The sequence below is a fragment of the Chlorogloeopsis sp. ULAP01 genome (genome assembly GCF_030381805.1).
GTDB lineage: Bacteria > Cyanobacteriota > Cyanobacteriia > Cyanobacteriales > Nostocaceae > Chlorogloeopsis.
In genome coordinates this window covers 115,343-171,013 of the sequence record NZ_JAUDRH010000002.1, presented here as the reverse complement: position 1 = coordinate 171,013, position 55,671 = coordinate 115,343, and the positions used below count along the sequence as shown (strand labels likewise).

Below are 55,671 nucleotides of genomic sequence, written 5' to 3'. Positions count from 1 at the left end.
TTCTGAATCATATTTTCTTAAAATTTGACAATCTTCAGATTTAATCCCAAGTTGGTTTTGAATCCATCTATATACTTGTTCTGCATGGTATTTGCTGCCACCTCTCACACTGCCATCCCATTGAGAATTGGAACCAATTTCGTTAGTGAAGACTAGAAAGTCATTCTTTTGCATACTATTTCTCAAATTTGTGAGTACTTTGGTTCTATTTTGATGGTTTCCCATTGTCACACCCAAGTGCAAAATTATTTTTGCCATATATTCATTTTCAACTTGAGTTTGATTCTCCAACAGACTTTGAGGTATACAACTCTCTTCTATATCAATTAAAGCACTGGCAAATTTAATTGTGGGAAACCACTTCTTAAAATTAGCATTCGATATATTAAGTAAATCTTCGCTAATATCTAAAGCAATATATTTATTGATTAAACCCAATTCATTCAGTCTGTAAATAAATTGTTTCACAGGATATAAATTTCCTGCGCCTACATCTATAACATTAATTTTTTGGCAATTTTGGAACTTATCAATAATTAATGTAAAATTCTGCTTTAAAAGGTCAATTTCCACATTTGATGTTCGATACCATTTAGGAAGAGCATATTTGAGATAAAAATTATCCCAAATTTTGGCACCCCTACCTTTATAAGAATACTTGAGAGGTATCTCTCGTCTATCTTCTAATGCATGAATTATTCCTAAAACTTCTTTTTCTGAAAAAATAGAGTAGAAGTCAGAACTTGGCTTGGCTATACGCTTATTCAAAGTTGAGATATCCGAGGTAAGTTGTGAATTGCTATGAGAATTTATCACCATTGTTGTTATGAATTCTGATTTCTTCTTCGGTAAAATGTAAACAGTCAAAATTTTCTCTATATATTATGAGTGTAAAACACCAAACCGAAAAAGACTTGCTGACGGAAAGCACTAGTATAAAGATAAATCAAGAAACAGAAAACGAAAAAGTTCTATGTTCTCATTGTCAGCGCACCGCTACAAATGGTATTAAATGTAAAGGGATGTGTGTGGCTGATAGCGACTACTAAGGGAATAGCGTGCTTGTAAAGTCAAACACTTGTGGTTTAAGTCGTTTACTATTGCTTTGTTTCTTGATAACGAAACTTCGGCATCAGTTGTCAAAGATAAGTCGGTGTCTTTGGTAAGCGCATAGCGACTTCTTTAAACGGGCTTTGTCTGGCTTGGCGTAGAATAGGCAACTACCCTGCGTCTATGTCAACACTCTTTATATATGTAACCAACGGCTTGATTGAAGCGCAGCATTTCTAAACTGCGATCGCCATAAACGCCTTCGATTTGCTGTTGACAGCACTCAATTGCAAAATTACTCAATTCTTCCGGGTAAATGCCGTACATATCTTCAAACACTTCCGTTTCTACACGGCAGAAACGCGGGCGATGTGCGTAGATACGGCATTCGCGTGTGATGCGATCAAAATTTACACACCATCCTCCTTCACCTACCATGCTCAGGTAGAGTTCCATTTCTTGTGGTGATAAGTACTCATCCAAGTCTGGGCGGTATGCTGGATCGAGATGACAGCAAGCTCCACATTGCTTTACACATTGCCAAGTAGCCATTGTTTAAACCTTGATTTTTATTTGTTGGTGATGAGCTAGTGCGCAGTCCTATTTTAGTTTTGTATATTGTTTGTTATCATTTTGTTAAGTAAATTAAATTTGATAGGCGATCGCCGGATATGATAAATTCCGGGTTTGACAATTGAGTGACAAATAGTTTTAAGTCAACTGGGAGGGAAAATGTTTGAAGCTTTAACAAGCATTAATTGGGAAGTTATTTTCCAGCTGCTGTTTGTAGCCTTGATTATGTTAGCTGGTCCTGCGGTGATTTTTGTACTGGCTTTTCGCGGCGGCGACCTTTAATATCAAGTTTAGCTTTTCATCTGTGTAGATATAGCCCGCTAATGTGGGCTATATTATTTGGGATTTTTTGAGCAAGATATTAAATATTGTAACGCTACTTTCTCTACACTAACTCCTTATTGTTGGCGTTAAATAACGTATACAGCTTTATAGTCATGCATAGTGGAAGCATTAACTATTAGTAATAATCGTGACAATCTTTATACTTGATTTCTGGCATATAGCTTACTTTCAACATGAAAGAATTAGTGACTTTTTTCTTTGGCTTAGGCTTTGTTATTAATGCTAGTTTATTTGTGCCACAAGCCATGAGAATTCTAAAAACTAGAAGTGCCAAAAATGTTTCTTTAATTACTTTTTCTGGCTTTAATCTAATTCAATTGAATGGTGTTCTTTATGGTTATTACCAAAATGATTTGATTTTAATGTATGGAAATTTAATTAGCTTTATTACCTGTGGAACCGTAACACTATTAGGAGTATATTTTAGAAATAAATAATCTTCTACAAGTTTTATAGATTGGGTAAAGTAAATGTTTTAAAAGAAATTCCTGAAAACTTCACTATCCGTAAAGGTAGTTTTCTAATTCCGTTAGTAGTGGATCGATGGTTTTTGGTTGAATTATGTGTGGTGGATTCCAAACCATCCATATGTAGCCACTGTGTTCGCTAGTTTTTACACTTACTTCGTTCTTAAGCCAAGCTAAAAATATCACGACAGTTTTTTCTTTTTTCTTATTTTTCAATCGCTTGTGACGAATTCTATAAGTGACAGTAAATCGAAATTTTTCATCTAACTCGATATCATTAATTGTAATTCCAGATTCTTCAAATAACTCACGTAATGCACAACTAATTTCATCCTCTCCTGGTTCAATGTTACCTTTTGGCAAATCGTAGGAGTTTGGTTTCAACAGTAGCAAAAAACTCATCTGTGGCTGCGATCGCATAACAATTACACCACAGGATTTTTTCTTTTGCATTTCTCTAGTCTGTGGTTTTATTACTCAAACAAATTTATGGGTGAACTCATACATCAAATCAACTCTACCTTTACGTAACATGGCTGGATCTAATCTTTCTGTTGTGTTGCAAGTCATTAATACCACTAATCGTTGCCGGATTTGAATACCAGAATCATCAATTACGCTTTGGTATAAGGTACCATCCAGTAAACTTAAGATATGTTCGGTTTTAGTGCTGTATTGAGCTACTTCGCTAGCACGATTTTGGGCTAAATTATCAGCCTCATTAATAATAATGCAAATTCGCTCTAAATATGTGGGTGGTACAAAATTAGCGATCGCATCATGATCTAAAATAAAAATTACGTATCCAAGCGGTACAAGAACTTCTTTGGCAACTGCTTGCGTCCATGCTGTTTTACCTGTTCCTGGTTCGCCATGTACTAAAACTGCTAATTGATTTTGATTGAGAACTGCTTGCTGTACAGCATCACTAAAACTTTGAATATCTTCGGGAAAACAGCGAATAGAAAATTGATTGTAAACCTTACCAACGCGGCTTTGATATCCACTTAGCATAATTGCTAAATCATAAGTTGCTTTGTTAATTAATGGTGATAAATCTTTTGACATCAAAGTATACTGCCGTCGCCCTCGTTCGTAGGAATCAATTTGCAACCAAATATCCTCTTGAGACCAATAACCATAAACTGTGTTTATAACATCTAAGCGTTCCCAACTTACAAATTTTTCGACAGGAAAATACAAGTCTCTTTCTAAGTAATATTGAGTGATAATATCAGGACGTCCTAGCAACTGCAAAACTCGCATTACAGCGATTTCTTGTAGTCGATTTAGAACGTAATCAATGGGAATACTATTACGACTTACAAATTGCACAATCGGAGTTTCTGTACTCAGAATATCCTTGTAACGGTAATCTGGTGCTAGTGGATCTGGCGTAATATAATTCCAGAATTTTTCAATTTCGTAACGCGTATTATCGGAAGCAATATTTAATAAATTTGCCCACCAAGTGTAATGATTACGTCCTAAAGTTTCCGCGATATTACTTGCCAGATTTAAAGTTTTTTGAGTTAGCTCTTGTGTGTCTTTAAACGCCAGCTGTCCTAAAAACTCCCAATTGAATTCTCGGTGAAAAGGCCGCCAACCACTAGTAAGTAGGCTTTGACGATTATTATTTATAGGAGAGCTTTCATTATTTCTAAAATATTCAAATTCCATATTCTGATTAATTTAGCGGTAATGAGGTCGTGTTTTAGAGAAGATTTACCCGCTTTTGGTAAAGTTTGTATGTAATATAATCTACTTAAGTGCAAGCCGCCAGAGTAATGCATCTATCACTTGCAAGAAATCTATGAGTGAGTAATAAACATTTCTTGAGTAGCACAGCCACTTCTAAGTTAACATTCCAGGTTTTTAGTGGTTCTTAGTGCCTTTTTTGCTATTCTACTCTGTAATAATGTCACCCCAGTTGTTCTATCGGGTATCTACAAGCTGATTGCATTAGAACAAAAGAAATTTCTCTTTTACTATATATGCTTGATGTATGCGTGATACAAGTTGTTTCGTCTTAATCATTTTAATAAATTTTTAAATGGAATCTCACCTCAAAATTGAGTGTAGGAGAATAGGGATGTATGGAAAAGACATTTTTATGATCGGCATGATGCCTGTACTAGAGTGATTGCCTGATTTGGAGTTAATAAGATAGTATTATGTAATATATTATAATACAAGCTGTTATACGCGTCAAATCATTGTAAATTCTTAACTTCCCATTCAAAATTGCCCAAAGTACACATAGCAGAATACCTCACAGCAAGATGTCTGAGACTGAAGTTTCGTACCTCGCTGTACAAGTATTGCTGATATGCATACTTCATTACATCTTAATTTAAAGAAATAATAAAATTTTTATAATAACTCAAAATTAATAGCGTCAGTTGATAAGTAACAGTCAACTCTGTATGTTTTCAATTTAGTTATGAATTTAGGAAATACTGTATCTAAGTTAGCAAAAGTGATGTACGCGGAAAATGTTAAAATTAATTAGTTTTGTGATGGTTAGTACTTAAGTTCCTGGTAGAGATAATATTTAGGGGTACTAGCCCTTGTCCCAATAGAGTAAATTTCTATCATGACTCGCATTATTGTCATTACATCGGGCAAAGGCGGTGTGGGTAAAACCACAGTGACAGCCAATTTGGGTGTGGCTCTAGCTAAAATGGGCTATCAAGTGGCATTGGTTGATGCTGATTTTGAATTGAGAAATTTAGATTTGCTGCTAGGACTAGAAAAACGTATAGTTTACACATTGTTTGATGTTTTAGCTGGAGAATGCCGTTTAGAACAAGCTTTAGTGAAAGATAAACGGCAACCCGGTTTAGTACTTCTGCCAGTAGCACATAAACGCGCCACAGAATCAGTAGATCCAGAGCAGCTAAAGTTACTTTTAAGCAATTTGGCACAGAAGTATCAATTTGTACTACTGGATAGCCCAGCCGGTATTGACATGGGATTTAATAATGCGATCGCTGCTGCCACCGAAGCGATAGTTATTACTACACCAGAAATTTCCTCAGTGCGTGATGCAGCCCGTGTAATAAGGTTGCTAGAAGACAAAAAAGACATCAAATCAATTCAATTAATAGTTAACCGTATTAGACCTGGAATGGTACGGGATTTTAATATGATGTCGGTAGAAGATGTTCAAGAACTTTTGGCAGTTCCCCTGTTAGGATCGATTCCCGACGATGAGCGCGTGATTGTTTCCACTAATCGTGGCGAACCTTTAGTCTTAACGGGAGGTAAATCGGGGGCTGCCGTTGCTTTTGAAAAAATCGCTCGCAATCTACAACAAATACCAGATGTGCAAAGTCAGGATATGACTTTAACTTTGGGAAATTTTTTCGCATAACAAGCCATCTAGCTTTTTTACTTGTCAGTTGGGGATTTTTGGTACTTGTTGTGCAAGTACTTCTGCTGCACGCAGACTTGGTGAGCAAGTTTCTTTCTTGCCTCTACAGAGCGTATGCATACCTAAATTGAGGAAGGCTGAATATCAACCAAAGGTTTTAAGTCAGGTTCAACCCATCTACTTCTAGCTTGCGGAGATATCAATAAATCTCGACTGTAGTATTGCAGTGGAAGAGCTTATTGTTGTAACTATCAATGAGCTTGTTTTCAGGTGCAATAGCTAATTTTGTCTATTGTTAACTGCCAGATAACGACGCACCATCTCAATCCAGAACAAAGTCAGAGTTTCGTGATCATCCTATCTTTTGTGGTTTTGATACCTATCACCTTTGAATACTCTGGTGAATGCGATCGCTCATTTTTTGTTCTGCTTTATGAGTGAGATATCAGAGTGCCACTGTCAAATGTCCAGCATAATTCCATTTAGCTCGCGTCAACTACAATAGTTGAATTTAGCTATTAAATTTTCAATTTCACTAACTGTTTGGTATTTACTAGATTCATTCATTTAATTGTTAATTATTAATTGTTGATTACCTCTTGAATATTAGCCATTAATAGTTCCTACAATATTTTTACGTGTTAAACAGGCTCACTATTAAGATGGGATCGCCCAATTTAACTCAACATTTGTTTTTATACAAAGTGATCACATAATTGCTAATCTGAGTATTTATGCTCATTTATTTTGAGCTTTGATACATAAAAAAGTAATTATATTTCTTGACATTTTTTAATTTTACATAAATGAGAGTGTTGCAGGTGAATAACATCAAAGATTATGTATTAAAAAATTATTAACTATATCAAGTACTTATGAATTATTTGCTAGATTTCCTGTTTATTTTGCTTATAATCAAAGGGTGTAGCTCTACTCATTCAGCTTGAGATGTGCTTTACTCCAAGCTTATTGAGTGAGCAAAAATAGTCAACTTGACGGAGTTGATACGCGAGCCAGTCTTGAACGAGCGCTATATTTACCGCTCTGGGAATGCCTTGTCTGTTCTTTCAAGAGAGACGCAAATACAAATGAGATTTTCTGAAGGAATGAAATTGGCAGGCGCAGTCATGGGTGATGAAGATAAGCGAAACTCACAGCCGCCTTTAGTTTTAGTGGTGGAAGATAATGATGACAATTTGCTACTGATGAGTTATGCACTTGAATCACTAGGCTGTAAACTCATTTGTCAGACAGACAGTTCAACTACTGTACTGGTTGCAAAGGAGTATCAACCAGATCTGATACTTCTAGACATTTTATTACCTGGTTTCAACGGAATAGATGTTTTGCGTTATCTCAGACAAGAGCCTCTAACTTGCGATATTGCTGTGGTTGCAGTCACGGCTTTAGCCAGTAGGGAAGACAGAAAACGCATATTAGAAGCGGGTTTTGACGACTATATCAGCAAACCCTATATGATTGAAGATTTAGAGGCTATAATTTTTCGTTACTTAGGTGAAAAGCTCAAGCAGTACTCAGCTTACGATTTATGTTAGGCAGTGATCCAACATAATGCAGTCATAAGTTACTTAAATGTGGTTTCGGTTTTTCAGTTTTATGATGCTTTTCTTCTAGCCTTAGTAACGGCAGCAGGGCTACGAAAACTAGGTGATTCTGCTAGAATAGCAATCATGCCTGTACGACCAGTCTCTAGGGTGGCATCACTAAGAATTTCAACTACAGCTATATTTAAAGTTTCTTCAATTAGCTCTCTAAGTTGAGGTTGAATAGCCATATCTAAATCTGAACGAACTTTTTCAGCTAGTTCTTGTCGTCCTGTTTGAGCTAATAATTGTTCTGGTGGAGTGATAGAATCTTCAATTAAAATAATTAAGTTTTGCTCTGCTATTTGACAACTAACTTTACTCGGCTGATGTCCAAGCTGTTCACGGTATAAAGCCTGTATTCGCTGTGCTAATGTTCTTTCTGTTTGTCCACGGGTTGGTAGCGATGTCGTCGTCATATGTTCTTTCCCGAAGAAGAAGTTAGACAACTAACAACAAGCCAATAAATCATTTTTTTGAGTTGTTGTTAGAAGTGTGAAATTAAATTTTTTGTTTAGAAAAATTGTCTTTCACTGTTTTTGATAGTAATGGCAAGTTTTTTTCCAGTCACCACCCTAATGTAGTATTTCAAAATGTAGCAAATAAACTTTTCGGGTGAACTGAGCATATTTAATAGGTTAGTAGCTTCTATCTTAGGTTTTAGGTAAAGTTTAATATAATCACATCTTAATATTGCTCCCAAGCATGAACACTGATAACATCATGACTACAAATAGGATACATTAAATAGAATCTATAAATCTAATTTTGGTTCTTGGCAAATAAGAATTTTCGTTCAACTTTTTACCAACGGAAATTCTTAAATAATCCTGAAAATAATTACATAGTCAATTGAAATATGATAGCTTTCATATTCGTTAAAAAGCTAACTAAACATGAGACTTGTAATTATTAAATCAACCTTTATCAAAATTAGCACTCAGCAGGCGAATAGTCTCTCCGATCCAGAAAAGCGTAAGTATTTTGGAGGAGAAATCAGGATTAAAAGACTAGAAGATGCTCCAGACAATCATTTTAAGTTTATTCTAGATCAAGATATTAATGACAAAACGGCTAATATGCCATCTCCTACTCAATACTTAGTTGCCAAGAGTGGCGCTACTCTTTATGCATTTGCACCAGACGTGCGCATTGAAAGATGATTTAGTTACTTTTTAGGTAAAGAGACTGTAAAAACGCTGCCTTTACCTAATTCAGAAACTACGCTAATTTTTCCTCCGTGAGATTCTAGGATGCGCTGCGAAAGATGCAAGCCCAAGCCACTGCCAGCCCGTTTATTTTTGCCTTGGCGAAATCGCTCAAATAATGTTGCTAAATCTTCTTGAGCAATTCCATATCCTGTGTCTTTAACTTCTATTGTCACCCATGTTTGATTGCTGGGAGGTAGGGATGTTTCAAAAATACGCAATTCTATGCCCCCTGTATCTGTAAATTTGATTGCATTTCCAACCAAATTGCCAATCACCCTACGCAATTCTAGACAGTCACCCCTGACTATGGCAGCATTATCATCTTGCTGGTTTAATCTGCTGGCATCTACTTTCAGCATCAAGTCTTTCTCATCTGCAAGCGGTTTAAGTTCTTGAACTACTTCTTCAATAATCTCCCGCATATTGCAGCTATCAAATTGTAGGTTCTTTTTACCTGCTTCAAAGCGATGCACTTCCAATAGAGTGTTCACCATATCTAACAAGTTATGGTTGCTGCGAATCATCGCCGCGATCGCCTGTTTCATTTCTCTTGAAATTTTGCAGAAAGTTTCCTGCTGAAACAAATTCAGCATTCGATCAGCAGCCACTAAAGGAGTGCGTAAATCGTGGGTAACACGGGAAACAAAATCTTCCTGCTGCCGAAATAATTTCTTTTGTTCGTCAAGACTTTGCTTGAGCCGTAAAAGCGATCGCACCCTTGCCAATAACTCATCTTGATCGAAGGGTTTGCGGATAAAATCATCTGCTCCTGCATCCAAACCCTCTACCACACTGACGTCATGAAATGCTGTTAATAACAGGATAGGAATATAAGGCATAGTTGGATGATTGCGGATGCGGCGCGTCACTTCATAGCCATCTAACCCCGGCATCATCACATCTAGTAAAATCAAATCGGGTGGAGATTGTTCAATTTTTTCTAAGGCAGTTGCACCATCTGCCACTAAGTCAATGCTGTACCCCTCAATTTCTAAAATAGTCTGTAGCAGGACAAGATTATCAGGAGTATCATCAACAGCAAGAATACGTTCTACTTTAGAATTGGTAGCTGATAACATCTTTAATATCGAGTTATTTTGAAAACAAATTTTAGTCTGACTTTTAGCTTATAGACAAATATTACCTATCCCCCTTTTCTGTTGGCAGTTTATCCTGAGCAAAGCGGAGATCTTTTTTTTTGAGTGAGGTTCCCTTTGAAGACAAAGCAGTTATTTTAGACATTTTGTCTAAATTGTTGCTGTCCGAGCTTTGCTGTTTTACAGGTAATATTTGCCGAGGTAATTCGACTCTAAACACCGAGCCTTTACCCAATTGACTTTCAACGATGATTTTACCACCCATCATTTGTACCAGGGCATCTACAACCGGCAATCCCAAACCAGTGCCAGGATATTTACGAGTAATATTTTGGTCAATTTGTCGGAAGGCTTCAAATATATATTTAAGATCTGAAGAAGCAATCCCAATCCCTGTATCCCAAACAGCTATTTCCACATGATTATTAGGTAATTCTTTCATGTCTACACCAATGCCACCTAACTCTGTGAACTTGATGGCGTTAGAGAGTAGATTAGTTAAAATCTGTCGCACACGCAAAGGATCGTTGAACACTACAGCGTTTTGTAAATCGCTGTGTACCTGTACAGAAAGTTTTTTTGCCTCCGCAAGGGAGATCATTTCGGCTGTAGTTGCTTTGACAACTTGAGATAAATCAAATATCTCTGGATTGAGGTTTAATCTACCTGCTTCTAACTTAGAAAAGTCAAGAACTTCGTTTAAAAGCATCAACAGGTGTTTGCCGTTGTTAAAAATACGTTCTACCATATTCTTTTGCTGCTCTGTGAGGCTACCACATTGAGGACGCAGCAATAGTTGAGAAAAGCCAATAATAGCATTCATTGGTGTCCGCAGTTCATGAGACATAGTTGCTAAAAACTGGGTTTTCAGTTGGGATGCTTCCATTAGCTTTTGATTTTGCAACTCAATCTGTTGTCTTTGTGCTTCTAGTTCCTGATTTTGTTGAGTTAATAATTCATTACTTTCTCGTAACTGTTGATTTACAAATGCTACTTGCATTTCTGCTCGATAAACTCGAATTGCATTCCGCAAAATCTGTGCTAATATCTCTGAGGATACTCTGGATTTAGAAAGATAATCTGTTGCACCCGCCTTCATTAGCTCTACAGCTATTTGTTCATCTCCTTGACCTGTAAGAACTACTAAAGGAACTTTAATGCCGCGAGAACGTATCTCGTGAATTAAACTCAAACCATTTTGGTCTGGTAGGCGATAATCTAGAAAAACGCAGTCAAAAGCAGTCTGACTCAGAGCAGTGATCGCATCACGACAGTCAACTGCTTCAACTATTTCCACCTTCACACCTGCTGTCTTGAGAGCGCGGCGGACTGTCATGCGATCAACTTTATCATCGTCTACAACTAATATGTTTAGCGTCTCTTCCATCACCTTCAACTATGGGTACTAAATTTAGGTTCTTGTATAGCATTTAAATTTTTCAACCATTAGAAAAATTTATTTTATATTTTAATTTATTGATATAGCATATGCATATGTGGGTATTAGTGATTGTAACCACCAACCGCGATCTTAATTTTAGAATTGACTAAGGCATTTCACACAACATCCAGTACTTGTTTAGCATTGCCATTAATTCAATAAAATTGGCAAATGTCACAGGTTTAAGGATGTAGCCAGCCACATTCAAATTGTAAGCTTCCACCCGGTCTTTATCCTGATTAGAAGTTGTCATCACCACCACAGGAGTTGGTTTGAGGTTGGGATCGGAGCGTAATTCTTGCAGAAATTCTATCCCACCCATTTTCGGCATATTTAAATCTAGTAGAACTAAACGTCGCTGTCCAGGAACTTGAGGAGGTTTACCTTCACTACCCCGCAACATCGCTAGTGCATCTATACCGTTAGCAGCAACATACAGGGGATTAGTGATATTAACCTTCTTGAAAGCCCGCTTGACATTCATGACATCAACTTCATCATCCTCCACTAGTAGTATGTTGATTACTTTTTCCAACATCACCTCAATTTAAGAAATAGTTAATTTTTTCGCAAATTTAGCTTATTGATTAGAGTATCAGAGTCGGGGTTAAAACTGATTACTAATAATTAATATTATTAAAAATTAGTAATTAGCTTATCTAAAAATAAAGCAGAAGGCACAAAAACTCAGAACGTCGTCGCACGGCGCTCTGAAGTTCGGTGAGGCAGAAGGAATCCTATTTTTCATAGGTGGCGCTGTACTACTAAGTTGATAAACCGCTAAATTGAAATGACTTAGATAAAAACAAGAAATTTGAGAAAGCAGTAAAAAAGAATACCGCTCACCCAAGCTCAACCCAATTGTAAATTGGCAAGTTAGCTGACGTCCTCAGTCATTGGTCAGAGTTAGATGATAAAGGTAGGATAATTATCAACTTAGGTATTTCATTCCGTGGATTGCTTAGGCCAACTAAAGCGGAAAATACAACCCATCCCGACTTGAGATTCTAAAGCGATCGCGCCTGTCTCAGTCTCCACAATTTTCTTGACAATTGCTAAACCTATGCCCGTGCTTTCTTTTTGATCACGCGCTTGTAGGGTTTGGAAAATCGAAAATACCTTATCTTGATACTCTAAAGCAATACCAGGGCCATCGTCTGCGATCGCAAATTCGTAGTAATCTCCCAGTTCTTGCACGGAAATTTTAACATGACCATCAGACCGGGTGTGGTGTCCAATCGCATTTCCGATTAAATTTGCAAACACCTGTTGTAGGGGTAATTTCTTTGTCTTGATTATTGGCATTCCCGCTCCCACTTCAATCGTGAAAGTAGATGGTGGTGCTACCAAATCAATTACCTCTTGCAGTAATTCACCCACATCTACTACACATACAGGAGTTTGGATACGCCCAATTCTAGAATACTCCAACAAGCCATTGATTAAAGCCTCCATGCGGCGCACTCGGCTGCGCAACAGGTGCATCTGGTGCTGATTTTCTTCTGGCAGCGTGCCTTGTAAATCTTCTTCAATCCACTCTGAGAGATTAGCGATCGCTCGTAAAGGTGCCTTCAAATCGTGGGAAGCTACATAAGCAAACTGATCAAGTTCATCATTGCGTTTTTTCAAGAGAGTAGTTGTTTTTGCCAGAATCGCATTGGTGCGCGTTAGTTCTTCTGCCCGTTGTTTGAGACTAATAGTTGCTTGCTTGAAATCACTCACATCAATACACGAACCAATATACCCGGCAAAACTACCATCGACATTCCATCTGGGAGTACCCGTGTCTAAAAGCCAACGATATTCTCCATCAAAACGTCTCAGGCGATATTCCATTTTAAAAGATTGGCGCTCCTCAAAGGCACTGATGTAAGTTTCTAAGCAATGCTCTAAATCGTTGGGATGCACTCCTTGTGTCCAACCGTTGCCTACTTCTTGTGCCATCGTCCGACCAGTAAATTCCAACCAGCTTTTGTTAAAATAATCACACGCTTTTTCAGTATTGGACATCCAAATCATCACAGGTGCTGTGTCTGCCATGATTTGGAAACGCTCTTCAGTCTCTCGTAATACTTTTTTTAGATCTTGGCAGTTGTTAATATCTTTTAAATTTTCGTATAAAAGTGTGCGCTCGGCTACACATTGCTCTAGTTGGGTTTTGAGCCGACAAATTTCTGCTTCAGCACGTTTTTTATTACTAATATCTTGAGCTTCCCAAACTAAGAAGACTACACGATCAGTTTCATCTGTAATCGGTTTAATCGAAAAGTTAATGTTTGCAATTACATTCCCCGCAGCCAAAACTTCAGCTTCATTGCGGCTTGCCTCTCCTGTTGCTGCACGCGCGATCGCACAAGATAATAGTTCCTGAATTTGGTGTGAAGTGGCCCAAAAGCGACACTCCCAGAATAAGCGATCAATTACTTTATTTTTATCCAATCCACTAAAATCCAATGCTGCTTGGTTGACATCAATTACGGTGCCATCTAGTTTTATCAGTGCAAGTAATTGAGAAGTTTGATTAAAGATGGCATCAAAGTATTGCCAACTTTCATCTAAGCCTACTTTATCTGGCTCTAACTTTTTAAGATTAATAGCAGATTTAGAGTTTTGCACCATATCTATCAATAAAATCTATGTTGTAAATTTTTATTACCATTTATGTGGTTATAGTTATCCTAACAACTATCGTCTAGCTTATATGCTCAATCTGAACTGGCAATACTTAGATTCGTATTTGCAATCAGATCGGCAAAAATTTTTGCTTTCTCCTGTTCGTATCTCTTCTCATATTTAGAGCAAGAGATTTAAGCTATGTTTGCTTATATTAAGCTAACTTAAAAATTTAGGCTAAAACCATATCTGGGACTGGTGGAGGTTAATTTAGTAGCGACTGTAAATTAACTGCAATTACAAGCCTAGATAGTATTTCATAAACTTTTATGGACTTGCTATATATCGCTAGCTAGATTTTTTGATAGATGGTCTTGCTAATTGAGATCAAAGTGAGTACTTCTATCGGTGGATGCAATTTTGTTAAAAAATCATCTATCTTTAGTTTTGGAAAATAAAAAAATAAATAGTAGAATGTCGGCCTGCGACAGATGCAATTAGTAGAGAGTAAGGATACCAATGAGCGAAATTAGCATTGTTCTGATTGAAGATCACGACTTGACCCGAATGGGGCTAAAAGCAGCATTACAGACAGATAGCACAGTTAGAGTTGTTGGTGAAGCAGCAAATGCTACTAAAGGGCTAAAACTTTTGGAAACAGCGAAGCCCGATGTAGCTGTTGTAGATATTGGGTTGCCTGACATGGATGGGATTGAACTCACTCGTAAGTTTAGGCAATGGCAAACCGAAACAGGAGATTCAACAACCAAGATTCTCATTCTGACAATGGAACACTCAGAGGATGCTGTTCTTGCCGCCTTTGCAGCAGGAGCAGATTCCTACTACATGAAGGACACAAGTATTGACAGGTTAACCGAAGCAATTCAAGCAACCTACGAAGGAAATTCTTGGATTGATCCAGCGATCGCTAATGTCGTCTTGCTTCAAATGCGTAAAGCCTTGCCAGAGGGTCAATCCGCTGAGAAAAGCAAAACTGTAAAAATTGATGCTCTAGCACCTGAGTATGAGCAAGTTTTGGAAACTTATCCGCTAACTCAACGGGAACTAGAAATACTTGAGTTGATTGTAGCTGGGTGTAGTAATGGACAAATTGCAGAGAAACTGTATATTACAGTTGGAACAGTAAAAACTCATGTTCGCAATATTCTTAATAAGCTCTGTGCTGATGACCGTACTCAAGCAGCTGTGCGTGCCTTACGTTCAGGCTTGGTAGCGTAAAGCATTAATGATTCATAGCTATTGGAAGATGGTTAGCAGTTAGCGATTTATAGAATAATCGGTAATTGATAACTAAAAACTAGCAAGAGCATATGATTCAATCAGTCTTTTTTGTACTTACTCTCACCTAACAAGTCTGTCATCTGTAATGCGATTCATTGTGTAGTTATCGCTCAAAATTACAGTAGATTCAGAACCCTCCAGTCTCACTTCATCAACGGTTGGAGGGATTTTAATATAATTTTCAATTTGGAATTAAGAATTACCTCACACTATGCCGAATTTTTTCTCCAGTTAGGAGAAATTCTAGACATCGCTGAATCGTGGTATGAATATTGATGCTATTTAAGAAGGCAGAAGGGAATCCCCATAAATAAATGAGCGGGAATTTAACTTTTGACGTAGTATTTCTGGCGCTGCGCCAGAGCGAAATACATATTTTCTTATTTTTTCATCAATGAATTTAGTTGCTCTGTTCCCTTATGGCAGAGGGCAAAAATTGTGTTTCTAACCTTTTGCCTCCAGCAAAGCTGCTCTCTGCCTTTCTTGGTCAAGAAAGAGTAAACAAATACAATCGCTTTGTGCTGTTAATTGCTGATTCATTGTCATATTGAACACAGATAAATTTTTATAATATCTTTTACTTCTTACAATTAAAGTCACTAGTAAAAAATATTAAGAATAACTCTAATTTAGAATGATGAATTTTAATCACAAAAGATTATCTGTAAACCCATGCTTTGTCTAAGTAATTATATTTAAAACAAAGTTGGTAATAATTACTTCTTGCGATAGAAAACTGACTGGACTTGAGATAGAAGAAAAGAAAAGCTGTAATTGTTATCGTATTTAGGAGTAGAATAACAGTAGAAAAAGACCAAGGAGTTAAATTATGAATATTATTGCTTGGATCATACTCGGTCTTCTTGCAGGAGCTATTGCTAAGGCTATTTATCCCGGTCGTCAGGGTGGTGGGATTTTGGCAACCATGATTTTAGGTATCATCGGTGCGTTTATCGGTGGAAGTATTGTTTCTTTAATCAATACGGGGACGCTACAATTGACCGCAACAACTCTTAGTATCCCTGGTTTGATTGTTGCAATTATTGGTGCAATAATTGCAATTTTTATCTGGGGTTTAATTACTCGGCGCAGTGCAGTTTAAATGAATGCCAGGAAAAATTATGGTTAGAGCCGATTTAGAGGTAGCTAACCTTTTCTTATTCTTCGATAATCGATAAAAAACTCCACTGTTACAAATTTGCAATTTCAGTGGAGTTTTTAAGTAATTTATAATAGCTAAAAAGACGGAACTAATCTAATGATTTTTTAACATCATCCTTAATATTTTCAACAGTATGGCGAAGTTGGGCTTCTGCTTGTTTTGCTTGACCTTCTGCTTGGTCTTTTGGATTACCAGTTACATCACCAATCACTTCTTGAACTTTACCCTCAATATTTTTGGCAGTTGCCTCTATTCTTTTTTCTAAGCTCATAGTTTTTTCTCCATTAGATTTAGCATTTGTCATTTGCATAAAATAAATATACCTTTACTTAGATAAAGCTTACACCTATCAACAGATAGAAATTATATCTCTGACCAGAATAACTATAGACAGATTTTTGTAGATAAATAAAAAAGAAAAAATTATGTAGGTATAACAGATGGTATTATGAACGAGATATGAATAAAATTAAGCTCCGTTTTTAGTTAGTATTTATTACTCAAATAAATAAGGGCTTTAATCAGATCAAACTCCAGTACAACATAGTATCTTCATCTCATTTAGGCTTTTTGAGTAAATAATTAAATAGACGTCATGACGGATTTGGACTGCTATTGACTTCCGATCAGGTATGCTAATCGCATAGTCGAGCATAAATTATGCTTACCTATTTCTATCAAAACAAATCTTCATGGCAAAAAATTATGGGTGTCAAAAGCAAGCGTCAGAAAAATATCTGGGTAAGCGAGATAAACGATATTATTCGAGGTGCTTGTGGTGGTTTTTTATTCGGTATCCCCTTGCTGTACACAATGGAGGTATGGTGGATTGGCTCGCTGGCAAAACCACCATTATTAATGCTTGCGATCGCACTCACATTTCTCATAGTTTTCTTGCTCAACCGAACAGAAGGCTTTCATATACGCAGACATGGTAGCCGCCCTTATGAAGGGCTAACAGATACTGTGGAAGCTATGGCAATTGGAGTGGCTTGCTCTGCATTTATATTACTGCTACTGCAAGAACTAACCTCCGAAACCCCACTTAGAGAAGTCCTTGGTAAAATCACATTTGAGAGCGTACCATTTACATTTGGTGTAGCCCTAGCCAATCAACTCTTGGGAGACACTCGTAATGGAAATGCACAAGGACAAAAAAGCCACCAAACAAACAAAAAAAATAACAACTCACATTTACACGCAACTTTCGCTGATATTGGCGCAACTGTCATCGGTGCAATTGTAATTGCATTTAACATTGCTCCTACAGATGAGATTCCCATGTTAGCAGCAGCAGTCCCACCCCCTTGGCTTTTGGCTATTATGGCTGCATCTATACTCATTTCCTATGCTATTGTTTTTGAAGCGGGCTTTTCAAATCAGCAAAAGCGCAAGCAACAACAAGGGATTTTTCAAAGGCCAATCAGCGAAACAATTGCATCTTATTTAATATCACTGTTGGCAGCAGCATTAATGTTGTGGTTCTTTCAAAAACTAACTCTGAGCGATCCTTGGACAATGTGGTTGAATCACACATTATTACTAGGTTTACCTGCAACTATCGGCGGTGCAGCTGGAAGGTTGGCAGTATGAGTTGAATGTATGGTGGGCTGAAGAACCTACCTAAACTCTTGTTTGAATCAGTAGCATACTTTCACCCTCTCTACATTTGTCCATATGGAAAGCGAAATAACTGACACTGAAACACAATCACAACAACCGAAGCGTTCTGTTGCTGAATGGGTTACTTTCGGTGCTGCCTCATTTATTCTTGCTATAGTAGTTGTTTTAGTGGGTTATGTTTGGTTAAACGAAAACGATAAACCTCCAATCCTTTCGGTCAGTAGCAAACAAACTATCCGAGAAGTGGATGGAAAATATTATGTTCCTTTTGAAGTCACCAATACAGGCGGAGGAACAGCCGAGTCAGTTCAGATTATGGCTGAGTTGAAAATCGGGGAGAAAGTAGCTGAAAGCGGAGATTTACAGATTGACTTTTTATCCAGTGGCGAGAAGGAAGAAGGGGCATTTGTATTTACTCAAAATCCCCGCCAAGGTGAGTTAATAATTAGAGTTACCAGTTATAAATTACCTTAAAAGTTCATCGTGTACTGCTAATTGCGTCTGATGTGAATTATAACGGCAAGCAAAAATCATGTTTTAGAAATCGAACACCGATGAACACAGATAAACTATCCGTGTACATCTTTTCTTTGTTTATCGAATCAATCTATTATTTACTGCAACTCAAGGTGAGTTTGGCCAATTCCCATTAGACGTCATTGATATTGCAATATAGTTCAGTTAAACTTGGCTGAGACCCGTGCATGGTGCAACAATATAAACAAAGCCTGCCTTTGCAAGCTTTGTATGTATAGCTCCAGGCTTAAGCCTGCGAGCTGATCTAATGACTAATGACTATGCACTCACTTTAGTTTTAGACCAAATACCATTTTCATCTTCGTCAAATTTTTGATGAACGGCTTCCCAAGCTGCCTGTTCTGCCTGAGCTTGGTCGTTCGTTTGATCTAGTACACTGTTATAGCGTTCAATAAATGTAGTTTGAGCATCTGGTGAAAGATGAGAGCGTACCTCTGGAGATAAATCTTCTGGGCTACTACAACGACCGGAACAAGGATGAGGAAGTGCCTGCTCCATTGTGTGGATTTCTTCACCACCAGCGCCTTGCATCAAGTTTTGGAACTCTTCTGCCCGGTTGCTAGGAACTTCCGCCATTACTAAAAACTCTCCAGCTTGCAGGCGAGTTTGATAAACAGCAGCCTTTTCTTCTGGCATTCCTATAGCCACTAATGCAGACACTAACCCTGCACCTGCACTGCCGGCGATCGCTCCACTAGCAGCTCCTAGTAGTACTGCACCGATTGGGCCTGCTGCTACAATTGGGCCAACAAAAGGAATGAATAAAACACCTATACCTGTAAGCAAACCAAGCAAGGAACCGAAGAAAGAACCAAAAAGTGCTCCTTGTCTCAAACCTCCCAAAATCACATCTCTTTTGGTAATAAAACCAGCAATTCGAGTTTGTGATTGAAAATTTCTGCCCATAACCGAAATATGGTCTCTAGGCACACCCTGGTCTAACAACTGCCGAAGAACATTATCAACTTGGTTCTGTTCTTTAAAAACAGCCGATATGGTACGCTCCGCTTTATATTCTTCAGGCATTTAATACTCCTTATTATTTCGTTTTTGGACATAGCAGATTGAGGAATGAGCAGGTAGATGCAAATATGCACTCAAACCTCAATCTGTCAAATCTAAACTCTTACTAATGATGTAAAACCCTATTTGTTCTTACTTAAACACCTACAGGGGTTTTTCTTTCAGTTGCTGGTTGAGAACCATCTGCTTCTATGGCTTGTCCTTCAATAAAGGAGCGCAGCATCCAAGCCATCTCTTCGTGTCCTTCCATCAGTCCAGTTAAGAAATCAGCAGTTCCTTCATCATGGAACTCTTCAGAACACTGATCTATATGCTCACGAAGATTGCGAATTACTTGCTCGTGATCGTCTACCAATCGAGCTACCATTCCAGTTGCTGTGGGGACATCACCACCATGCTCTTTGATGGTGCCATTCTTCAAAAATCCTTCCATTGTGCCAATGGGATAACCACCCAAAGCACGAACCCGTTCAGCTATAGCATCGATATTTTCAGTCAGTTGTTGGTATTGTTCTTCCCAAATCTCATGCAGACTGCGGAACTGAGGCCCAACTACATCCCAGTGGTACTTTTTCGTTTTGACTACCAACAGATAAGCATCTGACAAGTCTTTGTTCAACAAATTAATTACACCATTACGTTGTTCTTCACTTAAGCCAATATTGAGTGGACGCATTGCTTTTCATCCCTAAGCTGTTTTCTTTCTTCTCTAACTTCACAAATTCAACACAGAAATAACATCAACCTCTAGAATGATTGTGTTACTAAAATTAATCTATGTATCGTCAGATGTATTATTTAGTTTAATTTCTTGAATAACTCCTTTTAATTATCTCTTAACTCACCATAATTAATAAGGACTAAAATTAATTTAAATTTTAGGATTTTGTTTATAGTTTTTGTGTACAGTTGCAACTAAGTTTTTACCAAAAAATAACACTGAAACATTAAAAACAAACATTTGGAAAGTTATAAACTTCCCAAATGCCCAGTACTAACAATCAAGGTATATAAAACAATAATTCAAAAATCAACCCCAGCATATTAAATTAAAAGCTGGGGTTAATTTTTCTGAAGAGATTTACTGATTTCCTGTTACTTTTTTCAAGAAGTTGCTAACTTCTTCTTCAACGGAGGTTGCTTGTTGAGAATTTTCTGGACGATTCATTTTTTCAACATCAGCAGCACCCTGAACTTCGTTCAGTCCACCACCACTTGTCCGCTTCTGAGTTTCTTCCAATCCCAGAGGTGGTTTGCTTACTGATTCATCAGTTCTACGCTGAGTTTCTAACAATTGGTCGGTAGCTTCTTGAGGATTACTTTTGTAGCTCTCGATTGCGGCAGCAGGCAAAGCATTAGAAAGTAAGAGCAAAGCACATGTGAATGCCAAAACAACAAAACGCATGGGACGTAAAAAAGAGGCAACAATTTTTTGCATTTAACTTACTCCAAGAATGAATTTTTGATTAACTCAATAAGAAAGTTTAGAAATAAAAGATGTTTAGAGCAATACTCAAATTAATGCTAAACCAGTTATGATTATGGTAGTATTAGCATCAACATATAACTAGTTGCTCTCCCATTTACTTTCTTGATTTTCGTCTAGCGATTTTGACTTTAGAAAGTCAATCTAGGCTTACTATATATTTTTTTAATGTGAAATGGTGAATGCGTGAATCGACCTGCGGACTGAAATTCTGTCTACAAATTCTAGAAAAATAATCTCTCTATAGATAGATATTATCTTAATAGTTTTGTCTGATGAATTTTATCTTCGTTTAATCTAAGCGATCGCAAAATCTGAATGAGAACAAAGCCTCTTTATCTGATTATGCAGGCAGTCTCGATGATACATTCCACTCTTTGAACTCGCAAACAGGGGTATCCGATAGAACAGAGTAAGGTAACTTTCAACTCAGAAGGGATCAAGATTTTCATCCGTTATTGTGTGCTGACTTGCCAATCAGGCAATGCCACACAATCAAAGGCAGAATTAATAGAAGGAGTGGAGGTAGGTTTGTGCAGGACAAAAATTTGAAAAATCAACAAACCATAAACAAGGGTAAGTCACTGCCTTCTGGGTTGATTGTTCGTTCGGGAAAACTTGTGTGGACAACTCTCTGGCAAATTATGATGTCGAGGCTTGCCCCCCGTAACAAGTCAGGAGAATACATCCGCCCCGCAAGTCAGTTTCGGAATTTTATCAGTACAGATGTTAGCAACTTATACCAACCACAAGCAGGACGCTATCGCCTTTATGTCGGTTTAGGGTGTCCATGGGCGCACAGAACTCTAGTTGTGCGATCGCTCAAAGGACTAGAAGATGCCATTGCTGTCAGCATCGTGTCTCCTTCCCCAAACGAAGGCATCTGGATTCTCAACCAAGAGGAAGAAGGTTGCCGCACTCTTCCCGAATTGTATAAATTAGCGGCACCCGCTTACAAAGGACGCGCTACCGTTCCCCTACTCTGGGATATGCAAAATCAGGCGATCGTGAACAACGAAAGCTCAGAAATCATCGTTATGTTAAACTCCCAGTTCAACGAGTTTGCAACCAATCCTACGCCCGATCTCTATCCAGAGACACTGCGGGAGCAAATTGACAGTTGGAACGAAAAAATTTATCACACGGTAAATAACGGCGTTTATCGTTGCGGCTTTGCCCAAACTCAAGCAGCATACGATAAAGCATGCAAGGAGTTATTCGCCACCTTAGACGAAATTGATACAGTACTCAAAACAAGTCGATATCTTTGTGGAGACAGGGTAACGCTAGCAGATGTACGTTTGTTTACCACTCTGTTTCGTTTTGATATCGTTTATTACGGACTCTTTAAGTGCAATCGCCACAGAATTCAGGACTATCAGAATTTAGGGGCTTACTTGCGTGACTTATACCAGTTGCCAGGAGTTGCTAGCACCTGCGATTTAGAAAGTGTGAAGCGAGACTATTACGGCAACCTTTTCCCACTAAATCCAGGTGGAATTATTCCTTATGGCCCTGATATTACTAGCCTAATGGAACCACATCACCGTGAAAGCATCGGCAAGGAAATAGGGGACAGGTGACAGGAAAGGAATACAGTAATTTCGCTCGTATTGAAAAATTGCTAGGTATTTATGCGTAGGTACTTAGGTGACAGGAAATAGAAAGGAGAAACCTCAAACTATTTTAAATTTTTATTGGCTGATTAGGAAATACTAATCAGTATGTTCTTTTTCTTGCTTGATAATCTAATAAAGTTCCCGAACTCACCATAGTTCTTTTATCTGTTGTGGGGATGGGAATTTATGCACTTTGAAAACAATGCAGAGAATATTTTGCTCTACATTGGCAAATTTTGTCGCTTGCACAACATACAAGCTTCGCTTCAGCATACCTAATTTTTGATTGTTTAACGATACTGCATAGCGAAATGTAAAAAACTAGTTAAGAAATCTAAAGTTGCTTATAAAAACGTAACAAAATCAACATACAAACAAAATTCGCCAACACCGCAGTCATGCAGTGTTGGAGGAGGATTAAACAACTAGTTTGGCAACGACCTAATTAGATTTAAATCTAATTAGATTATAACAGTTTATGAAGACGGAACAATTTCAGATCTTGCTACGTTTTTTGAAAGCTTTAGCGGATGAGAGCCGATTAAAAATTTTGAGTATTCTAGCTAATCAAGAGTGCAGTGTTGAAGAATTGGCAGTATTACTGCAATTAAAAGAGCCGACAGTATCCCATCATTTAGCAAGACTAAAAGAAGTACATTTAGTAACTATGCGTCCTGAAGGTAATACTCGTCTGTACCAACTAGATAGTGGAACTTTGCAAAGCGTCAGCAAGGAAATTTTAACACCAGAAAATATAGCTTCTTGGGTTGAGGATGTAGATACAGAAGCATGGGAAAACAAAATACTCCAAACTTATATAGAGGGAGAGCATCTCAAAGAAATTCCTACTAGCCGCAAAAAACGCTTGGTAATTCTGAATTGGTTAGCGAATAAATTTGAAGTGGGGGTTAGGTATCCAGAACGTATGGTTGATAATATTATCAAACGCTACCACCCTGATTTTGCCAACATTAAGCGGGAGTTAATTGATAACCAGTTTATGCAACGAGAAAACGAGCTTTACTGGCGTTCTCCATGAGAAAAAGGAGTTAGTGTTAGTCATTAGTCATTTGTTTAGTAGGGAAGGCAGCGCGTTGCAAAGCCAGTGCGCCCTTGCGGGTTAAGCGCGTTGTAGCACCTGGCGTCGGGTTCCCCCGGTGTAGCGACTACCGTGCGGGTTTTGCTGATTATCCTTCGGTTGATACAGACAATTTATCTTCTAAACCTGCCCGTACAGTGGTTAATTTTTTATTACTCCCCTTCCGTGTCTCCCCCTCCCCCTCTTCTGTCTTAATTATTGTCCCAAATAAGCCTCTAAAACTTTGGCATTGGACTGAATTTCCTGTGGTGTACCATGAGCCAAATTTTGACCTTCGGCAAGTACCCAAACGCGATCGCACAGCGACATAATCACATCCATATTGTGTTCAATAATCAGAAAAGTCATACCTGTTTTATTCCAGTTGACAATGCGATCGCATATCTCATCAATTAATCTAGGATTAACGCCAGCCGCAGGTTCATCCAATAAAATTAACTTGGGGTTAGTCATCAGCGCCCTGCCTATTTCCAGTAGCTTGCGTTGTCCACCAGACAAACCACCAGCGTAATCGTGGGCTTTATGCGCCAAACCTACCGATTCTAAAATCAACATTGCCCGTTCTCGATGTTGCTTTTCTTCTTTAGCAACCACATGGGGTTGGAATTGCACCTGCCAAAAGTTCTCGCCAGTTTGTTTTTGGGCTGCCAGCATCAAATTTTCTAATACCGACAACCGCGAGAGAGCACGGGCAACTTGGAATGTACGTACTAAACCTTGCTGGGCGATTTGATGAGGCTGCAAGTGCTGAATTTGTTCACCGTCAAAAATTACTCGTCCTTTATCGGGACGGATAAAACTAGACAATAAATTAAATAAAGTTGTTTTGCCAGCACCATTAGGGCCGATCAAACCAGTTATACTGCTAGCTGGCACTTGAATTTCGGCATCTTGCACCGCCTTAATACCGCCAAAGCTTTTGCAAAGTCCACTTGCAGCTAATAAAGGAAGTTGGGATGAGTCGTTATTTACCAAGGGTAAGCTCCTCCTTTTTGCCTAAAATACCTTGAGGACGCCAAATCATTAGTACCATCAAGATCAGTCCTATTACCATAATGCGAAATGCACCCAGCTGATCGGAGGAAAGGTTGGTAAAAATTCTAGGTAAGAATTCACGAGTCAAGGTGTCGTAAGCAAAATAAATTACTGCGCCAAGAATGGTGCCGATATTATTACCAGAACCTCCCAATATCACCATAATCCAAGCATCAAATGTTAGTTGCGGTTGAAAATTATCAGGGTAAATAGCACTGAGTTGCCAGGCAAACAAAGCACCAGCAATACCAGCGATCGCGCCACCCAACATAAAAGATTGCAATTTGTACCAAAAGACATTTTTACCCAGTGCTTTAGGAACCTCTTCATCTTCGCGGATTGCTTTGAGGACTCGTCCCCAAGGCGATCGCACCAAAACTTCCAGTCGCCAGAACACAAATGCCAATACCAACAGCGATAACAGCATCAAACCTGCCTTCGGATCGTAATCATACAGGGTAATAACTCCTGAAATATAAATTACTGCTGACAGTAACCCCAGCAAACCTCCAATTACCAAACGCAAAATAAATTCTGGCTTTTTACCTACTCGTTTAGGTGAATCAACTCCCAATGATGCACTTTTGGGACGAATCCAACGCCACAGCCAATAAAAAGTTATACTTGCGCAAAGCGTCAACAGCCCGATCATTATTAACTTGACAAACAAATTGGGTTGCAAAGTGACTAGTGGAATGGGATAGCTTTGTATACCGAACGCCCCAGATATCCAAGTGTCACCTACGGGTAAATCCTGGTTATTAACTATTAAACGAATTAGCTCTCCAACACCGATAGTGACAATTGCCAGGTAATCTTCCCGCAAGCGTAAAGTTGCAAAACCAATTAACAAGCCCAATAAAGCTGCTACAACTGCACCAATCGCCGCCGCCAAAAGTAAGGGAACACCCTTTAAACTTAACAATACTGTTGTGTATGCTCCTAAGGTTAGGAATACCACATGACCAAAGTTAATTAAGCCTGTAAAACCCCATTGTAAATTCAGTCCTAAAGCAAACAAAGCAAAAATAGATGTAGAAATTGCTAAAAAAACGAGATATTGAATCATAGGAATTTAGTGAATAGTCATTAGTCATTGGTGATTGGGGATCGGAGATTGGGCAATAAGCGTAGAATCGTAATTCACGTCTTCTCCCCCTGTTCCCTTGTCCCCTGTCACCCTTCGGGTACTCTAACGAGAACCCGCTTCGCGTGTACGCAGTCCCCCTACCCTGGCGGGAAAGCTGTACCTACGGAAGCTGCTCCGCATTTACCGCGTCTACGTGACGGAGACCGCCAAGACGGGGGCTGTTCTCACCTATCCCCCGTTAATCAAAGTTTATTTTATGGGAAAACTAAGTATTGATTGTGTTTAGCGGATAATATTTATGAATTTGCTGCGACTGAGAATTCATCACTTAATTGAGCAGTTAGCTGATGAAGAACTTAACTTGGTTTGGAATACTATCTACAACTTACATTGTGATTTTTACATACTAGAAGCCATACAAGAAGTCAAGCGATCGCAACAACCTTGGGATACCCTAACCCATGAAGAGGCTACCCAATTGTTAATAGCTAATAGCTAATGGCTAATAGTTACAATGAGCCATTAACCATTAACTATTGACTATACACATGGAAGTGCGTTACGCACGGTCTTTTTTAATAGACCTCAAGAATTTAGAGTCGGCTGCTTATCAGCGGATTTATAACTTTGTGTTTTTTGAATTTATAGACAAGGGGCTACTGTATTACCTACCAGAAATGCGGCAGGTCGATAGCGATGGTATTTTTTACCGCTTGACTATGGATAATTACTTAATCGGTATAGAACAAAGAGGTGAAATTGTGAAATTTCTGCGAGTCATACCAATGCCAGATGTTTAGAGCGAGCAGTGAGTTAACACTAAAAACTATATAAGAGGGAAAGGTATGGCTCAAACGTTGGCTTAAACTTGTTTGTGAGAAGCACTTTACTTGAAATTTCCCTATGGACGCGACGGCACTTTGGCAACGATACCAGAAATGGCTATATTTCCATCAAGGATTAGGATTTTATCTGGACGTAAGCCGGATGCGGTTTGACGATGCCTTCGTGAAAGACTTGCAGCCAAAGTTTGAGAAGGCTTTTGCGGATATGGCGGAACTTGAGAAGGGGGCGATCGCCAACCCTGACGAAAACCGCATGGTTGGACACTACTGGCTGAGAAATCCGGATCTCGCTCCTACTCCAGAACTGACGCAAGAAATTGTCAGCACAATCGAGCAAATTGAAGTATTTGCTGAAAAAATCCACACAGGGGCAATTCATCCGCCGAAAGCACCCCGTTTCACCGATATTATCTCAATTGGCATTGGCGGTTCTGCCCTCGGCCCTGAATTTGTTGCCCAAGCCTTAAGCCCAGACTTTCCACCACTGGCGATCCACTTTATTGACAACACCGATCCCGCAGGTATTGATCGCATTTTGACTCATGTACGTAATCGACTAGCTAGCACTTTGGTATTGGTAATTTCCAAATCAGGAGGTACGCCAGAACCACGCAACGGCATGATAGAAGTCAAAAAAGCCTATGCTGGGCAAAACTTAGATTTTGCTAATTATGCGATCGCCATTACCATGCCCGGTAGTCATCTAGACGAAGTCGCCAAATCAGAAAACTGGTTGGCAAGGTTTCCAATGTACGATTGGGTGGGTGGGCGCACCTCAGAAATGTCTGCCGTGGGGTTTGTACCAGCAGCATTACAAGGCATAAATATCCGCGAGATGCTTGAGGGTGCTAAAGAAATGGATGATGCCACCCGTGTCCCTGATCTCAAAAATAACCCGGCAGCATTATTAGCTTTGTCTTGGTATTACGCTGGCAATGGACGGGGCGAAAAAGACATGGTTGTCCTACCTTATAAAGACAGCCTACTTTTATTTAGCCGCTACTTGCAACAGTTGGTGATGGAATCTTTGGGTAAAGAAAAAGACTTAGACGGTAACGTTGTCCATCAAGGCATCGCCGTGTATGGCAATAAAGGCTCAACTGACCAACACGCTTACGTCCAACAGTTACGTGAGGGTGTGGCAAATTTCTTCGTTACCTTCATCGAAGTTTTAGAAGACCGTAACAGTCCATCTCCAGAAATCGAACCAGGAATCACCTCAGGCGATTATCTTTCTGGTTTTTTGCAAGGAACCCGACAAGCATTGTATGAAAATCACCGCGATTCGATTACAGTTACCATTCCTCAAGTTAATTCCCGCACTGTCGGAGCTTTAATTGCTTTATACGATCGCGCTGTTGGTTTGTATGCCAGCTTAGTCAACATCAATGCTTACCATCAACCAGGAGTAGAAGCTGGCAAAAAAGCTGCCGCGGCCATTCTCGAATTGCAAAAACGAGTACTGGAAGTCCTACAATCAACCAAAACACCCCTTTCTTTGGCAGAAATTGCTCAAAAAGCTGGTACCACCGACCAAATTGAGTCAATTTACATCATTCTCCGTCATCTCCACGCCAATGGGCGCGGTGTAGTCTTGCAAGGCAATCTTGGTCAACCCAATACTCTTAAAGTTGCCCTCGGTTGACAAATTCAGCACTTCCATATCACATTTTGTAGCAATATTGTCGCAATCGTAACAACATTTTATACTTGAGCATCTTAAATTGAGGGTTAAGCCTCAATATTTAGGATGCTCTTTTTAGGATGTTGTTATGAGTATGAGGGGAATTGAAATCCGTCAGTTGGAATCGATTAAAGGGGGAATGGTTGAGTTTTTCACTCCTCAAGCCAGTCATGAAACCATGCTGGTGCAGATTCCCGCAGGTGCGATCGACGAATTATTTGTACACAAATCGCAAACCGATCAATTACTGGTAGTCAGAGGTCAGTTTGTACTTGTTACTCTAGTTAATAAAAAATATCAGTATATTGCATTAAGCGAAGACAACCCGGCTGTAGTCAAGATTCCTCCGGGAGTCATGCACGGAGCAATTAATTTCAGTTCCGAACCGTGTTTTATCGTTAATGCTGTGCTGCGTCACAGAGCAACTCAACAACAGGATTATATTCCTCGTCGCCGACCATTTCCTTATGATTTGGCAGCAGCAGAGGCAGCCTTGAGGGAGTTAGAAGTGACAAACCGAATCAAGATTTTCTATTAAGTTTTTAGTCATATTTGTTACTGTGTCTCAGCCTACTGACTATACTCTTGTATCTCCTTCAAAATTTCCTCTTGTTCAGCCCAAGCAACTGAAAAAATTTCTTCCCTTCCAACGGAGACGCCGCTAGAGCGCAGTGGCTCCTCTGACTTGAAAGAGCAGGGGGAGCAGGGGAAGCTGGGGAAGAAAAACACTTTCATGCAAGGCTTGTGAAACTTGTTTCATCGGGACTGCCTCTTTGAAGGTTGGAGCCTCCTTGCTTTGGTAAGCGCAGCCATGCCCGCAGGGCTTTACGCTAACGGAGGAAGCCTCCGCTCCAACTTCTCTGTGCCTTCCACTCAAAAGCAAGATTGGCAGTTTGTAGAGTAAAGTTGCACAATTATCATTGAGGTGATTGGCAGTCGTTCAGCAAACTGTCAGTTGTAAAAATAAGCTTGACGGCTTGGCATCTTCTGCAAAAGTTACACATATCTTAATATTTTTGAAGAGATAGAGTTCAGCAATTCCAAAGTATGGCAGGACATAGTAAGTGGGCAAATATTAAACGCCAAAAGGCTGTAATAGATGCCAAAAAGGGTAAGACATTCACTCAACTGTCGCGTGCGATTATCGTTGCTGCCAGAAGCGGCATCCCAGATCCAGCAGGGAATTTTCAACTACGCACAGCGATAGATAAGGCAAAAGCAGCTGGCATACCCAATGACAATATAGAAAGAGCGATCGCTAAAGGAGCAGGTACTTTTGAAGGTGATGGTTCTCAACTAGAAGCAATTCGCTACGAAGGTTATGGTCCTGGAGGAGTTGCTATCTTAATAGAAGCCTTGACAGATAATCGCAATCGTACTGCTGCTGACTTGCGTACTGCCTTTAGTAAAAATGGTGGTAATCTCGGTGAAACTGGATGTGTAAGCTGGATGTTCGACCAAAAAGGCGTTTGTACCGTTGAGGGAATAGAAGACGAAGAGCAGCTTCTAGAAGCAGCCCTAGAGGGTGGTGCCGAGTCTTATGAAATGACAGAGGATAAAACAGCAGAAGTGTTCTCTGAGGTGAAAAATTTAGAGAGCCTCAACCAAAGCTTGAGAGAAAAAGGTTTTCAGGTGGCTGATGCCGAGCTGCGTTGGATTCCCAGTAATAACGTAGAAGTCTCCGATCCAGAACAGGCGCGATCGCTTCTCAAGTTAATTGATACTCTAAAGGGCTTGGATGACGTGCAAAATGTCACGGCTAATTTTGAAATGTCAGAACAGCTCATGACTGTGAGTATGAGTTGATACTGTGTCTTTTTGCAGCAGTCAGGTGATTGCTTCAGAGCCAAGATTTTTCAGTTGCTTGAACTGAAACAGAAGCTTCACATCACTGACACAACAATGACACATCTTTGTTCATTTATTTTCGAGGAATTCATCTACTGTAATTCTTGCTTGTCGAATCAAACTTCTCAGCAATCCAGGTGCTAATTCCCAATGATTGAGAATTGATAATTTTGGCTTTGATTCATGCCAAAGCATCATGTGATTCCTTAGCAATATAGGGTTTGCCGTGCTTTTGTTGGACGTAAAGATATCCCCTGATGGCATCTTTAATATTTTCAATTGCCTCATCTAGAGTTTTGCTTTGGCTAACACAGCCTGGGAGTTCAGGCACTTCGGCGACATAACCTTGGTATTTTAGAGCGAATGTGAAAATTACTTGTAATTTCATCATCTACATTATTTTTTACAATTGAGTGTTTAGAGTAAATATAATTTTGAATTAGGTTGGGCTTAAAGTAATGCACTACTCGATCACCCGCTTCGTCATCGCCTCCGCAGTCAATCTATTGAACGCTATCAACTCACCAGCACTTGCTGTAGTTTCCCCTAGCCTTCACGCACAGGACTTACGCACGAGTCTATGGAATAATAAACCGCAGAGAACGCAGGGAACACGGAGGAAAGAGGATTGTAGAGGGATTCTGCGTAAGTTCTAACGCGAAGGTATCACGCTTACATTTACTCCGCTACACATTTAGCCATCACCCTAGAAGGGTGCGGCTATACAAACAAAGCCCACCTGCGTGGGCTTCAAAACGAAGCTATGCGAAGTTAGACTTTGTTTGTCTAGCTTTGGGCTAGAAGAATTAAGTTATTTGAGCATGAACGTTGGGAAATATATAGTTAAGCAAATTTAAATTTTTCTAAAATCAAGGAAAATGCAAAGAAATTTTACGCAATTATATTTGCATTGTGTTTGGGGAACTTGGGATAGATTACCGTTAGTCACAGCAGATATTCAAAATATTATTTATAATGCTATTGCTAAAGAATGCCGAGAATTAGAATGCACATTAATAGCTATTGGTGGTATTGAAAATCACGTACATCTTTTAACCAATTTTCCACCAACTTTAACTATATCTGAATTAATAGGAAAAGCTAAAGGCAGTTCTTCCCACCTAATTACTCATGAAATTAAACCTGATAGCTTTTTTAAATGGCAAGGTGGTTATGGTGCATTCACCGTTAGCCATCAAAATATCGACCAAGTAGCAAATTATATTAGAAATCAAGCCCAACATCATAGCCAAAAAACTCTAATTTCCGATTGGGAAATGTAACACAAAAGCCCGTCTGCACGGGCTTTGCTCCTATAGCCTCACCCTTGTAGGGTGTAGGCGTGCTAATGCACTAACTCGATCGCCCGCTTAGTTAAAGCCTCCGCAGTCAATCCATTAAACGCCATTAACTCACCAGCACTTGCCGTTGTCTCCCCACGCCTCCACGCAAAGGTATCACGCTTACAAGTACTCCGCAACATCACTGGTTCCAGCATCCCTGCTGCACCACCAGTTACACCAATTAATGCATCGCCATCAAACAATTCAGCGAATTTTTCATCATCTATAAAACCATCATCAGGTTCAGCACAGGCATCCCAAGCTGTATCATCAGGGCGATATAAACGCCGAGGATTAATAACAGAAACTATCTTCACCCCAATACCTTCTGTTTCCAAAAAAGCAGCGGCTTCAAATACAGGCATTAATGTCATGTCGCCAATTACGGCAAACACAACTTTTTTATCGCCGGGAACTTCTTGCAACACTACTGCACCATCGCGCAAACCTTGACGAGTCATATTAAAATTTGTACGAATTGGCAGTGGTGATTTACTTGCAGTAATGACAATTCCTTTATTCTTTGTTGTCAGCGCCCAGTCGTAACAGATTTGAATACTGTTCGCATCGGGTGGGAACAATGGAAACACATTGCCATTGCGCATCATAGCAGCAAAATAAGCTTCAATTTCCGGACGTTGGTGTGTCCAGCCATTACGTCCTTGTTCTAGCGCACCTGCGGTGAATAAAGTAATTGTAGAAGGAGTAGAACGCCGCAATTCTGCCATTGCTTGCGTGACTGTTTGCCAGATTGGTAAACCGTTAATAGCAAAAGATTCGTAAGAACACCACAAACTTCTCGCACCCATTAACGATAAACCAACCGCTAACCCCGCACAAGCATCTTCACTCAGGGGTTCGTAAACTTGTCCACCTGGTTCTTGATTGTATAACTCGTCGCTGGTAGGGTGGATAATTTTGAGTGCTTGGTTAATGTTGGCAATCCCCGATGCTTCGTTACCGTCGGCGTTAGTGACGAGGAAGTTTCTGTCTATTTGTCCAACTTTTGCCACCAAACGTCCCATTGCGGTGGTAGCAACTTTTGGCTCGCCACCAACGTGATATTCTTCTAAGGGTAATTCGCCTAATTCTGGTAAAGGTAATTCAAATTCTGTGACAACTGTCTTCGCTGCCGAGCCGCCCCCTGCACGTTCACAGTTTGTTCTTACCAGTTGCCAAGCTTCATGGGGCAAAGCGCGTTCTTTTAGCGCATTTACAATGTGGGGTGCATCAAGGGTATCTTTGGGATAAAGGTTGTGAGATTTTGCTCCTCTAGCGTGAACGCCTGCACCCTTGAGTTGTTTGATGATGAATACGGTTAGTTTACCACTCAAAGCCGATCGCGCTGCTTCATCTACACCCATTAATACTGCTTTGGTAAAAGCTAGCCGTTGCTCAAAGGTAAATGCAGTACCATCAACGTAATTGCCTGGTTGGTTTTTGTCGTCAAAGTCTTTAGCATCTACTAGCACGACTTCTTCAAAACCATTGCCGTGCCAGTATGCCATCATTTCTTCATTGGTTTTGATGGAAACCATGCTGTGGTGTTCTTGGCTGTAACCGTTCCACACCAGCACTGGCAAAAAGTTAGTAACACCAGGATAGGCGGTGTGGAAGTGTGCCATTGAACTCATGATGTAGGGTTCACCCAATCCACCGTCACCAAGGGTAAAAGGAAATAGCTTGTCTTTGTGCAACAGTGCAGCTGCCATAGCAAAGTGCTGTCCTTGTCCCAAAGGCCCTGCTGGTGCGAGAATACCGGGAATATAACCGGAGAGGTGTCCTAACAGCCCATGCTTCTCCCGAAAGCGATCGCGCAATTGTTGGACTGTGTATATGCCCATCTCCTCTAAAGAACGATCCAAGAACATGGCACTGTAAAAGCCAGGTGCGTGGTGTCCCACCTCGGTGATGATATTTTTATAACCAAGCATTACTAGTGCTGCATAGGCTTCTGCTTGGCTGGCAAAACCGCCAGGGTGTCCAGAAGCTTTACTGCCAGTAATTTGCAGTGTCAAATAACGTAAGGCATCCGCAGCCAGCAAAGTTTGATACACTGCCCCTGGATCTTTTGGATCGGCGATCGCTACCTTACCTGATTCGATCGCAGGAGTTGCACCATAAATCTCAAATTCCGGTAACGCTTCACCAAAATATTGAATTCCTTCCCAAAAGTTGGGAAGCGCTGAAGTTGCCTTTGGGGAAATTGCTGTCATGCTGAATACCTTACCTATGAGGAGACACTAGAAAAGCTCATCCAATTTAAGGAAAATTTTACAACTTTCAGGTTGTAACAATTAATTGCTATTTCACAAGGTAAGGATAATTAGCTTAAATAGCAACTTCATTAAATTTAATAATTTAAATTGCTTATCAATGCCAAAACATTAAGATATTTATCAAAATTCGGGCTGATACTAAATTGGCACGCGGGAGTCTTGTTTCAAAATTTTGGACTAGCCTATTAATCAATGTTTTTAATCCAACACTTGTACTGAGCTTGTCGAAGTATCCACGCATTGGTATGACTAGCTCAGTCCTCATCAAAAATTTACGCTGTGTCAAGCTCTAGTAATCGTAGTTTGTAACAGCCTGTTTAAGAATTCAAAACAAGAGTACTGAGAAGTCAACCATCAAACCAATTACTAAATGAGTTAATTGATCTAGGAGTACGAGTATCTTCTACAATCATGAGACTGACTTTATCAAACTCTGCCTAGAAGATATAAATACCTCTTTAGTACTACTGCCCTTGTCAAGCATACTTGACGATGAGTAGACAATTTCTATCATCTCCACTACGCTCGTAAACAACTTGATCGGCCAAGCGACGAAGAAGAAACCATCCATATCCTCCTACTTGCAGAGTTCCTGGCTCAGGTTCAGCGATCGCATCGGGATTAAAAGGTTTTCCATGATCCCAGATTCTGATTTCGAGTCTGTCAATCCACAAAGAAACATCTATTTCAATGGTAGTGTCTGATGGTAAAGATTGATGTGCATGACGAACAGCGTTGGTAAAACCTTCTGCTAATGCTAAATTGAGACGATATAGTTGATTTTCTGACCACCCACGCTTAGACAAATGTTGTAAGCAAAATTGCTCAAACCATTGTTGTACCTGGTTTAGAAGCTTAAGTTCGCTTTTCACCGTCAGATGGTCTTGCTGCATGATGCTAAGCATTGACCTTGACTTGAATTGATGAAAAATATTTTCCGGTATTTTCTACGATCTACAGTCTTTATACTTTGAAATGGCATTTTAATCCAAAATTTCAAATTATTGATGACAGTTCAACCTGGATTATTAAAATAGACGCCTGTAGGTTTTTCTCAAAAGTACTTTTGCACTTGCTGAGAAACTCACAGGCGTCAAAGTCATATTATGATGACTTATCTAGAAAAGACCCAATGTGAGGGACTTATCTAATGGGAAGGTAGCGCCAATACCCAGCCAGATTGTGACTAGAGTACCAAACAAAAAGATTGCTGTCGCTACTGGACGGCGGAAGGGGTTTTGAAACTTATTGACGTTTTCGATGAAGGGAACAAGAATCAGCCCCAGGGGTACAGACGCCATTAATAACACCCCTAAAAGTTTGTTAGGAACTGAGCGCAAAATTTGAAATACAGGATATAAATACCACTCTGGTAAAATTTCCAAGGGCGTGGCGAAAGGATTTGCTGGTTCTCCGACCATAGCCGGATCTAGCACTGATAGAGCCACAATACAAGCAAAGCTTCCCATAATTACAACAGGGAATACATACAGCAAGTCATTAGGCCAAGCTGGTTCGCCATAGTAGTTATGACCCATGCCTTTTGCCAGTTTAGCTCTTAATTTAGGATCGCTGAGGTCTGGTTTTTTTAGTGTTGCCATTTCTAAATGTGCTCTCCTGCTTATGTCTAATTAAAGCATCTGTGAAAGCCATCAGCTATCAGGCATTAGCTTTCAGCTTAAGATACAATAGTTCGTTTTTTTGTCTTTTATGTGTCAATAACGATTGTTATTTTTCCTTCAGTTTAAAACAAACTACCGAATCTTGGAACTGAAAACCTCTGCCTGTTGCCAAAAGCTTTTTGATTACAATGGGCCAGAAATACCTTGTTTGCGGATCATCAAGAAGTGCAGCAGCATGAAGACGGCAATCAACCAAGGTAGCACAAAGGTATGAGCGCTGTAATAACGAGTTAATGTCGCTTGTCCAACGCTGGAACCGCCGCGCAATAGGTCAGAAATTAAAACACCGACTACAGGGATAGCTTCTGGTACACCGCTCACGATTTTTACAGCCCAGTAGCCAACTTGATCCCAAGGCAAAGAGTAGCCAGTCACGCCAAAAGAAACGGTGATCACAGCTAGGATGACACCACTAACCCAAGTCAATTCACGAGGCTTTTTGAAACCGCCAGTGAGGTAAACCCGGAATACGTGCAAAATCATCATTAACACCATCATGCTGGCAGACCAGCGATGAATGGAGCGAATCAGCCAACCGAAGTTCACGTCATTCATGATGTACTGTACAGAGGCATAAGCTTCTGTAACGGTTGGCTTGTAGTAAAATGTCATCGCAAATCCAGTCGCAAACTGGATTAAAAAGCAAGTCAGAGTAATTCCACCCAAGCAGTAGAAGATGTTGACGTGGGGAGGGACGTACTTGCTGGTTACATCGTCAGCGAGCGCTTGAATCTCTAAGCGCTCCTCAAACCAGTCGTAAACGTTGGCCATACAATCTCAATTTCCTAGAAATCGATTCGCGGTTAATAAATCTCCCAATTTAACTAGAGATTTGGGGATTGGTGATTGGGGTTCAGATATTGGGGATTGGCGATCAGGTATTGGGGATTGGGTATTAAGATTTCTTTATTCCTAATCCCTAGTCCCCAGTCCCTAGTCCCTAGCCCTTAGTCCCCAGTCCCTATTCCCCAGTCCCTAAAGTTTTGGGATTTTAGTAAAGCTGGGATATCAGAGTGATAATAGTTTTAATAAACTTAACACTCTGCAAAAATGATATATTATTGCATTCTTCTTGCACCCGAACACAAAAATGTTGGACACAATGAAGATTCTAGCGTTTTCTGAGTGGGATGCGCTGAAATCACTGGTTTGATCCACTTGATTTCAAAATGAACCACTTCTATAAAAAAAGTAACATAGTCGAGAGACAGATTTCATATAAATCAAGGCGACTGCATCGAGATAGGTAATTTGGGTTAAAAGTGGAAGTAAAAATGGGGTTAATGCACAAACGGGTTTTTCGGATTAGCTTGTCAGTTGTTTTGGCGTTTTGGCTTGGATTTTGCAGCTTTTGTCAACCAGCAACAGCTTTGACTGAAGAACAAAAGCTGGTAACAGAAGTGTGGCGAATTGTAAATCGCACTTATTTAGATGACACGTTTAACCATCAAAACTGGGCGGCGGTACGACAAAAAGTTCTTTCTGCGGCTCTTACAGATCAAAAAGCAGCATACGCAGCAATCGGAAAGATGCTCAAGAGCCTCAACGATCCTTTTACCCGTTTTTTAGATCCGGAGCAGTACCGCAGTTTGCAGGTAAATACTTCTGGGGAACTGACAGGAGTGGGATTGCAAATTGCTTTAAATCAACAAACAGGAAAGCTGGAAGTCGTGACTCCCATTAGCGGTTCTCCAGCAGAAAAAGCAGGAATTCGCCCACGTGATCGCATTGTCAAAATTGAGGGTGTTTCGACAGAAAATCTGACTCTAGACGAAGCTGCAACCAAAATGCGTGGCCCTATTGGTAGTTTAGTCACACTGCTGATAGAACGAGACGGAGAAGGAGAAAAAGAATTTAGAGTACCGCGCGATCGCATTAGTCTTAATCCTGTAGTAGCCGAGTTACGCAACACTACCCAAGGAGTACCTCTTGGCTATATTCGTCTCACTCAATTTAATGCCAACGCTCCAATGGAATTAGCACACGCCATCAATAATTTAGAAAAAAAAGGTGCGGCTGCCTACATTTTAGATTTGCGAAATAATCCCGGCGGGCTATTACAAGCAGGAATTGAAGTTGCTCGCCTGTGGTTAAACTCTGGCACTATAGTTTACACAGTTAATCGCCAAGGTATTCAAGGCAGTTTTGAATCATTTGGTCCAGCATTGACAGATGATCCGCTAGTTGTGTTAGTAAATCAAGGAACTGCTAGTGCTAGTGAGATTCTTGCAGGCGCACTGCAAGATAACGGTCGTGCTACCCTAGTTGGAGAAACTACCTTTGGTAAAGGTTTGATTCAATCGCTGTTTGAATTGTCCGATGGTTCTGGTTTAGCAGTAACAATTGCTAAGTACGAAACTCCTAATCACAAAGATATTAATAAGTTGGGTATTAAGCCAGACCAAATTGTCGCTTCTGAACCGATTACCTATGAGCAAATTGGTACAGAATTAGACCATCAATATCAAACTGCTTTGGAAATGCTTGCGAAAAACTCAGTCGTAGCAGCAAAAGCAGCGTGATTAGCAGCTAGGGGCTAGGAGCTAGGGGCTAGAGACTAGAATATTTAATTGTGAATAAATCTAAATTCCTCTAATTTCTAATCTCCAATTCCTAGTCCCTAATCCCTAATCCCTAGTCCCTAGTCCCTTAGATGATTGCTTGCACTTGCAGCAAAGCTTCTAAATCTAGATTCGCTAAACGCTCATAAGCATTATCTATTACACGTTTACCACGAAGATAACCAGTGTTTGCACCAGGACAAATATATAGAAGTGTATCAGGTGAAAAGCTTTCTAATAAAGCTTTAATACTCTTAATTTGCCGAGTCCAGTGAAAAGTTTTTGCTGTTCGCAATGGTACTGGTTCACCTTGTTGGTTAGGAACTAAATGACGCCCTGAAAATAGTACGCCCCCAAATTCTTTGTAGTGAAGACAAGATGAGCCAGGAGAATGTCCAGGAGTCCAAATGATTTGGGTGGCTGAATTCAAAGTAAATTCTTGATGAAAGGTAGTTAAGGCTAATTCCGGCAACAAATAAGCCTCTTGTTCTTGAATCAGAATATTGCAGTTAAAGTTTTTCTGAAATTCAGCTGCCTTACCAATAGCACTCCTATGAGTGATAAATAGCCAGCTTACACCACCGTGCGATCGCATGAAATCCTGATTTGTTTGGTCAAATGCCGGACAATCAACCAGGATATTGCCTTCATTTCTTACAATAAAATAAGCGGTTCCCCCTAACGTGTCCCGATTTGGTGGAAATGCGAAAATAGTATCTAGCGCGAAGTCCGATCCGAGGAAACCTCCGCTTGGAACTTCGTAACTGAGGACTTCTCGTGGTGGTTTAACAATCTGACTTGACTCTTGAGGCAAGGGACACATGAGAACTACTACCAATTGGGGATTTACGGGTGTTCCGGTTTCAGTATAAGACTTCTGGCGCTCAGATGGGGGAATGGTGTTTGGCTCGTGGCAAGAGTTATGGTGCTTTTGACTACAAGCGAGACTCACGTTTGAAATTAAATTAAAACAACATGGCTGTTTGGTTTCTTCTTTTATTGGGACTAATTACCTATCTAATGGTGCAACGCAGTGTCGCTCAAATCACTCGGACGCCAGTTTGGCTCTTGTGGTTGATATTAATGACACCAGCACTACTATGGACTGGATGGACAGTGATGTACGGTACGAATCAACCTCTGCCGCGATCGCTAATGATTTGGCCGTTAATTATTTGCCCTTTGTTATACTGGGTGTTGTTTCAATGGGGGCGGCAACTGCCAAATAACAAACAGACTGAACCCCAAACGCCGAAATCAGAATCGGCCGTAAATACTACCCCAAAACCGTTACCTGTGCGTCCCCTTGAACAAAACGAAGAAACCCAGCTACGTAATTGTTTTCCTTGGTCTATATACTACGTTCAAAATATTGAGTATAGACCTCAAGCTGTTATCTGTCGGGGTCAGTTAAGAACTAAGCCAACACAAGCTTATCAACAAATTAAAGAGAATATTGAAGCAAGTTTTGGCGATCGCTTTTTAGTGATTTTTCAAGAAGGTTTAAATGGTAAACCCTTCTTTGTGCTTGTTCCAAACACACAAGCTGCCAAAACTAACGCAAGTTCAACTGAACAGCTAACACGTCCAGGACTAGCGCTACTACTATTAGCAATAACTTTAGTAACTACTACCTTAGTGGGAGCGAGAATAGCTGGTGTTATACCTACAGCAGCCCTCCAATCCGACCCAGCCATGTTTTTGCAGGGATTGCCGTACGCCCTAGCTTTAATATTTATATTGGGCATTCATGAGCTTGGTCACTATCTCACAGCCAGATACTATAAGATTCGCTCCACCTTACCCTATTTCATTCCCATCCCATTTTTCTTAGGAACCTTTGGCGCATTTATTCAGATGCGCAGCCCTGTACCCAACCGCAAGGCTTTATTTGATGTCAGTATCGCTGGGCCTGTCGCAGGTTTTGTAGCTACACTACCATTATTAATATGGGGATTAGCTAATTCTGAAGTGGTTCCTTTACCGAGCGAAAGAACAGGATTTTTGAATCCAGATGCTCTTAATCCCAGATACTCTATTTTGTTAGCGCTGTTCTCGAAATTAGCGTTGGGAAACCAGTTAACACCACAATCAGCTATAGATCTACACCCAGTTGCAGTCGCTGCTTGTTTAGGACTGATTGTAACTGCTTTAAATTTGATGCCCGTAGGACAATTAGATGGGGGACATATCATCCATGCAATGTTTGGGCAACGAAGTGCAGTCGTAATCGGTCAAATTTCCCGTTTGCTGCTATTGCTGCTTTCTTTGATACAGCCCGGATTTTTCTTGTGGGCAATTGTCTTGTTATTTATACCTTTGATGGACGAACCAGCGCTCAATGACGTTACTGAATTAGATAACAAACGCGATATCGGGGGACTACTGGCAATGGCTTTGTTAGTTCTGATTGTCCTACCAGTACCGCAGGCGATCGCTAATTTGTTGCAGATTTAATTTCAGCTAGACTGGAAATCGTAAAGGTGATGCTATTGAAGGCAAAGTAAGATACAAATGTCGCAACTAATCCGCGCCCACGTATTCATTTCGGGAAGAGTGCAAGGCGTAGGCTATCGCTTTGCCACTGTTGATACAGCTAGCCAGCTAGGATTGAGTGGTTGGGTACGAAATCTCCCTGATGGCAGGGTAGAAGCAGTGTTTGAAGGAGTACAAGAAGTTGTTGAGGAGATGATTCGCTGGTGTCATCAAGGCCCACCCGCAGCTATAGTCAAGGATGTAGTGGTCGAGTATGCACAACCAGAGGGATTGCGTAGATTTGATGTTAGACGTTAATTTTTGTTGATTCGTAAATTCAGTGCCGCTTTGAAAGTTATGCGATCGCCCTCTATAAAGCAAAGCATTTTAAATACTTCACTTGTATTGCTTAACTTTTACTTTGCCAATCAAATTGCCTTAGATTATGTATATCGTTGACAAAGCCTTAATAGTAAGTAGTAAATAGGGACAATAATTAATTAGTTAATATTTCCGGTATCAGGTCAGCAATTGTGCATTTAGTCAGAAATATTCCCCCTGTAGCTTGTATATAACTATGTTCCTTCATCAGTGAGGACAGTACGAAATCTCACGCTACGCTCTATTGATCAGGCAATCAGGGGGATTGAAAGTGATCAAGATTTTATTAGATGCTGATCTCATATTAGAGATTTTGATAAATCGCAACACTTTTGAAGAAGATGTGAGCAAATTAATGGATATAGTACATCCATCAATTCGGATGTACATAACAGAAATTGGCTGGCAAAAAATATATACTTATACTAAATGCTTACAGAATCATAAAATTGCAGAGATAGTCATTAATTGGTTACAAGATAAAATCAGAATTTTTACTGTTGAGCAAACAATCCTTCAGCAAGCACGTTCCTCACCCCTCAAGGATTTTGAATCTGCTGTAGAATTAGTTTGTGCTAATTATGAAAAACTAGATGCAATTGTCACTCACAATCTAAATAATTTTGCTGAAGCTCCAAATAAATATTTGATTTGGTCGCTAGGAGAATTTTGGGTACGTGCAAATTTAGAAATTCAGCTAAAAATAACCAGTTCTAATTAATGTTTCAGACTTTTTGAGGTATTGTTTGTTGTCAGCAGTTCTAGCCCAATTGTTACTGATTCAACTTGCTTTCATTCATTCAGTTGATTTACCCAAACGAGCTATTCTCAATATAGTATTCTTCTATTCCTTCTAGCTGATGAATGATATTCAATTAAAAAGCAAACTTTTATATTAGCAGGAAAAAACTAAGGTATTTACGCCTAATAAAATATTAAAATCAAAGTTATTGTCAGTAGTATTTTGAGTTTATCTTGCTAGTATACACTCACTTCTAAAACGTAGTTTAAAATACCATTTCCACTAGTTTGCTGAACAATATTAGTGCCAGGACCACTAAATTCAATATTGATACCAGATGACTTAGGAATATAACGTCCTGAAATTTCCACTTTATGTTCTCCAACTGATAGCAATGGTGATAAATTAATTTCCACTTTATTATTGTTCAGTCGCTTTACCACCTTACCATTGAGAATAATTGCACCATTTAATTGAGTACCTGAAGTGTTAATCCTCAAAATATTAGGTTTATTAAGATTAGCTGCACTCAGATTCAATGAGCTTTGTTGGTATCCAGAAGAATAGCTAGATTGTTCACTAAAGCTACTAAAGCCTTTCATATCATTATCGCTATCTACATTAATAGAAGAACTTTGATTACTGATGAAATTCTGAGCTAGTGCGGTAGAAACAGTTGCAATCAAACCTAAACAGCAGGCAACAAATAATACTTTTTTCATAGTTAGATTGAGATAGTAGCAGGTATAGAAATTGTTCACCTGCTGAATACTTGTAGCAAAGTTATTTTTTTATGACCCTTAAAAACTCCTCAAACAAATTGGAATTTTATAAAGGTATTTATTTCATTTAAATACAATTGCTCGTAAATAATAGGATTTAAACACAAATCAAAATATTAATTAATCCGAAGCTCCTTAATTAGAAAACTTCGGAAGATTGATATTTTGGATATGCACCCTGTTGGGCAACATTATCGTTGCGGAGCACCAACTTTTTTAAGAAATTCTGGATCTTGACCGGGGTTGTACACTTGTACTGGAACGTGGACTTGCACACCAACATCTCCCTTACCTGGAGTTGTGCTGGTAGCACCTTCACCAACAACTGCATTACTGTTTCGATTTTGTATAGCAGAGTTAGGGCCAATATTAATTTGAGTAGATCTGTTGGTAACATTGGTACCAGGTTTGCAGTCTTCTCCAAACTCTTGATTTACATTATTAGTTTGCTTACCTGGATTTCTATTACCGCTAACATCCACTTGCACAGCCACATCGATCGCAGAACAACCCAATGCTAGGGCAGAAGGAGTGAAGGAGGGAACAAACAAAGGTGATACAGCAGTCAGTGAGAATAAACTAAGGGAGATAAATTTGAAATTCATAATTGCATCCTTTTGAACTAGTAACATGAAGTTGTGGTTGTAGAACTATAAGTGCGACTGGTTGCACTACCGGAGTTTTTAACGCTTTGCTGAGTCAAAGTTCTGCCGCTACAATAACCCCGTGTGGTTTGAGGAATTTTCACAGTTGGGACACGGTAAACACGATTTTTTTGAATCCATACTCCAGAACTAGGCCAACGAAAGGGAGAGATACTTGTTGTGGAACTGGGAGCTTTTTTAATTGTAATATCGTTGTTTCCGTCAATTCTTACTCTGGTATTGCCGTTTCGGATATCAATGTCGCCTGCTGTGGCTATTCCGGCAGGTAATGCCATCAGCGCAGAAAGTAACAGTATCGAAATTGAGCGTTTAGCAGGCATGGTTCAATACCTCACATACAAGAAAAACCGATTTTTTTGCTTGATCAGGAATCGGCGAACCTTGGTTACAACTCTTTTACTAACTTTCTGCAAACTGGTACTAGGATTGGTATTGCTTGCATTAGGCAATGCCTATATAGTTTGAAAAAGAATTGAATTTTGGATTAGGGATGCGCCCATTAGCATCATCCCGATTTCAAATACTTAACTTTTAGTAGGTGCAATTAGCAATATCAACGGTCTGCTGGCGACTCCTTAACTCTGCATTGTTAACAACAGTGCTATCAAAAGCAGCTTGACCGAATTGACCGACTCTTTGCACAGAAGCTTGTCCACCAGGATTGCTGTAGCAATAACGTCCATCCTTAAGCTTGATCAGTTGTTGGTTGTTCTTCAATTCAGCATTGTTAATGACTTGGCTACCACCAAAAGCTGCACCTTCTTGCTGAACTTCTTGGACGTTTAGCTGTTGTGCCATTGCTGCACCAGGAGCAATCATCATACCAGCAGCCAACAGACCGAATGCTAAAGACTTTTTCAACATATATTTAGACCTCTTTGAATTTAGTTGTGTGTACTGTGTGTTGTGTGTTGTTGTTTTTGGAATTAGCGTTATTTGTAACACTGAATTTTGGATTAGGGATGCGCTCATCAGCATCATCCCGATTTCAAATACTTAACTTTTAGCGGTAGGTGCAGCTAGCGATATCAACAGTTTGTTGACGAGATGCTAACTCTGCATTGTTAACAACAGTGCTATCAAAAGCAGCTTGACCGAATTGACCGACTCTTTGCACAGAAGCTTGTCCACCAGGATTGCTGCCATTGCTGCACCAGGAGCAATCATCATACCAGCAGCCAACAGACCGAATGCTAAAGACTTTTTCAACATATATTTAGACCTCTTTGAATTAGTTGTGTGTACTGTGTGTTGTGTGTTGTTACTCAGAGGGTGGAACCTTTAACTCCTTCAACAGGTATTTATTTTTCGACCTTGGGGAGTTTTGTTTAGGTGTCTCTCTGTTGTTCGTTAATGAGAGCTACAAAGTCAAATCTAATCATTCCGGATTGAACTGAAAATTTTTTGGAAGATGATTTTTTGTACTTTATCTACTCTCGGATTGACCCTCTTACTTCCTTGTGTGTGAAAATAATGAGGAGAAATACACACAATAGTTTTAACCAAATAAATTAGGTGTCGTCAAGAGCTTGGTTAAAATCTTTGGGCGCTAGATTTTTTTGATGTTAGGATCTACGACTAGAAAGTGAAGCAAAAGTGCTGTAAATGTGAAAAAGGTAAGACCAAGGATAGCTTTTCTACGTGAGAAGGCAGGGTTAACCCAGTTGGAGTTGTCGCGTCTTGTAGGCGTGACGGAAAGCACTATCCAGAATTGGGAGAGTGGTAGAACGGGAACAGAACAAATAGAACGAATTATTAAGTTTTGCAAAGCTTTGAATTGCCAAGTAGAAGATTTGATTGATTCTGTGGACGAATCACCACAAGAGGCAGCCGCAAAGCCAGGTTCTCTACAAGATATACATAATCTTTTAGGGACTGATGAGCCTTCATCTACTATTAATACCGATAATACCGACTCAGAAGATTCTCAAAAGCGGCAAGTTAGTCATTAGTCAAAAGACAAAAGTCAGAAGGCAGTAGACGCGGTAGATGCGGAGCAGCTACTTACCCGACGGGAAGCCGGGCAAAGCCCGTCTACAGAAGTCGCTAGCTAACGCAACGCCTGACGGCGAACGCGCAAGAGCGTAGGTACGGCGTATCCGTTGGTAGGTAGGAGGAAGATGCTAAATTTTTAATTCTCCCTTTACCTTTACTACTTCCGCTCTCTGCTTTACTTGCTGCCAAAGAGTATCTATGGTTACAAATTGATAGCCTTGTTGCAGGAGTAGGGGAATGAGAACTTGTGCGATTTCGGCTACATCTTCTCCACCACAAACTCCATCATGTAACACAATAATAGAGCCGTTGTTTATATTCTTAAGTACACGCTGTACAACAGCTGCAACTCCCGGTCTTACCCAATCTTCTGGTACAACGCTCCACATCACAGCTCGATAATCCCACTGACGTAGAAAATTCAGTGTTTTGGGTGTAAATAAACCGTTGGGGGGACGGACATCACGTACTTGTTGAGGTTCGAGGTTACAGGCTTGATAGATAGCAACTTGGGTTTTCTCTAGGCTTTGCTTTAAGTCGTTGGGAGTGAGCATGGGAAAATTGCGATGATCGTAACCGTGCAATCCGATCCAGTGTCCACGATCGCATATCTCTTTTGCTATTTCTGGCGAACGGTTGACACAAGCACCCAACCAAAAGAAATTTGCTGTAATGTTGTAACGATCTAAAACTTTTAATAGTTGCGGCGTGTATTGGGGATGAGGGCCATCATCAAACGATAAGGCGATAAATTTGGAATTGCGATCGCCTTCCCACAGACAATCAGGAAAGCGGGGTTTGAGGATTGGGTGCAAAACCGGAAATAGAGGATAAAACTGCATCTTAACTTTATTGCTGCATTCATCTTACTTGTAACAAATTCTGTAACAATGGCGCAGTTTTTGTCTTTACCCACCTAAATTAGAACATATCTAAGGGTAAACCCCGATTTATTCGGTTAATGCTGTTCCAAGATACACGAGACTATCAAATACTTTTTCTCTCTCTATTCCTAGTTTTGGGGATAGGTACAAGAGATTGGACGTTACATCCGGAATTTATAGGAGTAACAATTGCCACCTGTTTGTCAACACAATGGATATTCTCAGTGATAAATAAGTGGAGAGAAGCCCTGCAACAAGAGGAGAGTGGGAGAGATGGGGAAGATAGGGAAGAATTTACTCTTATCACTTCCTCAACTCCTTGTCTTTGCGTCCCCGCGTTCCCGCGTCCCCGCGTCCTCCCCCTCCCTATGTCCTCTTTCCGTAGTCCTTTGATTACTTCTTTAGGACTTAGCCTACTGTTGCGGGCTGATCATTGGACAACAATGGCTTTTGCTGCGGTAGTAGCGATCGCCAGCAAATTTGTCTTCAAAATCGACGATAAACATTTTTTCAATCCTGCCAATTTTGGCATTATTTCTGCCTTGGTACTAACTTCCGATGCCTGGGTTTCCCCTGGACAGTGGGGTGAGGAATGGTGGTATGGGCTGTTATTTGTCGGAACTGGGGGCATGGTTCTCAAGCGGATTGGACGCTGGGACACTACAGCAGCTTTTTTGGGTGTATACGCTGGTTTGGAGGCGAGCCGCAACCTTTGGTTAGGTTGGACTTGGGATGTTTACTGGCATCGCTTGATGAGCGGCTCTTTACTAGTGTTTGCATTGTTCATGGTGACAGATCCGCGCTCAATTCCTAATTCAAGAATCGGACGTGTGATTTGGGCAGTAGCGATCGCCACATTGACTTTTATTTTGCGGAATTACTTCTTTCTTTCCACCGCAGTTTTCTGGGCATTATTCATCCTTGCTCCATTTACCATCCTGCTGGATGTGATTTGGCAAGCACCGCGTTTTGGATGGGAAGTTGGGGAAGGTGGGGAAGTGGGGGAGAGGGAGACAAAGGAAGTAATAAACCATCAACTCATAACTACTAACCACTGTACGGGCGGGTTTTAACAACAATCTCTCTAGGATGAAGAAATATCTAAATAAACCCGCCCCTACCAATAACAAATGACTATCATCTTATGAAACCTTTAAAATTCCTAATTTCATTACTGCTGATATTTGTAGTTGTTTTTTGCTTTGCACCTACAGCTTGGGCATTTTGCGGTTTTTATGTTGCCAAAGCTGATACAAAACTATACAACAAAGCTTCGCAGGTAGTAATTGCACGTAGTGGGGATAGCACTGTCCTAACGATGGCAAATGATTACCAAGGTGATGTTAAAGATTTTGCGGTTGTCGTACCTGTACCCACTGTGCTGCAAAAAGAGCAAGTTCGTGTTGCCAACCCCAATATCATTGAGCGTTTAGATACTTTTAGCGCACCACGGTTGGTAGAATATTTCGACTCCGATCCTTGCGCCACACCCTACCCATCTACGCTAAATCAATCTGCTGCTGCACCATCAGCAGCAACAGAAGAAGCAAGGGCGAGAAAAGCCAGTAGTGATTTGGGCGTAACTGTCGAAGCACGTTTCAATGTGGGTGAATATGACATTGTAATTTTGAGTGCAAAAGAATCTGGCGGGCTGGAAACTTGGCTTGTTCGTAATGGTTACAAAATTCCCAGAGGAGCAAAACAATTACTGAAGCCTTATATCCGGCAAAATATGAAATTCTTCGTTGCTAAAGTCAACCTAGATAAATTCGAGGAGACTGGCTATCAGAACTTGCGTCCACTGCAAATTTCTTACAAGTCTTCTAGATTCATGCTACCGATTCGTTTGGGCATGATAAATTCCACATCGGAACAAGATTTGATTGTCTACATTCTCTCACCGCAAGGACAAACAGAGCTAACTAACTACCGCACAGTAAAAATTCCTTCTGATACCAATATTCCTCTATTTGTCAAAAGTGAATTTGGCGGATTTTATAAATCTATGTTTAAAGCAGCATACATCAGAGAAGACCGGAAAGTGGCTTTTCTAGAATATGCGTGGGATATGGGTAGTTGCGATCCGTGTTCTGCCGAACCTCTCAACCGCGAAGAACTCAAACAAGCAGGTGTATTTTGGCTAGATAGTCCTCCTGATATTTACCAATCAGCGCCTTTTCGCGGTTCAATAATTCCGTCTAGTAATGTCTTCATCACTCGTTTGCACGTTCGCTATACGCGTGATAAATTCCCCGAAGACTTAATGTTTCAAGCAACTTCTAACCGCGAAAATTTCCAATGGCGTTATATTTTGCAACATCCTTTTACAGGTGAAGTCAAATGTCAGGCAGGCAGAGAATATAAACGCTCTTTAGCCAAACGTTTTGAACAAGAAGCGCAGACTCTTGCTAAATTAACTAACTGGAAAATTCAGGATATTCGTAGAAGAATGAAGTTAGAGGGGCAGGTAAGTACTTCCTCAATTAATTCTTGGTGGCAAATGGTGCTTTCTTGGCTAGGGCTGTAGTTAGCTAAGGAAAGTAGCCGTCGCCTCAAAGGATACTACCATATAATCAACTGAGAACAGTAAAGGTAGATATCTAATGGGGTGACGGTACTTTTTAACAAGTAAGCGAGGATGCGATCGCTCTTTTAGAAGATACGAGATATGAATGCGATCACCTCACAATATTAACTAACTCGAAGCACTGGTATAAAACCGCAAGGCAAATCGCCAAAACCGAGTAGAAGCAAAAAATAATATTAATGCCAAAACTGCTGCACTGCTTATCCAAGTAATTTCACTTCTACCCAACATTGCTTCTGCTGGTATTGTTGTTAAAAAAGCTACAGGAATTATAAAAGTAAAGAAAAATCTGTATGCAGCAGGATAAGCCACCATGGGATACCTTCCAGCTTCCAGTAATCCCCGCAGCACTTCAGTAACGTTGTATATTTTGACAAACCAGATGCTAGTCGCCCCTAGCATGAACCAAAGACTGTAAAGAATTATCAAGCCAAAAAATAAGGGAATAACACTGAGTAAATAGTCATTCATTTCTAAACCGAGGCGTTTACCTGCATAGCCGATGAGTATGCTGCCAAAGACTAGATCTGGCATTCCCCATGGAGAGAGGGTATGGGTGGAAAGCCAAAATTGACTGGGTATAGGTTTTAATAGGACAAAATCGAGAGTACCTTCTTGAACATGGCGAACGATGCGATTTAGATTAGGGGCGAGAAAAGTTGCAGAAAAACCTTGCAACAATGTAAAAATTCCTAGAACAAGCAAAGCTGCTTCCCATGTCCAGCCAGCAAAGGTATAACCTTGACCATAAAACAAGAATAATCCGAACAAACTACCTGCTAGATTACCTAAGCTACTGAGAGCTGCTAAAAGAAAGTTGATTCGATACTCCATCTCAGCTGCTATGGCAGTACTCCAAAATAATCGAATTACTCTTAAATATTTTTGCATAATGGCTCAAAAGGCACGATCTGCTACACAGCGACTGCAATTCTAGACTACCGCAGTTGATTTGATCCAAACTTTTGTACCAATTGTTGCTGGCATTGTTACTATACACGATCAGACGTTTTAGTAGTTTATGTAGTTTCTAGGAATTGTATGGCTAGACTTTCAAGCGAATTGCAACGCTTTTTTTTTGAAGAAGAACCACCATCTCAAGTGAATTTGGCAGACTTTCTGCTGTTGGCAAAGGAACGAATTTTTGGATTTTTATTTGTGATTCTGTCTTTGCCTTCAGCTTTACCTGTACCTGCACCCGGTTACTCAGTTCCTTTTGGTATTCTGATTTTTTTACTAGCCATACAGCTAATTGTGGGTTCTAAAACCCCTTGGCTACCACAAAGGATGTTAAATCATCCCATCAAACTAGAAACCGTTCAAAAGGTTTTGAAAGGCGGTATTCCTTGGTTGCGAAGAATAGAAGCGATCGCTCGTCCTCGTCTGGCATACATTTGCACTACTTTGCCAGGTAGAGTGACCTTAGGTAGTGCGATTTCTTTGATGGCAATTTCGATGATGATTCCGATTCCGGGTACAAACACTTTACCTGCTATGGGTATTTTTGTGACAGGCTTTGGCTTAATGGAGGATGATGGTGCAATTAGCTTAGGGGGTTTAGTTCTTTGTGTGATGGGAGGTATTCTGACTACTTCGATTCTAATTGCGTTGATGTGGGGTGGTTCTAGCTTGCTTGATATCATCAAAACTTGGCTAGGTCGTTAAAAACAGAAGGTAAAATATTACAAAATTTAAAACCCCTCTCATTGTTGAGTGGGGTTATGTAAACTTTTTTTACTAAAAATTTCATTCACAAGTTTTAAAACAGACTCATGATGGTAATAATACTAGCGCTAGTTACCATCACTAAAGCTCCAAGAAAGATAGATTGACCTAGTTGGTTTGGAGTTTTGAATTCGTTCATTTTTAGATTCTTTTTATTTTTAGGGTTCTATTTAAGATATCAAAACCAGTATATTTATCAATAAAAAACCAGCAAAACTTAAAATAGCGTTACTTAACTTAGTAAAAGCAAGGGTAATTACTTAAAAACAATAGCTAATAGCTAATGACTAATGGTTACTAATTAATTAACAATTAGCTATAAGTAACTAGCAAGTAGTAACTTACGAATATGATTAAGCTCCTCCACCTTTCTGATATTCACATGGGAAGCGGCTTCTCCCACGGACGTATCAATCCGGAAACAGGAACGAATACACGATTAGAGGATTTTGTCAATACTCTGTCTCGATGTATGGATCGAGCGCTGTCGGAACCTGTTGATTTGGTGATCTTTGGCGGGGATGCCTTTCCCGATGCCACACCACCGCCTTACGTTCAGGAAGCTTTTGCCAGCCAGTTTCGTCGCCTTGTAGACGCTCAAATTCCCACTGTGTTACTGGTGGGTAACCACGATCAGCATTCACAAGGGCAAGGAGGGGCAAGTTTATGTATTTACCGGACTTTGGGCGTACCGGGAGTTGTAGTAGGTGATAAGTTAACTACTCATTGTGTCCAAACCCGTAATGGTGCAGTACAAGTAATTACTCTGCCTTGGCTGACTCGTTCTGCATTAATGACTCGCCGAGAAACCGAAGGTTTATCTCTGGCGGAAGTTCATCAACTATTAATTGAACGCCTGCAAGTTGTGTTGGAAGCAGAAATTCGTCGTCTTGATCCCAAGTTACCAACTATTCTGTTGGGTCACTTGATGGTAGATAATGCTAGTTTAGGAGCCGAGCGTTTTTTGGCAGTAGGTAAAGGCTTTACAATTCCCTTGTCAACTTTGGCACGACCTTGTTTTGACTACGTAGCTTTAGGACACATCCACCGCCATCAAAACTTGAATAAATCAAATAATCCCCCGATGGTGTATCCAGGTAGTATTGAGCGGGTGGATTTTAGCGAAGAGAAGGAAGACAAAGGCTATGTAATGGTTGAGTTAGAACGGGGTAATGTTAAGTGGGAATTTTGTCCTTTGCCAGTGCGAAGTTTTTGCACAATCGAGGTGGATGTATCAAAAGCAGAAGATCCGCAAGCTGCAATTGCCAAAGCGATCGCCAAGCATAATATTGAAGAAGCAGTTGTCAGGTTGATTTACAAACTTCGTTCTGAACAGCTAGATTTAATAGATAATGCTGCACTGCATAAAGCGTTGAGTTTAGCTCACAACTATACAATTCAACCAGAATTAGTGAGCCAGTTAGCTAGACCGCGCGTTCCTGAATTAAGTGCCAGTAACAGCATAGATCCAATTGAAGCTTTGAAAACATATTTAAATAATCGCGAAGATTTAAAAGAGATTGCAGCATCAATGTTAGATGCAGCTCACAAATTATTAGCTGCAAACGAGGAAGATTGGCTAGAAAGCAATTCTGGTGAAGAAAGCTCTATTTTGGAAAATCAATTACCAGTTGGTGCTACAAATTCTCAGTTAAGGCTGCTTTAGGCTGCGACAATTGTTTAACCTTGAAAATAGGGATTGGGAGTTGACGCCACTACAAAACTTGATCGATGGGAATAGCCGGATAGGGTGACGGACATATTTCAAACTTAAAGGCGATCGCAACCTGAGAGCAAGATTGAGCAAAGGACTGGGTTTGCTGGTTTTCACAACTCAATCTAGTCTACGAGGTGACTTGATTTGTTATGTCCTAAGCGTTCAAAGTTAGTCTCATTTTCTATTAATTCAATAAATTGCGAAATCTCTTTAGTCGAGCGTAGGTGATAAACACTTTTGCTGCTTTGAGCCTGCTTGATATATTCACGATATTTTGGAGTCAAATATTTATGACATAACCAAAGCACGCGGTAGCTAGTAAGGGAACTCCTCAATATTGGACTGTTTTGAGGCCAACCTTCTGGTGGTTTAAAATAGCCTGTGATGAATCGTTTAGTTACCCACCATCCATGCACATATAGCGGCAGATCAACAAAAACCAGAGTATCTGCCTTGTTTAGTCTTTGCCAGAGGGTTTCCCATGCAACCAAACCCATCAATAACCCATCGCTCAGTCACTAAAATTTGTTGATGGGCGCGCTTATAGTCTTCGTGTGGAACCTCAGCACCGCCTGATTGAAACTGAATCTTGTCCAAGACGTAAAGTGGCAAACCAGTGATTTGGGATAATCTCTTGCTGAGAGTTGATTTACCACCTCCAGCATTGCCAAACACTGCTACTTTTTTCATTGCCACTCTCCTTTTAGTGCAATCAACTCTGCTGAATGGAAACAACACAAATTAAGCAGGACATTCCCAAAAAAATTTGCACAAGATTAATCAGTATAATTGTTAAAGCGCATAATATTGAAATTACTAATCTTAAATTCAGGCGCGATCGCGTCTGGGGATACACGGGGTTCGTGGGGCGATCAGATTACTCCAGATGATGAACCTTACAGATACCCTGGAACAATTCATAATGCTTATGGTATTGCATTAGTATTACCTGAGTACAAAATATTTACTACATACCAGGGTAGATATGGCCCTAGAGAAGCACCAGATTTAAGGACTACCACTGTTAAGCGTCAAAGTGATGCCATCTAGTCAGTTTGAGCGGAGGAGCACTAATTTCTTAACTATTTCTTACTCAATACATATTGAAGACTTGAAAATTCAATTACTCAACTAAATTACCCATCTAAACTACTGTCAGATGGGTAATAAAAATCATTTATTAATATCACTAGTATTTATCTGAACATATTACCAATACGTTCTCCTGAAACGCTTAATTTTGCTTCTGTTAAAGCAGCTTGAGTATCTAAAGGTAATTTATAAGTTTCGTATACTTGCTGTTTAGGAGGTGGTATAAAAACACCATTTATACAATGTCCTACAACTTCAGCATAACTTCCAATTTCGTTTTATTGTATATATTGAGTCACTACATCTCTAGTCCCGATTGAAAGATTACCAATAACACCCTTTAACTGGAATGCGCTAACAATAGATCCATCTGAAGCAGTAGTAAAGAACAATGGTTTAGCTGTTAAATTTTTGTCTATTTTATAAGTTTTACTATTTTGAATAAATGGACGTAGAGGAGTTCTAGAAGATTTGTCAAAAATATTGTATTCTGATACATAACTACTTAAGTTTCCCTCATGAATTTGACAGAATAAAGGTTGAGATTGTGCCTGTGCTGGTACTGCACTGAAAGCAAAAGATATGGCTGAAATCGCACAAAATAAAAATAACTTGATACGTTTCATTTAAATGATTGTCCGATGTAGTGTTTTCTTTAGCGTTACATTCACTATTTAATGTGAACTCGGTAGTATTGTTGATATTTGTTTTAAGTGATTGTAAAGAACTGTATTAGTTAATATATTGATGAAATAAATCAAAATTTAAAAACCTCATAATTGGGGTTAAAAAGTGTTTTAGACGTTTTGATGTTTTAGTAGATTGCTTTGCTATCTAATGAGCTAAACAATTGATAGCATTACGAGCGCGGGCATTAAGCGAACTGTTGCCAATCTGACGCTGGAGAGTTTGAAACTGTTCTACTGCTTTGGGAAAATCAGCTAACGCGATACTTGCTCGAACGAGTATTACCCATGCTAGTGCAATTTCACTTGGATAATTAATGTTCTGGGTTGTCTGCCTGGCTTCTTCAGCCCGAAAAATTGCTTAAAGTTTACTGGTAGCTGTTCAACACAACTGTGGAATTAAGAAGAATTATGATTTTTAGTGTTTGGTTAGCTGGGAAACGCAAAGCTAATCTTTCAAGTAATTGTTTCTAGTTACAGATGTTAGACTGGGCGATCACATCTGAGATGATCAAGTAATTTAATGGATATAGTATCTACTCAAATCATTGAATGTAGTGTTAGGCTAAAGTATCAAAATCTACATTCCTCACTCACTAAGTATAAGTCTCTATTCCATGTCTAAGTTCGTCTCCGCTACCTTAATTGCGACAGCTCTGCTTATGTTATCGGCTAGGTATTCCAGCCCCACATTGGCTGGTACTTGTGCTTCTAAATGCGGCCCCCGTTCTATTCAATTTAAGCCTGGGCAAAATATCATACTAGAAGTAATAAATAATACTTACAGTTCAATAAAACTACAGAAACCATATACTACCAGTCCAATTACTCTACAACCCGGACAGAAATTACAGTTAGAGCAGGGAGATGGTACAGAACCCAATATCTCTCTTCTGTTTTGGAATGAGGCTGGATTGCCGCTTAAAGCGACTGTCTCCAAGGCGAACTTTGCGACTTTGCGAGTGGAATTTCGTCCAACTTGGTATGCTCCAGGCGATCGCGCAATTTATATCCTCGATGATGGTAGGGTGAATATGTTGTGAACAAAGGTATGAAGGATGAAGTATAAAGAATGAAAATATAGAAATTAGTACAAGCCCAAGCTGCTTTATTATTAAAAATTTCACACTTCATAATTTACACTTCATCCTTTCTCTGACTGTGCTACACCAAACTTCAATTGCACCAGTGAAAACCCGTCGGCGCTTGCCCAACCAGCGTTGGCAGATTTACCCACAAAAAATAGAATTAGCACAAAATTTGATTGAGGTAACAAATTTATCGCCTCTTGTTAATCAATTATTAATTAATCGGGGCATTGATACGCCTGTTGCCGCACAAGCTTTTTTAGATCCAGAATCTGTAAACTTGCCTTCACCATTGGAGGAATTTCCAGATTTGGCAGTTAGCTTGGAACTGTTGCAAGATAGCGTTATCCGTAAAGAAAAAATCGCCATTTGCGGAGACTATGATGCAGATGGTATGACTAGTACTGCTTTATTGTTACGTTGTTTGCGTTGGTTGGGTGCTGAGGTAGATTACGCTATTCCCAGTCGGATGCATGAAGGTTATGGCATTAATAAACGCATCATCGAAGAATTTAAGAGTGAAGGTGTAGGGCTAGTTCTCACTGTCGATAATGGTATTTCTGCTGTTGAACCAATCGCTAGAGCCAGAGAACTCGGTTTAAAGGTAATTGTCACCGATCACCACGACATTCCCCAAACTTTACCTCCAGCCAACGCTATCCTCAATCCCAAATTACTACCAGAATCTTCACTTTATCGTGGTGTTGCAGGTGTTGGTGTTGCCTACATTTTAGCGGTGTCTCTGGCACAACAGTTAGGTAAAACCAATAGTGGCATTATCAAGCCACTACTGGAACTATTTACATTAGGAACCATTGCCGACTTAGCTCCTTTAACAGGGGTAAATCGCCGTTGGG

The 55,671-nt window shown here is 39.9% G+C and carries 62 protein-coding genes (2 of these 62 only partly in view); 30 read left to right on the top strand and 32 right to left on the bottom strand.

Translation table 11 applies throughout. From position 1 onward, the window contains the following. On the bottom strand, positions 1-819 hold the 5' portion of the coding sequence (locus tag QUB80_RS04370; protein WP_289788275.1) for an L-histidine N(alpha)-methyltransferase. The gene continues 243 nt to the left of window position 1, outside the view; 819 of the gene's 1,062 nt are visible here — the first part of the coding sequence; it begins with the start codon at positions 817-819; the stop codon falls past the left edge of the window. A 65-nt stretch (positions 820-884) separates the two neighbouring features. Here QUB80_RS04370 and QUB80_RS04365 point away from each other — a divergent pair, with 65 nt between their 5' ends. Then, complete coding sequence (locus QUB80_RS04365; RefSeq protein WP_289788274.1) at positions 885-1,049, top strand: DUF8639 family protein; 165 nt, start codon at positions 885-887, stop codon at positions 1,047-1,049. 187 nt (positions 1,050-1,236) lie between these two features. On the opposite strand, the gene QUB80_RS04360 is transcribed toward QUB80_RS04365, so the two are convergent. Beyond that, positions 1,237-1,602, bottom strand: a complete 366-nt coding sequence (locus tag QUB80_RS04360) for a YkgJ family cysteine cluster protein (protein WP_289788273.1) — start codon at positions 1,600-1,602, stop codon at positions 1,237-1,239. A 180-nt stretch (positions 1,603-1,782) separates the two neighbouring features. Between QUB80_RS04360 and psb30 the strand changes: the two genes are divergently transcribed. Then, positions 1,783-1,905 carry a photosystem II reaction center protein Ycf12/Psb30 gene (gene psb30 / locus QUB80_RS04355; RefSeq protein WP_016873729.1) on the top strand — a complete coding sequence of 41 codons (123 nt, stop codon included), beginning with the start codon at positions 1,783-1,785 and terminating at the stop codon, positions 1,903-1,905. A 236-nt stretch (positions 1,906-2,141) separates the two neighbouring features. Continuing rightward, positions 2,142-2,405, top strand: a complete 264-nt coding sequence (locus tag QUB80_RS04350) for a PQ-loop repeat-containing protein (RefSeq protein ID WP_289788272.1) — start codon at positions 2,142-2,144, stop codon at positions 2,403-2,405. Positions 2,406-2,468: 63 nt separating this feature from the next. On the opposite strand, the gene QUB80_RS04345 is transcribed toward QUB80_RS04350, so the two are convergent. Together QUB80_RS04345 and QUB80_RS04340 are read right to left on the bottom strand one after the other, a co-directional pair. Beyond that, positions 2,469-2,888 carry a bis(5'-nucleosyl)-tetraphosphatase gene (locus QUB80_RS04345; protein ID WP_289788271.1) on the bottom strand — a complete coding sequence of 140 codons (420 nt, stop codon included), beginning with the start codon at positions 2,886-2,888 and terminating at the stop codon, positions 2,469-2,471. A gap of 24 nt (positions 2,889-2,912) precedes the next feature. Further along, a complete protein-coding gene (locus tag QUB80_RS04340; protein ID WP_289788270.1) occupies positions 2,913-4,115 on the bottom strand; it encodes an AAA family ATPase in 1,203 nt (400 codons plus the stop codon). A 916-nt stretch (positions 4,116-5,031) separates the two neighbouring features. Between QUB80_RS04340 and minD the strand changes: the two genes are divergently transcribed. Together minD and QUB80_RS04330 are read left to right on the top strand one after the other, a co-directional pair. After that, complete coding sequence (gene minD / locus QUB80_RS04335; RefSeq protein WP_289788269.1) at positions 5,032-5,811, top strand: septum site-determining protein MinD; 780 nt, start codon at positions 5,032-5,034, stop codon at positions 5,809-5,811. Positions 5,812-6,899: 1,088 nt separating this feature from the next. Continuing rightward, positions 6,900-7,367: a response regulator gene (locus QUB80_RS04330; protein WP_289788268.1), complete on the top strand. Its 468-nt coding sequence runs from the start codon at positions 6,900-6,902 to the stop codon at positions 7,365-7,367. 59 nt (positions 7,368-7,426) lie between these two features. Here QUB80_RS04330 and QUB80_RS04325 read toward each other — a convergent pair whose 3' ends face one another. Continuing rightward, a complete protein-coding gene (locus tag QUB80_RS04325) occupies positions 7,427-7,834 on the bottom strand; it encodes a Na-translocating system protein MpsC family protein (RefSeq protein WP_289788267.1) in 408 nt (135 codons plus the stop codon). A 477-nt stretch (positions 7,835-8,311) separates the two neighbouring features. On the opposite strand from QUB80_RS04325, the gene QUB80_RS04320 reads away from it, so the two are divergent. Continuing rightward, positions 8,312-8,578 carry a hypothetical protein gene (locus QUB80_RS04320; RefSeq protein ID WP_289788266.1) on the top strand — a complete coding sequence of 89 codons (267 nt, stop codon included), beginning with the start codon at positions 8,312-8,314 and terminating at the stop codon, positions 8,576-8,578. Between the two features lie 5 nt (positions 8,579-8,583). On the opposite strand, the gene QUB80_RS04315 is transcribed toward QUB80_RS04320, so the two are convergent. The 4 genes from QUB80_RS04315 to QUB80_RS04300 form a co-directional block, all read right to left on the bottom strand. After that, the gene (locus tag QUB80_RS04315; RefSeq protein WP_289788265.1) at positions 8,584-9,705 is read right to left on the bottom strand and encodes a sensor histidine kinase; all 1,122 of its coding nucleotides are present in this window, start codon (positions 9,703-9,705) and stop codon (positions 8,584-8,586) included. A gap of 61 nt (positions 9,706-9,766) precedes the next feature. After that, complete coding sequence (locus tag QUB80_RS04310) at positions 9,767-11,110, bottom strand: hybrid sensor histidine kinase/response regulator (RefSeq protein ID WP_289788264.1); 1,344 nt, start codon at positions 11,108-11,110, stop codon at positions 9,767-9,769. Between the two features lie 160 nt (positions 11,111-11,270). After that, positions 11,271-11,702, bottom strand: a complete 432-nt coding sequence (locus QUB80_RS04305) for a response regulator (RefSeq protein ID WP_289788263.1) — start codon at positions 11,700-11,702, stop codon at positions 11,271-11,273. Positions 11,703-12,109: 407 nt separating this feature from the next. Then, on the bottom strand, positions 12,110-13,783 hold the full coding sequence (locus QUB80_RS04300) for a PAS domain-containing sensor histidine kinase (RefSeq protein WP_289788262.1): 1,674 nt from the start codon (positions 13,781-13,783) through the stop codon (positions 12,110-12,112). 513 nt (positions 13,784-14,296) lie between these two features. Between QUB80_RS04300 and QUB80_RS04295 the strand changes: the two genes are divergently transcribed. Continuing rightward, positions 14,297-15,016: a response regulator gene (locus QUB80_RS04295; protein ID WP_289788261.1), complete on the top strand. Its 720-nt coding sequence runs from the start codon at positions 14,297-14,299 to the stop codon at positions 15,014-15,016. 892 nt (positions 15,017-15,908) lie between these two features. Continuing rightward, complete coding sequence (locus QUB80_RS04290) at positions 15,909-16,181, top strand: GlsB/YeaQ/YmgE family stress response membrane protein (protein WP_289788260.1); 273 nt, start codon at positions 15,909-15,911, stop codon at positions 16,179-16,181. A 148-nt stretch (positions 16,182-16,329) separates the two neighbouring features. Here the strand turns inward: QUB80_RS04290 and QUB80_RS04285 are convergent, their stop codons facing one another. Next, positions 16,330-16,512, bottom strand: coding sequence for a CsbD family protein (locus tag QUB80_RS04285; protein ID WP_289788631.1), 183 nt, complete (start codon positions 16,510-16,512; stop codon positions 16,330-16,332). Positions 16,513-16,946: 434 nt separating this feature from the next. On the opposite strand from QUB80_RS04285, the gene QUB80_RS04280 reads away from it, so the two are divergent. Continuing rightward, entirely contained in the window at positions 16,947-17,834 is an 888-nt protein-coding gene (locus QUB80_RS04280) for a TIGR02587 family membrane protein (protein WP_289788630.1), read from the top strand. A gap of 84 nt (positions 17,835-17,918) precedes the next feature. Then, on the top strand, positions 17,919-18,338 hold the full coding sequence (locus QUB80_RS04275; RefSeq protein ID WP_289788259.1) for a TIGR02588 family protein: 420 nt from the start codon (positions 17,919-17,921) through the stop codon (positions 18,336-18,338). A gap of 321 nt (positions 18,339-18,659) precedes the next feature. On the opposite strand, the gene QUB80_RS04270 is transcribed toward QUB80_RS04275, so the two are convergent. From QUB80_RS04270 to QUB80_RS04260, 3 genes are all read right to left on the bottom strand, one after another. Beyond that, complete coding sequence (locus QUB80_RS04270) at positions 18,660-19,427, bottom strand: ChaB family protein (RefSeq protein ID WP_289788258.1); 768 nt, start codon at positions 19,425-19,427, stop codon at positions 18,660-18,662. Positions 19,428-19,560: 133 nt separating this feature from the next. Next, positions 19,561-20,100, bottom strand: a complete 540-nt coding sequence (locus QUB80_RS04265) for a Dps family protein (protein WP_289788257.1) — start codon at positions 20,098-20,100, stop codon at positions 19,561-19,563. A gap of 405 nt (positions 20,101-20,505) precedes the next feature. Continuing rightward, positions 20,506-20,862 (bottom strand): hypothetical protein, encoded by a 357-nt coding sequence (locus QUB80_RS04260; RefSeq protein ID WP_289788256.1) that lies wholly within the window; start codon positions 20,860-20,862, stop codon positions 20,506-20,508. A 581-nt stretch (positions 20,863-21,443) separates the two neighbouring features. Between QUB80_RS04260 and QUB80_RS04255 the strand changes: the two genes are divergently transcribed. After that, positions 21,444-22,493 (top strand): glutathione S-transferase family protein, encoded by a 1,050-nt coding sequence (locus QUB80_RS04255; protein WP_289788255.1) that lies wholly within the window; start codon positions 21,444-21,446, stop codon positions 22,491-22,493. 514 nt (positions 22,494-23,007) lie between these two features. Further along, a complete protein-coding gene (locus QUB80_RS04250) occupies positions 23,008-23,568 on the top strand; it encodes a DUF2087 domain-containing protein (RefSeq protein ID WP_289788254.1) in 561 nt (186 codons plus the stop codon). A 255-nt stretch (positions 23,569-23,823) separates the two neighbouring features. Here QUB80_RS04250 and QUB80_RS04245 read toward each other — a convergent pair whose 3' ends face one another. Further along, positions 23,824-24,603 (bottom strand): ABC transporter ATP-binding protein, encoded by a 780-nt coding sequence (locus tag QUB80_RS04245; protein ID WP_289788253.1) that lies wholly within the window; start codon positions 24,601-24,603, stop codon positions 23,824-23,826. Further along, on the bottom strand, positions 24,593-25,732 hold the full coding sequence (locus tag QUB80_RS04240; protein ID WP_289788252.1) for a branched-chain amino acid ABC transporter permease: 1,140 nt from the start codon (positions 25,730-25,732) through the stop codon (positions 24,593-24,595). Before QUB80_RS04240 ends, QUB80_RS04245 begins: the two co-directional genes overlap by 11 nt. A gap of 319 nt (positions 25,733-26,051) precedes the next feature. Here QUB80_RS04240 and QUB80_RS04235 point away from each other — a divergent pair, with 319 nt between their 5' ends. The 5 genes from QUB80_RS04235 (at position 26,052) to QUB80_RS04215 (ending at position 30,088) form a co-directional block, all read left to right on the top strand. Then, complete coding sequence (locus QUB80_RS04235; RefSeq protein ID WP_289788251.1) at positions 26,052-26,252, top strand: hypothetical protein; 201 nt, start codon at positions 26,052-26,054, stop codon at positions 26,250-26,252. A 49-nt stretch (positions 26,253-26,301) separates the two neighbouring features. After that, positions 26,302-26,553, top strand: a complete 252-nt coding sequence (locus QUB80_RS04230) for a cytotoxic translational repressor of toxin-antitoxin stability system (RefSeq protein WP_289788629.1) — start codon at positions 26,302-26,304, stop codon at positions 26,551-26,553. Between the two features lie 103 nt (positions 26,554-26,656). Next, positions 26,657-28,243: a glucose-6-phosphate isomerase gene (locus QUB80_RS04225; RefSeq protein ID WP_289788250.1), complete on the top strand. Its 1,587-nt coding sequence runs from the start codon at positions 26,657-26,659 to the stop codon at positions 28,241-28,243. A 127-nt stretch (positions 28,244-28,370) separates the two neighbouring features. Next, positions 28,371-28,820 carry a cupin domain-containing protein gene (locus QUB80_RS04220; protein ID WP_289788249.1) on the top strand — a complete coding sequence of 150 codons (450 nt, stop codon included), beginning with the start codon at positions 28,371-28,373 and terminating at the stop codon, positions 28,818-28,820. A 509-nt stretch (positions 28,821-29,329) separates the two neighbouring features. Continuing rightward, positions 29,330-30,088, top strand: a complete 759-nt coding sequence (locus QUB80_RS04215) for a YebC/PmpR family DNA-binding transcriptional regulator (protein WP_289788248.1) — start codon at positions 29,330-29,332, stop codon at positions 30,086-30,088. 111 nt (positions 30,089-30,199) lie between these two features. Here QUB80_RS04215 and QUB80_RS04210 read toward each other — a convergent pair whose 3' ends face one another. Next, positions 30,200-30,328, bottom strand: a complete 129-nt coding sequence (locus tag QUB80_RS04210) for a type II toxin-antitoxin system HicA family toxin (RefSeq protein WP_289788247.1) — start codon at positions 30,326-30,328, stop codon at positions 30,200-30,202. Beyond that, a complete protein-coding gene (locus QUB80_RS04205; protein WP_336622306.1) occupies positions 30,312-30,521 on the bottom strand; it encodes a type II toxin-antitoxin system HicB family antitoxin in 210 nt (69 codons plus the stop codon). Before QUB80_RS04205 ends, QUB80_RS04210 begins: the two co-directional genes overlap by 17 nt. A 487-nt stretch (positions 30,522-31,008) precedes the next feature. Here QUB80_RS04205 and tnpA point away from each other — a divergent pair, with 487 nt between their 5' ends. Further along, entirely contained in the window at positions 31,009-31,413 is a 405-nt protein-coding gene (gene tnpA / locus QUB80_RS04200; protein WP_289788246.1) for an IS200/IS605 family transposase, read from the top strand. Positions 31,414-31,475: 62 nt separating this feature from the next. Here the strand turns inward: tnpA and QUB80_RS04195 are convergent, their stop codons facing one another. The 4 genes from QUB80_RS04195 to petB form a co-directional block, all read right to left on the bottom strand. Next, a complete protein-coding gene (locus tag QUB80_RS04195) occupies positions 31,476-33,689 on the bottom strand; it encodes a phosphoketolase family protein (RefSeq protein ID WP_289788245.1) in 2,214 nt (737 codons plus the stop codon). 539 nt (positions 33,690-34,228) lie between these two features. Then, positions 34,229-34,657, bottom strand: a complete 429-nt coding sequence (locus QUB80_RS04190) for an ATP-binding protein (RefSeq protein WP_289788244.1) — start codon at positions 34,655-34,657, stop codon at positions 34,229-34,231. 213 nt (positions 34,658-34,870) lie between these two features. Further along, complete coding sequence (petD, locus tag QUB80_RS04185; protein WP_016876625.1) at positions 34,871-35,353, bottom strand: cytochrome b6-f complex subunit IV; 483 nt, start codon at positions 35,351-35,353, stop codon at positions 34,871-34,873. 204 nt (positions 35,354-35,557) lie between these two features. Further along, complete coding sequence (gene petB / locus QUB80_RS04180; RefSeq protein ID WP_016876626.1) at positions 35,558-36,205, bottom strand: cytochrome b6; 648 nt, start codon at positions 36,203-36,205, stop codon at positions 35,558-35,560. A 503-nt stretch (positions 36,206-36,708) separates the two neighbouring features. On the opposite strand from petB, the gene ctpA reads away from it, so the two are divergent. After that, the gene (ctpA, locus tag QUB80_RS04175; RefSeq protein ID WP_289788627.1) at positions 36,709-37,956 is read left to right on the top strand and encodes a carboxyl-terminal processing protease CtpA; all 1,248 of its coding nucleotides are present in this window, start codon (positions 36,709-36,711) and stop codon (positions 37,954-37,956) included. A 127-nt stretch (positions 37,957-38,083) separates the two neighbouring features. Here the strand turns inward: ctpA and QUB80_RS04170 are convergent, their stop codons facing one another. Beyond that, positions 38,084-38,818 carry an MBL fold metallo-hydrolase gene (locus tag QUB80_RS04170; protein WP_289788626.1) on the bottom strand — a complete coding sequence of 245 codons (735 nt, stop codon included), beginning with the start codon at positions 38,816-38,818 and terminating at the stop codon, positions 38,084-38,086. Positions 38,819-38,970: 152 nt separating this feature from the next. On the opposite strand from QUB80_RS04170, the gene QUB80_RS04165 reads away from it, so the two are divergent. The 3 genes from QUB80_RS04165 to QUB80_RS04155 all read left to right on the top strand — a co-directional run bounded on the left by QUB80_RS04165 (position 38,971) and on the right by QUB80_RS04155 (position 41,572). After that, positions 38,971-40,452: a site-2 protease family protein gene (locus tag QUB80_RS04165; RefSeq protein ID WP_289788243.1), complete on the top strand. Its 1,482-nt coding sequence runs from the start codon at positions 38,971-38,973 to the stop codon at positions 40,450-40,452. 57 nt (positions 40,453-40,509) lie between these two features. Continuing rightward, on the top strand, positions 40,510-40,788 hold the full coding sequence (locus tag QUB80_RS04160) for an acylphosphatase (RefSeq protein WP_289788242.1): 279 nt from the start codon (positions 40,510-40,512) through the stop codon (positions 40,786-40,788). 334 nt (positions 40,789-41,122) lie between these two features. Beyond that, a complete protein-coding gene (locus QUB80_RS04155) occupies positions 41,123-41,572 on the top strand; it encodes a PIN domain-containing protein (RefSeq protein WP_289788241.1) in 450 nt (149 codons plus the stop codon). Between the two features lie 257 nt (positions 41,573-41,829). On the opposite strand, the gene QUB80_RS04150 is transcribed toward QUB80_RS04155, so the two are convergent. The 5 genes from QUB80_RS04150 to QUB80_RS04130 form a co-directional block, all read right to left on the bottom strand. Continuing rightward, complete coding sequence (locus tag QUB80_RS04150) at positions 41,830-42,315, bottom strand: hypothetical protein (protein ID WP_289788240.1); 486 nt, start codon at positions 42,313-42,315, stop codon at positions 41,830-41,832. 251 nt (positions 42,316-42,566) lie between these two features. Continuing rightward, positions 42,567-42,980: a hypothetical protein gene (locus QUB80_RS04145; protein ID WP_289788239.1), complete on the bottom strand. Its 414-nt coding sequence runs from the start codon at positions 42,978-42,980 to the stop codon at positions 42,567-42,569. Positions 42,981-42,997: 17 nt separating this feature from the next. Then, the gene (locus QUB80_RS04140; RefSeq protein ID WP_289788238.1) at positions 42,998-43,360 is read right to left on the bottom strand and encodes a hypothetical protein; all 363 of its coding nucleotides are present in this window, start codon (positions 43,358-43,360) and stop codon (positions 42,998-43,000) included. A gap of 211 nt (positions 43,361-43,571) precedes the next feature. After that, positions 43,572-43,904: a hypothetical protein gene (locus tag QUB80_RS04135; protein WP_289788237.1), complete on the bottom strand. Its 333-nt coding sequence runs from the start codon at positions 43,902-43,904 to the stop codon at positions 43,572-43,574. A 186-nt stretch (positions 43,905-44,090) separates the two neighbouring features. Beyond that, entirely contained in the window at positions 44,091-44,252 is a 162-nt protein-coding gene (locus QUB80_RS04130; RefSeq protein ID WP_289788236.1) for a hypothetical protein, read from the bottom strand. A gap of 395 nt (positions 44,253-44,647) precedes the next feature. Here QUB80_RS04130 and QUB80_RS04125 point away from each other — a divergent pair, with 395 nt between their 5' ends. Continuing rightward, entirely contained in the window at positions 44,648-44,992 is a 345-nt protein-coding gene (locus QUB80_RS04125) for a helix-turn-helix transcriptional regulator (protein ID WP_289788235.1), read from the top strand. Between the two features lie 171 nt (positions 44,993-45,163). Here the strand turns inward: QUB80_RS04125 and QUB80_RS04120 are convergent, their stop codons facing one another. Beyond that, positions 45,164-45,877, bottom strand: coding sequence for a polysaccharide deacetylase family protein (locus QUB80_RS04120; RefSeq protein WP_289788234.1), 714 nt, complete (start codon positions 45,875-45,877; stop codon positions 45,164-45,166). Positions 45,878-45,996: 119 nt separating this feature from the next. On the opposite strand from QUB80_RS04120, the gene QUB80_RS04115 reads away from it, so the two are divergent. Both QUB80_RS04115 and QUB80_RS04110 read left to right on the top strand, forming a co-directional pair. Continuing rightward, a complete protein-coding gene (locus QUB80_RS04115) occupies positions 45,997-46,992 on the top strand; it encodes an RnfABCDGE type electron transport complex subunit D (protein ID WP_289788233.1) in 996 nt (331 codons plus the stop codon). 71 nt (positions 46,993-47,063) lie between these two features. After that, entirely contained in the window at positions 47,064-48,446 is a 1,383-nt protein-coding gene (locus QUB80_RS04110; protein ID WP_289788232.1) for a DUF2330 domain-containing protein, read from the top strand. A 168-nt stretch (positions 48,447-48,614) separates the two neighbouring features. Here the strand turns inward: QUB80_RS04110 and QUB80_RS04105 are convergent, their stop codons facing one another. Continuing rightward, positions 48,615-49,397, bottom strand: a complete 783-nt coding sequence (locus QUB80_RS04105; protein WP_289788231.1) for an ABC transporter permease — start codon at positions 49,395-49,397, stop codon at positions 48,615-48,617. Positions 49,398-49,547: 150 nt separating this feature from the next. Here QUB80_RS04105 and QUB80_RS04100 point away from each other — a divergent pair, with 150 nt between their 5' ends. Together QUB80_RS04100 and sbcD are read left to right on the top strand one after the other, a co-directional pair. Then, the gene (locus QUB80_RS04100) at positions 49,548-50,171 is read left to right on the top strand and encodes an exopolysaccharide biosynthesis protein (protein WP_289788230.1); all 624 of its coding nucleotides are present in this window, start codon (positions 49,548-49,550) and stop codon (positions 50,169-50,171) included. Between the two features lie 409 nt (positions 50,172-50,580). Beyond that, on the top strand, positions 50,581-51,897 hold the full coding sequence (sbcD, locus tag QUB80_RS04095; protein WP_289788229.1) for an exonuclease subunit SbcD: 1,317 nt from the start codon (positions 50,581-50,583) through the stop codon (positions 51,895-51,897). A 49-nt stretch (positions 51,898-51,946) separates the two neighbouring features. Here the strand turns inward: sbcD and QUB80_RS04090 are convergent, their stop codons facing one another. After that, a complete protein-coding gene (locus QUB80_RS04090) occupies positions 51,947-52,069 on the bottom strand; it encodes a hypothetical protein (protein ID WP_289788228.1) in 123 nt (40 codons plus the stop codon). Positions 52,070-52,377: 308 nt separating this feature from the next. Beyond that, on the bottom strand, positions 52,378-52,638 hold the full coding sequence (locus tag QUB80_RS04085) for a P-loop NTPase family protein (protein ID WP_289788227.1): 261 nt from the start codon (positions 52,636-52,638) through the stop codon (positions 52,378-52,380). Between the two features lie 117 nt (positions 52,639-52,755). Here QUB80_RS04085 and QUB80_RS04080 point away from each other — a divergent pair, with 117 nt between their 5' ends. Continuing rightward, on the top strand, positions 52,756-52,998 hold the full coding sequence (locus QUB80_RS04080; protein ID WP_289788226.1) for a hypothetical protein: 243 nt from the start codon (positions 52,756-52,758) through the stop codon (positions 52,996-52,998). A 320-nt stretch (positions 52,999-53,318) separates the two neighbouring features. Here QUB80_RS04080 and QUB80_RS04075 read toward each other — a convergent pair whose 3' ends face one another. After that, positions 53,319-53,666, bottom strand: coding sequence for a hypothetical protein (locus tag QUB80_RS04075; RefSeq protein ID WP_289788225.1), 348 nt, complete (start codon positions 53,664-53,666; stop codon positions 53,319-53,321). 677 nt (positions 53,667-54,343) lie between these two features. On the opposite strand from QUB80_RS04075, the gene QUB80_RS04070 reads away from it, so the two are divergent. Next, positions 54,344-54,769 (top strand): hypothetical protein, encoded by a 426-nt coding sequence (locus QUB80_RS04070; RefSeq protein WP_289788224.1) that lies wholly within the window; start codon positions 54,344-54,346, stop codon positions 54,767-54,769. A 118-nt stretch (positions 54,770-54,887) separates the two neighbouring features. After that, positions 54,888-55,671: the 5' portion of a single-stranded-DNA-specific exonuclease RecJ gene (locus QUB80_RS04065; RefSeq protein WP_289788223.1), read on the top strand. Its footprint extends 1,364 nt past the window's final position; only the first 784 of its 2,148 coding nucleotides appear in the window; it begins with the start codon at positions 54,888-54,890; its stop codon lies beyond the right edge, outside the window.

What these genes read in the sequence shown, in the direction of transcription:
- QUB80_RS04110 (WP_289788232.1), top strand. Translation starts at nt 47,064, where the DNA reads ATGAAACCTTTAAAATTCCTAATTTCATTACTGCTGATATTTGTAGTT.
- QUB80_RS04105 (WP_289788231.1), bottom strand. Translation starts at nt 49,397, where the DNA reads ATGCAAAAATATTTAAGAGTAATTCGATTATTTTGGAGTACTGCCATA.
- QUB80_RS04235 (WP_289788251.1), top strand. Translation starts at nt 26,052, where the DNA reads ATGAATTTGCTGCGACTGAGAATTCATCACTTAATTGAGCAGTTAGCT.
- QUB80_RS04220 (WP_289788249.1), top strand. Translation starts at nt 28,371, where the DNA reads ATGAGTATGAGGGGAATTGAAATCCGTCAGTTGGAATCGATTAAAGGG.
- QUB80_RS04340 (WP_289788270.1), bottom strand. Translation starts at nt 4,115, where the DNA reads ATGGAATTTGAATATTTTAGAAATAATGAAAGCTCTCCTATAAATAAT.
- QUB80_RS04310 (WP_289788264.1), bottom strand. Translation starts at nt 11,110, where the DNA reads ATGGAAGAGACGCTAAACATATTAGTTGTAGACGATGATAAAGTTGAT.
- QUB80_RS04075 (WP_289788225.1), bottom strand. Translation starts at nt 53,666, where the DNA reads ATGAAACGTATCAAGTTATTTTTATTTTGTGCGATTTCAGCCATATCT.
- QUB80_RS04215 (WP_289788248.1), top strand. Translation starts at nt 29,330, where the DNA reads ATGGCAGGACATAGTAAGTGGGCAAATATTAAACGCCAAAAGGCTGTA.
- psb30 (WP_016873729.1), top strand. Translation starts at nt 1,783, where the DNA reads ATGTTTGAAGCTTTAACAAGCATTAATTGGGAAGTTATTTTCCAGCTG.
- petD (WP_016876625.1), bottom strand. Translation starts at nt 35,353, where the DNA reads ATGGCAACACTAAAAAAACCAGACCTCAGCGATCCTAAATTAAGAGCT.
- QUB80_RS04120 (WP_289788234.1), bottom strand. Translation starts at nt 45,877, where the DNA reads ATGCAGTTTTATCCTCTATTTCCGGTTTTGCACCCAATCCTCAAACCC.
- QUB80_RS04360 (WP_289788273.1), bottom strand. Translation starts at nt 1,602, where the DNA reads ATGGCTACTTGGCAATGTGTAAAGCAATGTGGAGCTTGCTGTCATCTC.
- QUB80_RS04325 (WP_289788267.1), bottom strand. Translation starts at nt 7,834, where the DNA reads ATGACGACGACATCGCTACCAACCCGTGGACAAACAGAAAGAACATTA.
- sbcD (WP_289788229.1), top strand. Translation starts at nt 50,581, where the DNA reads ATGATTAAGCTCCTCCACCTTTCTGATATTCACATGGGAAGCGGCTTC.
- QUB80_RS04140 (WP_289788238.1), bottom strand. Translation starts at nt 43,360, where the DNA reads ATGCCTGCTAAACGCTCAATTTCGATACTGTTACTTTCTGCGCTGATG.
- QUB80_RS04085 (WP_289788227.1), bottom strand. Translation starts at nt 52,638, where the DNA reads ATGAAAAAAGTAGCAGTGTTTGGCAATGCTGGAGGTGGTAAATCAACT.
- QUB80_RS04365 (WP_289788274.1), top strand. Translation starts at nt 885, where the DNA reads ATGAGTGTAAAACACCAAACCGAAAAAGACTTGCTGACGGAAAGCACT.
- QUB80_RS04160 (WP_289788242.1), top strand. Translation starts at nt 40,510, where the DNA reads ATGTCGCAACTAATCCGCGCCCACGTATTCATTTCGGGAAGAGTGCAA.
- QUB80_RS04195 (WP_289788245.1), bottom strand. Translation starts at nt 33,689, where the DNA reads ATGACAGCAATTTCCCCAAAGGCAACTTCAGCGCTTCCCAACTTTTGG.
- QUB80_RS04230 (WP_289788629.1), top strand. Translation starts at nt 26,302, where the DNA reads ATGGAAGTGCGTTACGCACGGTCTTTTTTAATAGACCTCAAGAATTTA.
- QUB80_RS04250 (WP_289788254.1), top strand. Translation starts at nt 23,008, where the DNA reads ATGAAGACGGAACAATTTCAGATCTTGCTACGTTTTTTGAAAGCTTTA.
- QUB80_RS04285 (WP_289788631.1), bottom strand. Translation starts at nt 16,512, where the DNA reads ATGAGCTTAGAAAAAAGAATAGAGGCAACTGCCAAAAATATTGAGGGT.
- QUB80_RS04070 (WP_289788224.1), top strand. Translation starts at nt 54,344, where the DNA reads ATGTCTAAGTTCGTCTCCGCTACCTTAATTGCGACAGCTCTGCTTATG.
- QUB80_RS04305 (WP_289788263.1), bottom strand. Translation starts at nt 11,702, where the DNA reads ATGTTGGAAAAAGTAATCAACATACTACTAGTGGAGGATGATGAAGTT.
- QUB80_RS04150 (WP_289788240.1), bottom strand. Translation starts at nt 42,315, where the DNA reads ATGAAAAAAGTATTATTTGTTGCCTGCTGTTTAGGTTTGATTGCAACT.
- petB (WP_016876626.1), bottom strand. Translation starts at nt 36,205, where the DNA reads ATGGCCAACGTTTACGACTGGTTTGAGGAGCGCTTAGAGATTCAAGCG.
- QUB80_RS04280 (WP_289788630.1), top strand. Translation starts at nt 16,947, where the DNA reads ATGGGTGTCAAAAGCAAGCGTCAGAAAAATATCTGGGTAAGCGAGATA.
- QUB80_RS04165 (WP_289788243.1), top strand. Translation starts at nt 38,971, where the DNA reads ATGGCTGTTTGGTTTCTTCTTTTATTGGGACTAATTACCTATCTAATG.
- minD (WP_289788269.1), top strand. Translation starts at nt 5,032, where the DNA reads ATGACTCGCATTATTGTCATTACATCGGGCAAAGGCGGTGTGGGTAAA.
- QUB80_RS04240 (WP_289788252.1), bottom strand. Translation starts at nt 25,732, where the DNA reads ATGATTCAATATCTCGTTTTTTTAGCAATTTCTACATCTATTTTTGCT.
- QUB80_RS04170 (WP_289788626.1), bottom strand. Translation starts at nt 38,818, where the DNA reads ATGTGTCCCTTGCCTCAAGAGTCAAGTCAGATTGTTAAACCACCACGA.
- QUB80_RS04320 (WP_289788266.1), top strand. Translation starts at nt 8,312, where the DNA reads ATGAGACTTGTAATTATTAAATCAACCTTTATCAAAATTAGCACTCAG.
- QUB80_RS04300 (WP_289788262.1), bottom strand. Translation starts at nt 13,783, where the DNA reads ATGGTGCAAAACTCTAAATCTGCTATTAATCTTAAAAAGTTAGAGCCA.
- QUB80_RS04270 (WP_289788258.1), bottom strand. Translation starts at nt 19,427, where the DNA reads ATGCCTGAAGAATATAAAGCGGAGCGTACCATATCGGCTGTTTTTAAA.
- ctpA (WP_289788627.1), top strand. Translation starts at nt 36,709, where the DNA reads ATGGGGTTAATGCACAAACGGGTTTTTCGGATTAGCTTGTCAGTTGTT.
- QUB80_RS04135 (WP_289788237.1), bottom strand. Translation starts at nt 43,904, where the DNA reads ATGTTGAAAAAGTCTTTAGCATTCGGTCTGTTGGCTGCTGGTATGATG.
- QUB80_RS04225 (WP_289788250.1), top strand. Translation starts at nt 26,657, where the DNA reads ATGGACGCGACGGCACTTTGGCAACGATACCAGAAATGGCTATATTTC.
- QUB80_RS04345 (WP_289788271.1), bottom strand. Translation starts at nt 2,888, where the DNA reads ATGCAAAAGAAAAAATCCTGTGGTGTAATTGTTATGCGATCGCAGCCA.
- QUB80_RS04350 (WP_289788272.1), top strand. Translation starts at nt 2,142, where the DNA reads ATGAAAGAATTAGTGACTTTTTTCTTTGGCTTAGGCTTTGTTATTAAT.
- QUB80_RS04295 (WP_289788261.1), top strand. Translation starts at nt 14,297, where the DNA reads ATGAGCGAAATTAGCATTGTTCTGATTGAAGATCACGACTTGACCCGA.
- QUB80_RS04330 (WP_289788268.1), top strand. Translation starts at nt 6,900, where the DNA reads ATGAGATTTTCTGAAGGAATGAAATTGGCAGGCGCAGTCATGGGTGAT.
- QUB80_RS04145 (WP_289788239.1), bottom strand. Translation starts at nt 42,980, where the DNA reads ATGAATTTCAAATTTATCTCCCTTAGTTTATTCTCACTGACTGCTGTA.
- QUB80_RS04205 (WP_336622306.1), bottom strand. Translation starts at nt 30,521, where the DNA reads ATGATGAAATTACAAGTAATTTTCACATTCGCTCTAAAATACCAAGGT.
- QUB80_RS04190 (WP_289788244.1), bottom strand. Translation starts at nt 34,657, where the DNA reads ATGCTTAGCATCATGCAGCAAGACCATCTGACGGTGAAAAGCGAACTT.
- QUB80_RS04100 (WP_289788230.1), top strand. Translation starts at nt 49,548, where the DNA reads ATGGCTAGACTTTCAAGCGAATTGCAACGCTTTTTTTTTGAAGAAGAA.
- tnpA (WP_289788246.1), top strand. Translation starts at nt 31,009, where the DNA reads ATGCAAAGAAATTTTACGCAATTATATTTGCATTGTGTTTGGGGAACT.
- QUB80_RS04260 (WP_289788256.1), bottom strand. Translation starts at nt 20,862, where the DNA reads ATGCAAAAAATTGTTGCCTCTTTTTTACGTCCCATGCGTTTTGTTGTT.
- QUB80_RS04290 (WP_289788260.1), top strand. Translation starts at nt 15,909, where the DNA reads ATGAATATTATTGCTTGGATCATACTCGGTCTTCTTGCAGGAGCTATT.
- QUB80_RS04315 (WP_289788265.1), bottom strand. Translation starts at nt 9,705, where the DNA reads ATGTTATCAGCTACCAATTCTAAAGTAGAACGTATTCTTGCTGTTGAT.
- QUB80_RS04130 (WP_289788236.1), bottom strand. Translation starts at nt 44,252, where the DNA reads ATGTTGAAAAAGTCTTTAGCATTCGGTCTGTTGGCTGCTGGTATGATG.
- QUB80_RS04115 (WP_289788233.1), top strand. Translation starts at nt 45,997, where the DNA reads ATGCTGTTCCAAGATACACGAGACTATCAAATACTTTTTCTCTCTCTA.
- QUB80_RS04210 (WP_289788247.1), bottom strand. Translation starts at nt 30,328, where the DNA reads ATGATGCTTTGGCATGAATCAAAGCCAAAATTATCAATTCTCAATCAT.
- QUB80_RS04275 (WP_289788259.1), top strand. Translation starts at nt 17,919, where the DNA reads ATGGAAAGCGAAATAACTGACACTGAAACACAATCACAACAACCGAAG.
- QUB80_RS04265 (WP_289788257.1), bottom strand. Translation starts at nt 20,100, where the DNA reads ATGCGTCCACTCAATATTGGCTTAAGTGAAGAACAACGTAATGGTGTA.